The sequence below is a fragment of the Novosphingobium sp. FG90 genome (assembly GCF_057808725.1).
Window position 1 is genome coordinate 280,057 of record NZ_JBMDIO010000001.1, and the last position, 54,230, is coordinate 334,286.

The window sequence follows — 54,230 nt, forward strand, 5'->3', positions numbered from 1 at the left end:
TCGACGCGACGTAGTGGCTCTGCGCGAAGGAACCCGACTGCGTGGAGGAGGAGGTGATGTTGATGATCCGTCCCCAGTTCGCGGCAAGCATGTCCGGCACGATCTCCTTCGTGACCAGCCAAGGCCCCTTGAGATTGATGCGGATGACCTTGTCGAACTCCTCGTCCTCCACGTCCATGAAGGGGGTGAACGGGGCGATGCCCGCGTTGTTGACGAGGATGGTGATGGCGCCGAACCTGGCGCGGGTCTCGTCCGCGGCGGCCTTGATCGCGGCCTTGTCCGAGCAATCGACGGTGATGGCGAGGGCCTTGCCGCCCGCCGCCTCGATCTGCTTCACGGTTTCGGCCGCGCCTTCGGGGTTGAGATCCCACACGGCGATGGCCGCCTTGTCCTCGGCCAGCCGCAGCGCGATGCCGCGACCGATGCCGGAACCCGCACCGGTGACGACGGCGACCTTGCCGTCAAGCGAACGTGTCATGTGCAATACTCTCCCGGATCATGATGCTGAACGTGTGATCAGCATCATGATCCGGGAGAGTCAAACCGCCGAAGCGATACGTGGAGTTTACATCTTCTCCGCGAAGCTGCCGTAGCGGCCGCGGTGGAACAGCATGGGCTCGTCCTCGCGCACGGTTTCCATGCGCAGCACCTGGCCCAGCACGAACCAGTGATCGCCCGCTTCCGTCACCGAGTAGAGCTTGCATTCGATCGCGGCGATGGAGTCGGCGATGACCGGCAGATCGTGTTCGGAAATGGCGAATTCGACGCCGACGAACTTCGCCTCGCCCTTTGCGGTGACGGCCTTGCAGACGGGGCCTTGGTCGCTGGCCATGACGTTGACGCAGAAGCGGCCCGCCTTCTCGATCAGCGGCCACGAAGTCGATGACTTGTCCGGGAAGAAGCCGACCAGCGGCGGGTCGAGCGAGACCGAAGTGAAGCTGCCGACGACCATGCCGGCGGGCTTGCCTTCGTCCAGCGCGGTGATGACGCAGACGCCGGTTGGATAGCTCCCCAGCACCTTGCGGAATTCTGCCGGATCGATGGTCGTCTCACTCACGCGCTTAACCCCTTTTTCAGCGGATAGCCCGCCGCTTTAATTCACAATCGCGAACGTTGTTTGGTATATCCGAACAAGTCCGCCATCGCGATATGTCGCATCCCTAGTGCCCGTAAGCCCTGTGCCCGGCAAGAGGCGGCCGGTATTCAGATGGAAATCATCGACCGGCGATCATTGCGTGTTCCGGGATTACTGGTGATGTTTTTGCAAGCTGTGAATTTAATCGCGCGATTAATTAAACTTGCGCCTGCCTCGCCAAAGGTGCAGGTGAGCAAGGTGTGGCGGATGGCCTAACTCGGGAACCGAGGGCGATCCGGATGCCAGCGAAAACGCGGGGCCTTTGCCGGACACCTGCGCGCATAATTTAAGGGAAGATGGACATGGCTACTGCCGAACTGATCGCTGAGAATCCCGCCCAAAGCCCGGTTGCTGCCGAAGTCGCTGAGCTTGTTGCCCGTTCGCGCGTCGCGCAGGCGCAGATCGAGAACGCCACGCAGGAGCAGGTCGATACCTGGATTCGCGGCATGGTCTACGCCGTGTGCAAGCCCGGCATGGACGAGGAGATCGCCCGCGAAACCGTCGAGGAAACCCAGCTCGGCAACTACGAGGGCAAGTTCAAGAAGATCTCGATCAAGACCCGCGCCACGCTCTACGACATCATCGACGACAAGTCGGTCGGCGTGATCGATGAGATCCCCGAGCGCAACATCGTCAAGATCGCCAAGCCCGTCGGCGTGATCGGGGCGCTCTCGCCCTCGACGAACCCCGAGGCGACCCCGGTCATCAAGGCGATCAGCGCGGTCAAGGGCCGCAACTCGATCATCATCTGCCCGCACCCGCGCGCCAAGTTCGTCAACGCCAAGATCTGCAACCTGATGCGCGATGCGCTGGTGAAGATGGGCGCTCCCGCCGACCTCGTGATCCCGATCGAGCAGCCCTCGGTCGAGAAGACCAACGAAGTCATGAAGCAGTGCGACCGCATCCTCGCCACCGGCGGCACGCCGATGGTGAAGGCGGCCTATTCGTCGGGCACTCCGGCGCTGGGCGTGGGCGTGGGCAACGCGGTCATCACCGTGGACGACACCGCCGACCTCGATGACGCCGCCGCCAAGATCCTGCTGTCGAAGACGCTGGACTATGCCGCTTCGTGCTCGTCGGACAACGCGGTGATCCTGCTCGACGCGATCTACGACACCATGCTCGAAAAGCTGAAGGCCAAGGGCGGCTTCATCATCGAGGGTGAGAACAAGACCAAGCTGCAGAACGCGATCTGGGAAGACGGCGAGCACATCAATGCCAAGGTCGTCGCCCAGTCGGCCCAGTTCATCGCCGACTATGCCGGCTTCACGATCCCCGAAGGCACCGCCTTCTTCATCGTGCCCGAAACCGGCTATGGCCCGGACTACAAGTTCTCGGGCGAGAAGATGACCGTCACGATGGCGCTCTACCGTGCGAAGGACATCGACGATGCGATCCGCCTGACCAATGCCATCCAGGGCTACCAGGGGCAGGGCCACTCCTGCGGCATCTATTCGCAGAGCGACACCAACATCATGAAGCTGGCCGAGGGCACCAAGACCAGCCGCGTGATGGTGAACCAGCCGCAGTCGGCGTCGAACTCGGGCAACGTGTGGAACGGCATGCGCCAGACCTTCTCGCTGGGCTGCGGTTCGTGGGGCGGCAACGCCACCAACAACAACGTGACGTGGCGCGATCTCATCAACGAGACCTGGGTGTCGAAGCCGCTGGCGCAGCACAAGGTGATCCCGTCGGACGAGGCATTGTTCGGCAAGGACATCATCGCTCTGGTGGGCTGATCTTCGCACGGCAACCGGATAGAGGGGTGGAGCGTTCCACACCCTTTATCCGGCCGTGGATGGAGATGACCGATGACCCGCACGCTTCCCTTTCTCGCCCTGACCGCCGCGCTGGCGCTGGGTGCCTGCTCGAAGCAGCCGGAGACGCCCGCCACCACGGCGGCGCCGACCGAGACCGAAGAAGTGTTCCAGGAATCGCCTGCCCCGGTCGAGGCAAGCGAAGCGGGGCTCGATGCCGGCAGCGGCACGAGCGCATCGGAAATCCCCGAGACGATCCGCGGCCGCTGGGGCCTCGTCCCGGCCGACTGCACCAGCACGAAGGGCGACGCGAAGGGCCTGCTCGAAGTCTCGGCCGACCAGCTCAGGTTCTACGAGTCGGTGGCCAAGCTGGGCGAGATCAAGGAAGCCGGCGAAAGCCGCATCCGGGGCACCTTCGATTACACCGGCGAAGGCCAGAGCTGGACCAACGACGTCGTGCTCGACGTGGCTGAGGACGGCAAGACGATGATCCGGCGGGACTACGGCAAGGACGCGATGCCGGGACCGCTTACATACACCCGCTGCGGATGATGGCGACCAGAGGGAACCTTCCTTTGATCGGTCTGGTCCTGGTCACGGCCGGTTGCACGACCCCCGGCAGAGGTAAGGTGGCTGACACCTGCACAGCCGGACCGGGGCAGGCTTTCATCGGTAGACGCGCCGATGCGGGAGCTGGGGCAAGAATACTCAAGGCCACGCGCAGCCGCGAACTGCGATGGTTCGCGCCACCGCAGAACGTCGTGACGACGGAATACAAGTTCGGAAGGGTCACCATAGACCTGGACGAGAACGGGACAATCAGGAACGTCACTTGTGGGTAGTGACGCTCACCAGAAGCAGGATGCCATGACCGAACAATTTGGCCTGACCGAAGACCAGCTCGCGATCCAGGACGTTGCGCGCAAGTTTACCGCCGACCGGATCACGCCCTTCGCGGCCGAGTGGGACGAGAAGCATCACTATCCCGTCGACGTCTGGAAGGCCGCCGGTGAACTCGGCTTCGGGGCGATCTACGTGTCCGAGGAAAGCGGCGGCATCGGCCTTGGCCGTCTGGATGCGGCGCTCATCATGGAGGCCATGTCCTATGGCTGCCCGGCGACCAGCGCCTATATCTCGATTCACAACATGGGCGCGTGGATGATCGACAGGTTCGGCGACCAGCAGCTCAAGGACCGCTACCTGCCCGATCTCGTGTCGATGGAGAAGATCGCCTCCTACTGCCTGACCGAACCCGGCTCGGGATCGGACGCGGCAGCGCTCAAGACGACCGCGCGGCTGGACGGCGATCACTATGTGCTGAACGGCACCAAACAGTTCATCTCGGGCGGCGGCGTCAACGACGTCTACGTCGTCATGGCCCGCACCGGCGAGCACAAGTCGCGCGGCATCTCCTGCTTCGTGGTCGACAAGGATACCCCCGGCGTCAGCTTCGGCGCGCCGGAGAAGAAGCTGGGCTGGAATGCCTCGCCCACCGCGCAGGTGGTCTTCGAGGATGCGCGCATCCCGGCCGAGAACCGCGTCGGCGCCGAGGGTGACGGCTTCAAGTTCGCGATGGCGGGCCTCGATGGCGGCCGCCTCAACATCGGCGCCTGCTCGCTTGGGGGCGCGCAGCGCTGCCTCGACGAGGCGGTCCAGTACGCCAAGGACCGCAAGCAGTTCGACCAGCCGATCGCCGAGTTCCAGAACACCCAGTTCCGCCTTGCAGACATGGCCGCTGAACTGGAAGCGGCCCGCGCGCTGCTCTATCTCGCCGCTGCCAAGGTGACGGCCGGTGCGCCTGACAAGACGCGCTTTTCCGCCATGGCCAAGCTGATTGCCACCGACACCGGCTCCTCGGTGGTGGACCGCGCGCTGCAGGTCTTCGGCGGCTACGGCTACCTCAGGGACTATCCGATCGAGCGCTTCTGGCGTGACCTTCGCGTCCATCGCATCCTCGAAGGTACCAACGAGGTCATGCGCATGATCGTCGGCCGCGAACTGCTGAAGTAAGGGGGCATCTGCATGACCGACGAAGTGCTGTTCCGGCGCGAAGGCGTCGCCGGTATCATATCGCTCAATCGGCCCAAGGCGATCCACGCGCTGACCCTCGCCATGTGCGAGGCGATGAGCGCCCAGCTGACCGAATGGGCGAGCGATGATGCCGTGGAAGTCGTGCTGATCGACCACGCCGAAGGGCGCGGCTTCTGTTCGGGCGGTGACATCAACCTGCTGCGCCACTCCGCGCTCAACGACGGCGGCGTGGAGGGGCGCAAGTTCTTCTTCGAGGAATATCGTCTTAACCACCAGCTGTTCACCTACGACAAGCCGATCGTCGCCTTCATGGACGGCATCACCATGGGCGGCGGCGTCGGCATCTCGCAGCCCGCCAAGTACCGCGTGGCGACCGAGAATACCCGCTATGCCATGCCCGAGACCGGCATCGGCCTGTTCCCCGACGTCGGCGGGGGCTGGTATCTCTCGCGCCTCGACGGGCGCGTAGGCCAGTTCCTCGCCCTGACCGGCGCGCGCTTCGACGGCGCGGAATGCCTCTGGGCGGGCCTTTCGACGCATTACCTGCCGTCCGAAGCGCTGGCCGAGGCCAAGAGCCGGATCGCTGCGGGCGACGAGATCGGCGGCGTCCTGGCCGCGCTCTCGGTCAAGGCGCCCGAACCCAAGGTTGCCGCCAACGCCGGTGCGATTCGCAAGCACTTCGCCTTCGACACGCTGGAGCAGGTGCTGGCCTCGCTCGAAAGCGATGGCGACGAATGGGCGGCGAAGGAACTCGCGAGCCTGCGCACCAAGAGCCCGCAGGCCTGCAAGGTCTCGTTGCGTCAGCTCGAAGCCTCGCTGGGGCTGGAGACGTTCGCGCAGAACATGGCGATGGAATACCGCATCGGCAGCCGCGTGCTGGTCTTGCCCGATTTCGCCGAGGGCGTGCGCGCGGTCATCGTCGACAAGGACCAGAATCCGCAATGGAACCCGGCTACGCCCGAAGGCGTGACCGAAGAGATGCTGGACGCGATCTTCGCGCCCTTTCCCGGCGAAGAGGAATGGAAGCCCCTATGAGCACTTATGAAACGATCCTGGTCGAGCAGAAGGGCGGCGTCACGCTCATCACGCTCAACCGCCCGCAGGCGCTCAATGCGCTGAACTCGAAGGTTCTGGCCGATCTGATCGAGGCCTTCGCCGCCTTCGAGGCTGATAAGTCGCAGGGCTGCGCGGTCATCACCGGTTCGGGCGAGAAGGCCTTCGCGGCGGGCGCCGACATCAAGGAGATGTCGGACAAGCCCAGCGCCGATTTCTATTCGGAGGACTTCTTCGCCGGCTGGACCAGCCAGATCGTCAAGACCACCCGCAAGCCCTGGATCGCGGCCGTCAATGGCTTCGCGCTGGGCGGCGGGTGCGAACTGGCGATGATGGCGGACTTCATCATCGCTTCGGAAAACGCGAAGTTCGGCCAGCCCGAGATCAAGCTCGGCGTTGCGCCGGGCATGGGCGGCTCGCAGCGCCTGACCCGTGCGGTCGGCAAGTCGAAGGCCATGGACATGTGCCTCACCGGCCGCATGATGGACGCCGCCGAGGCCGAGCGCTCGGGCCTCGTCAGCCAGGTCGTGCCGCTGGCCGACCTGCTGGAGACGGCTCTGAAGTCGGCCGCGACGATCGCCGCGATGCCGCCGCTCGCTGCGACCATGAACAAGGAAATGGTCAACCTCGCCTTCGAGACCACGCTCGACACCGGCCTCGTGCTGGAGCGCCGCATGTTCCAGGTGCTGACCGCCACCGAGGACAAGGTCGAAGGCATGGCTGCTTTCGTCGAGAAGCGTCCCGGAGTGTGGAAGGGCAAGTAAGATATCCGGCGTCGTCCCGGTGCAGGCCGGGACGGGTGGCGGTCTTCAGGCGCCACTTCGCTGCGGGGGCTTCGACAAGCTCGGCCTGAGCGGGATTAGAGAGCTGGTCCTTAAATCCCGCTCAGGCTGAGCTTGTCGAAGCCCCCCCGGCAAACCCCTGACCCAAGATGGGCTGGTCACGGCCAGCGGTCCCAGCCTTCGCCGGGACGACGAATTCGGAGAGTTTGCTATGAAGATCGCATTCATCGGCCTTGGCAACATGGGTGGCGGCATGGCCGCGAACCTCGTCAAGGCGGGCCACGAAGTCCACGCCTTCGACCTTTCCGCCGACGCGCTGGCCAAGGCTGCCGAGAACGGCTGCGCCACGCACACTGCCGTTCCCGACGCTGTGAAGGACGCCGAAGCCGTCGTCACCATGCTGCCCAACGGCGGTATCGTGAAGGCGGTCTACACCGCCGACGTGATCGGCAAGGCCCCGGCAGGCGCGCTGTTCCTCGACTGCTCGACCATCGACCTCGCCACCGCGCGCGAAGTGGCGGAGCTGGCCAACGCGGCTGGCTACGAGATGGTCGACGCCCCGGTTTCCGGCGGCATCGCGGCGGCCAACGGCGGCACGCTGACCTTCATGGTCGGCGGCCCGGAAGCCACGTTCGAGAAGGCGAAGGTCGTGCTCGAACCGATGGCCAAGGCGGTCATCCTCGCGGGTGAGAGCGGCGCGGGCCAAGTCGCCAAGATGTGCAACAACATGCTGCTCGCCGTCCACATGATCGGCACATGCGAGGCGCTGGCGCTGGCCGAGAAGGCGGGGCTCGATCCGCAGAAGTTCTACGAGATCAGCTCCAAGTCCACCGGCTACTGCTGGTCGCTCAACGACTACACCCCGGCGCCCGGCGTCGGCGCGTCGAGCCCGGCGGACAATGGCTATGCAGGCGGCTTCGCTTCGGCGCTGATGCTGAAGGACCTGCGCCTCGCCATGGGGGGCGCCGAGACGGCGGGGGCCACGGTGCCGCTGGGCGAACACGCGACGAAGATCTACGAGGCCTTCGTGGAAGCCGGCAACGGCGGCAAGGACTTCGGCGCGATCTTCACGACGCTGTAATCCGGAATTCCTCCCCGATCCTGGCTCGGGGAGGAGGACCGCCGACGTAGTCGGTGGTGGAGGGGGCGGGTCAGGAATTTTCCCTTCGTCAGCTCGGGGAGGAATTGCGCCGCTCGATCTCGAACTTCGGCAGCTTCATGCCCTTGGTCCGGCTGGTCAGGTGATATTTCCGGCACAATCCGCAGCGATAGGCGCGCAGCGGGAAGGGCGCGCGGGCGGCGACTTCCAGCGCCTCTGCCTCGCTGGCGTAGCGGGCCTTGCGCTGGCAGACGCCGGGGCTGGTGCGCATGTCAGGCGAGGATGGACGGGCCGAGAATCCGGGGGCCAAGCAGTGTAAGCATCTTCACGTCGATCGCGAAACCCTCGTCGCGCCACTTTTCGAGTGCTTCGCTGAGGCCGGAAAGGGGTACGCGGTGGACGATGATGTCCTCGCTATCGACGCCGCCCCCTTCGCCGACCTTCACCAGATCGTGCGCGCGGAACAGGGTGAAGCTTTCGCTGACCATGCCGGGGGATGAGAAGAACTCGCCCACCGTTTCCATGCGGCCCGCGTGGTAGCCGGTCTCTTCCTCCAGCTCGCGCGCGGCGGCGATGGCGGCGTCCTCGTCGGCATTGTCGTCATGGTCGCCGACGAGGCCGGCGGGCAGCTCGATGCAGCGCTTGCCCAGCGGCACGCGGAACTGATCGACGAGGATGACGTGGTCCTCGGGATCGACGGCGAGGATCACCGCCGCACGGATGCCGCGGGAACGGCCGACGTACTCCCACCGGCCCCGCCGCTTGGCGGTGATGAAGCGGCCCTCCCACATGGTCTCGACGGGCTTGTCGGCATCGTAGTGGTCGGAAACGGTCATATCTCGATCAGCCTGTCGGGTAATTCGTTGACGTCGTCGTCCAGTCTAGGGACGTGGAGTGCAAGGATCGCGCCCACCTTGCCCACGCCCGCGATCATGGCGTCCGCATTGCGGCCGGCACGCAGTTCGCTGAGCATGGCGTGGATCGCCTCGGCCCAGGTGCCGGGCTCGACCTTGCTGGCGATGGCCTGGTCGGCGACGATCTCGACACGGTGCTCGCGCATCGAGAGGTAGATGAGGATGCCGGTGCGTCCGGTGGTGCGCTGCTCGGCGCCGATGCGGAACGCCTGCACCGCGCGCTGGTGGACCCGCCGGGTGCGGATCGGCGCCGGGATCAGCCAGAACTTGAGCGGCTGCCACAACTGCAGCAGCATCATGCCCGCGAACTTGATCGTCGCCACGCCGAGCGCGAGCGATAGGATCATGCGCGGGGTCCACTCGTGGCCCCAGTCGGCGATGAAGTTGTCGTAGATGCCCATGTAGAAATCGGGCGCGATCGCCAGCGCGCCGAGCGCCAGGAAACCGACCAGAGCCGCCCATGCGAGCGCGACGTCGGTATAGCCGTCCGACCGGTCGGCGAGCATCGTCACGATCTCGCCGGAACTGAGGAGTTCGGCCTCGGCCACGGCACCGCTGATGCGTGCGTGGTCGGCTTCGCCGAAGTAATTGGGTCTTGCCATCGCCTACCAGTCCCCGCTCGCGCCGCCGCCGCCGAAGTCGCCGCCTCCACCCGAGAAGCCGCCGCCGTCGCCCCAGCCGCCTCCACCGCCCCAGCCGCTGCCGCTGTTGCCGCTGCTCGTGGGGAACCAGATGATCGGGGCGTCGAACCCGCCGTAACGGCCGCGTCGCCCGCCGCCGAACATCGAGCGCAGGATCGGCAGCACGAAGAAGCAGATGATGACGAGGATGAAGATGACGGTCCCGGGCGAGATGTCGTCGCCTTTGTCCGCCTGCATCTTGTCGGCCTCCGCAGCGACCTTCTGTGCCTCGGCCGGGGGCAGGGTCAGCTGCTTGATGATCGCGTCGGTGCCCGCCTCGATGCCGCCGGGGTAATCCCCCGCCTTGAAACGCGGCAGGATCTGGCCGTTGATGATGAGGAAGCTCATCCCGTCGGTCAGAGTGCCTTCCAGGCCGTAGCCGACTTCGATGCGCACCTTGCGCTCGTTGGGCGCGACAAGCAGGATCGCGCCGTTGTTCGCGCCCTTCTGGCCGATGCCCCAGGCGCGGCCGAGCTGGTAGCCGTAGTCGGAAATCTCGTAACCCTGCAGCGACGGCACGGTCGCCACGACGAGCTGGCGATTGGACTGCTTTTCCAGTGCCTCCAGCTTCTGCGTGAGCTGGGCTTCCTCGGCCGGGGGGATGATGTTCGCATCATCGACCACGCGCCCCGTAAGCTCGGGGAACTTGAGCTTCGCCTCCTGCGCCCAGGCCCCCGGCGACCCCGAAACCAGGGCGACGAGGACCAGGAGCGCGGCCAGCGATACGGCCCGAGCGCGGGACCCAAGGGCGTACATCGCGCCTTAGAGCTTTCCTTCGAGGCTCGGAGCGGCTTCGGCGCCGGGCGTGACCGCCTTGTAGGGCACCAGCGGATCGGCCCCGCGCAGGCGCGCGCCGATCATCGAGGGGAAGGTGCGGACTTCGGTGTTGTAGTCCTGAACCGCGCCGTTGTAGTCGCGAATGGCGACGCGGATGCGGTTTTCCTGACCTTCCAGCTGGCTCTGCAGCATCTGGTAGTTGGTGTTGGACTTGATGTCCGGATAGGCTTCCACGCTGGCGAGCAGGCGGCCGATGTTGGCGCCGAGGTTCGCCTGCGCCTGCTGGAACTGCTCCATCTTCTTCGGATCGTTAAGGTCGCTTGCGGTGACCTGGATGGAGGTGGCCTTGGCGCGCGCCTCGGTCACGCCGACGAGGATCGATTTCTCCTGCTCGGCCGCGCCCTTGGCGACGGCGGCGAGATTGGGGACGAGGTTCGAGCGCTCCTGGAAGGCGGCCTCGACATCGGCCCACTTGGCCTTGGCGGCCTCCTGCTTGGTCGGCACCGAGTTGAAACCGCAGGCGGACAGCGAAAGCGCGGCCGCGAGAACCAGGCCGGTCTTTGCCGAACGGGCGTTGAAGAGCGTCATCGGACTTCGTTCCTCCACTGCACGCCGGGCGAACCGGCGGCTTCCTCGCGATAGATAGCGCTCTGCGGTGGCGGATCAAGCACGCGGATCGGCGCGGCCGGAAACCCGGTCGGTTAACAAACGTTTGAGGGGGCGCATGGAGTGTGTCAAACAGCACTCAGATTTATTTCCATTGGCCGGCAGAAGGGGAACCAGGCGCATGGCAATCGTAGACGAATTCAAGAAGTTCATCGCGCGTGGCAACGTGCTGGACCTCGCAGTCGGTGTGATGATCGGTGCCGCCTTCGGCAAGATCGTGTCGTCGCTCAACGAGAACATGATCATGCCGGTAATCGGCTGGCTGTTCGGCAGCATCGATTTCTCGAAATATTTCTTCCAGCTCGGCGACGCTCCGGCGGACTACAAGGGCAGCCTCACCGATTATGCCGCGTTGAAGGCGGCGGGCGTGCCGATGATCGGGTATGGCGAGTTCGTGACGCAGGTGGTCAATTTCCTGATCATCGCCTTCGTGCTGTTCCTGCTGGTGCGTTCGGTCAACAAGATGATCGATTCGGTGAAGAAGCAGGAAGCGGAAGCTGCTGCAGCCGCTCCGGCACCGGAAGCGCCGGTTGATCCGCAGCTGATCGCGCTCAAGGAAATTCTCGAGGAACTGCGCAAGCCCAGGGCGTAAGCCGCCGGATTTCAGTTTCACTTCACATTCAGGCGGGAGCCCCTATATGGGCTCCTGCTGGCCTCGGTCGGCTATGAGGATAAATTGCCCCGTGCAATAGACGCAGCGGACCCGGGGGCGGTACCCGGCGGCTCCACCATCACCCGTTTCCTTACGGGAACAACCCTGTTGTCGCAGGGGTGATGACGGGGCCGAACTAGGATCGACGTGTGTTGAAAAGCGGTGTTTTCTTCCGGGCTGAGTAACCCGTTCAAGGCTCAAAACTCATAAGTGCCAACGACAACGAAGCACTTGCTCTCGCGGCGTAATTCTAGGGGCTAACGCCCTGAAGTTACAAAGTTAGAACACGGTTGGACCCACCGGGTAACAGAAGCGGATTCCGGGGGCTGGGGGCGAGCCTATCAACAGAATCGCCCTACTTCCCTTCTTCCGTCAGGCGGCCTTGCGTTCCGGTTCCTGATCCTGCGCCGCTTCGGATTTGGCGAGCAGGGCAGCCTTCTCGTACTTGATGCAGTCGAGGATCTTGGCGCCCGCCATGAACACCGCGCCGGTGCAGGCGAGGAACAGCAACTTTCCGCCGAAGCCCGGAAAGCGGGTGAGATAGACGCTGCCGCGCTCGATCGCGCCGAGGGCAAGCGCATAGATCACCATGTAGGCTTCCCAGTTGCTCTTGATCACGAACAGGCGACCGACTTTTCGGAGCATTTCCATCCCTTTGCAGTGGTCACAGTTCAGCAACGTTCGTGCCAGTTCCCCGTTCCCGCCGAGTCTCATGCTTAACGTGAGCTTGAATGTAAGGGTTTCCGACGGTTAAGGAAATCCGTGGAACATCCGGATGGCGTCCCGTTATGCAACCGTCTGATCCATGACGATACTTTCGGCGCAGTTGCCAACAGCGCGCGCATCGGTCATACGGCGCACATCCTTCCCCAGGGCAATTTGGTTTTTGACGTGGACGTGGCACGATGTTCGTGTGCGTTCGAACCAGTGCGAGGAAGGCAATGACTGACAGGGTTGATCGTTCGGGGCTGCAGGTCGATGCAGGACTGGCGAAGTTCGTGGAGGAGCAGGTCCTGCCCCCCATCGCGCAGGACGCCGCCGCGTTCTGGGCAGGCTTCGCCGCGCTCGTGGCCGACTTCGCCCCGCGCAACCGCGCGCTGCTCGACAAGCGCGATTCGCTGCAGGCGCAGATCGACGCATGGCATGGCGAGCGGGCGGGCAGGCCCATCGAACAGGGCGAATACCAGGCGTTCCTGCGCGAAATCGGCTATCTCGTGCCCGAGCCGGCGTCGTTCACCATCGGCACGCAGGGCGTCGATCCCGAGATTGCGACGATGGCGGGGCCGCAACTGGTCGTTCCGGTTCTCAATGCCCGGTTCCTCCTCAACGCCGCGAATGCGCGCTGGGGCAGCCTCTATGATGCATGGTACGGCACCGATGCGCTCGATGCCGCGCCCGTGCAGGGGCCGGGCTATGACGCGGCGCGCGGCGCGGCGGTCATCGCGGCGGGCCGGGCCTTCCTTGACCGGGCGGTGCCGCTCAAGGCCGGGTCGTGGGCGGACCTGTCCGACGTGGAAGGTGTCGAACCCGCCGATGCGGCGCAGTTCGTCGGGCGCACGGGCAAGGGCCTGCTGTTCGTCAACAACGGTCTGGGCATCGAGGTCGTCGTCGATGCCGCGAGCCAGGTCGGCAGCACCGACAAGGCGGGCATTTCCGACATCGTCCTCGAAGCGGCGCTGACCACCATCGTCGATCTGGAAGATTCGGTCGCGGCCGTCGATGCCGAGGACAAGGTCGCCGCCTATGCCAACTGGCTCGGCGTCATCCAGGGCGACCTGACCGACACGTTCGAGAAGGGCGGGCGCACGCTGACCCGCGAACTGGCGGCCGACAAGGCGGTCACTCTGGCCGACGGCGGGGAGACGGCGCTACCGGGCCGGTCGCTGCTGTTCGTCCGCAATGTCGGCCACCTCATGACCAACCCGGCGATCCTGCTGCCCGACGGCTCGGAAATTCCGGAGGGCGTCATGGACGCGGTGATAACCAGCGCGATCTCGACACAGGACGTCAAGGGACTGACGAAGTACGGCAACAGCCGGGAAGGCGGCATCTACATCGTCAAGCCCAAGATGCACGGGCCGGAAGAGTGCGGTTTCACCAACGCGCTGTTCGATGCGGTGGAAGACCTGCTGGGCCTTTCGCGCCACACCATCAAGGTTGGCGTCATGGACGAGGAACGCCGCACTTCCGCCAACCTCGGCGCCTGCATCGAGGCGGTGAAGGACCGCATCGTCTTCATCAACACCGGCTTCCTCGACCGCACTGGCGACGAGATCCACACCTCGATGCGCGCGGGGCCGATGATCCGCAAGGCCGCCATCAAGGGCTCGGCGTGGATCGCCGCCTACGAGAAGCGCAACGTCGCCATTGGCCTGCGCCATGGCCTTTCGGGCGTGGCGCAGATTGGCAAGGGCATGTGGGCGGCGCCCGACATGATGCGCGACATGATGGAGCAGAAGGTCGGCCACCCGAAGACCGGCGCGAACACCGCCTGGGTGCCGTCGCCGACCGCCGCGACGCTCCACGCGATGCATTATCACCAGGTCGATGTCTTCGGCCTGCGCGAAAGCATCGCCAATGAGGACATTCCCGGGCTCGACCTGCTGCTCTCGGTCCCGCTGGCCGAAGGCACCAACTGGTCCGAGGAGGAAGTTCGCGAGGAACTCGACAACAACGCGCAAGGGCTGCTCGGCTATGTCGTGCGCTGGATCGACCAGGGCGTCGGCTGCTCCAAGGTGCCCGACATCAACGACGTCGGCCTGATGGAGGACCGCGCGACGCTGCGCATTTCCAGCCAGCACATGGCAAACTGGCTGCTGCATGGCGTCTGCTCGAAGGAGCAGGTCATGGAATCGCTGCAGCGCATGGCGGCCAAGGTCGATGCGCAGAATGCGGGCGACCCGCTCTATGAGCCGATGACGGGCAACTGGGATGGCAGCATGGCCTTCCAGGCAGCCTGCGACCTCGTGTTCAAGGGCGTCGAGCAGCCCAACGGCTACACCGAGCCCCTGCTGCACGCCTGGCGCCTGAAGAAGAAGGCGGCCTGATTTGGACTCCCGGCCTGCCGAAAGGTGGGTCGGGATGTTAAAACCGATTTAACTCCATCTTAGGCAATTATGGGGTAATATCAGGCCCGGTTTTTCGCAGGGGGCGGGCATGTTCATTCACCGGCAGAGGATGGAAACGCGCACGATGCTGGCCGTCAGGGCCACCATGCGCATTGGTGGGCGGGTGGCGGAAGCGACGCTGGCGAATGCGTCTTCGCGCGGTGTGCTGGCGCTGGTCGATGCTCCCCCGGCGCGCGGCGTCGCGGTGGAACTCGTGATCGGCGAGCATGTGCTGAAGGGGCAGGTCCGCTGGCGCGCGCATGATCGCTGCGGCATCGCTCTCAAGGAATGCATCGACGTCGCGGAGCTGATCGAGGGCAAGGCGGTTCCGGTCGTCTACGTGCCGGAGCGACTGGCCCGGCGCAGCGCGATGGAACTGCTGCGCAGCTTCCTGAATTAACGTGCGTCGAATTCCACGCGCGCGCATTCCACGCGCTCGAGATTCGCTTCCGCCCACATCCACACGCCGCAGAACGCTTCGCTGAGGGTTTCGCCCAGCGGGGTCAGGGCATAGTCCACGCGCGGCGGGACTACGGGATGGACGGTGCGCGTCAGCATGCCGTCACGCTCCATGCGGCGCAGCGTCTGCGTCAGCATCTTCTGACTGATGTCCGGCACGGCGCGGGCGAGCTGGGTAAAGCGCTGCGTGCCGTTCTCTTCGAGAACTTCGAGCAGGATCATCGTCCACTTGTCCGCCACCCGGCCGATCAGTTCGGTGACGAGCGCTTCCACCCGCGGGTCGACATGTTCGCAGTTCTTTTCGGGAGCGGGACGGCCGGCCATGTAATCACTCTCTTTTGGGTAAGTATAAATCTTTTGGGTGCCTTCTTTCCGATCGAATGTGAAGTGCTAGATCGGAAACGTCAATCAAGGAGTGTCCCCATGAAGACCACCGGAAACACCATCCTCATCACCGGCGGCGGCTCGGGTATCGGCGAGGCGCTGGCCCGGCGCTTCCACGACGCGGGCAATACCGTCATCGTCGCCGGGCGCCGCCTCGACGCGCTGGAAGCCGCCTGCGCGGGCCGCGAGAACATGCACGCGATCACGCTCGACGTGGAAAGCGCCGAGGGCGTCGCCGCGTTCGCCGCAGAAATTCTGGAGAAGTTCCCGGCGCTCAACGTGCTGGTCAACAATGCCGGGATCATGCGGTACGAGCGGCTGGACCGCGCGCGCGACCTGTCGGACGCCGAGGCGACGATCACCACCAACCTGCTCGGCCCGATCCGATTGATCGACGCGCTGGTGGATCATCTCGTGGCGAAGGGCGACGGCGCCATCGTCAACGTCACGTCGGGCCTTGCCTTCGTGCCGCTGCCGGGGACGCCGACCTATAATGCGACCAAGGCCGCGATTCACAGCTATACGATGTCGCTGCGCGAAATGCTGCGCGACAAGGTCGAGGTTATCGAACTGGCGCCGCCCGCCGTGCAGACCGACCTCACCCCCGGCCAGAGCACGCGCGAGGGATACCAGCCGCTCGGCGAGTTCGCCGACGAGGTCATGGCGCTTTTCGCACAGCAGCCGACGCCCGAGGAAGTGCTCGTCGAGCGAGTGAAGCCGCTGCGCTTCGCGGAAGTGCAGGGCAATATCGCTCAGGTCATGGGCAACCTGAGCGCGATCACCCGCAAGATGTTCGAGCAGCTGGGGTTATGAAGGCTTAGTCCTCGCGTGCGTCGAACGTCGTGTATTCGCGGCGGGTGAACAGCCACTGGCCACTAGTCTTCGCGAGTTCGTCCACGTAGCGGCCGCGAAGCCGCATGGTCTTGCCGGAAGCCGGGTCCTCGAAGATCTCCGAGGTATAGGAGATCGCCGAGGCGCGGTCTCCGTCCACCCTGATCTCGCCGGGGTGGGCGACGTAGACCATTGGTTTCGCGGCATTTCCGCCGAGGCCATAGTTCTTCATCGATTCCACCCAGGCCGAAACGATCGCCGCCTTGCCTGTAAAACCGCCGAGATCGGGGAACTCGGGCAAGGCCCAGTACGAGTCCTCCGCCCAGGTCGCGGCCCATGTTTCGGCGTCGCGGGTCATGACGCCGTGGGCGTATGTGTCGAGCAGTTCGCGGATGAGGATGCGGTCTTCCAGCGGGCCGGTGAATGCCATTGTCGCGCTCCCTTACCAGGCGTGCTTTTCGCCGTTCCACTTGTAGAATTCGCCCGTGTTTTCAATCGTCCAGCCATCGGTCAGGGCCATGATCGAGGAGGCGCTTTCCTGGGGGGAAATGTCCGCGCCGGGGCCGCTCATGTCAGTGGAGACGTAGCCGGGGTGGATCACGCCGACGACCACGCCGCGGTCCTTCAGGTCGAAAGCGACCGAGCGCATCATCCGGTTGAGCCCGGCCTTGACCGCGGCATACGGCCAGTAGCCGCCGTAAGGCCAGGTCGATGCGCCGAGCTGGCTGGAGAAATTGATGACCTTCGAGCCGGCACTCAAACGGTCCATAAAGGCACTCAACACGCGCAGAGGGCCTTTCAGCATGATCTCCACGCAGTTGTCGAAGTCATCCCAGTCGATACCGTCGAACTGCGGTTCCGCTTTCCCGATCACGCCCGCGACATTGTAGAGAATGTCGATGGGATCGCGGCCCGTCTCGGCCGCGCCTGACGCGACAGAGGCGTTGTCACCCACGTTCATCGCGTGGACCGTGACCTTGCCGCCGGACGCTGCCGCAAGTTCGTTGAGCGCGGTTGCCCCGGCCGGATCGCGGGCGAGGGCGTAGACCCGATCGCCGCGTTCGGCATGCTGCTTGACGAGTTCGAACGCGATGCCGCGCGCTGCTCCGGTGATTGCCACTGTCGCCATCGGGAGATCCTTTCCTGCTGTACCCGGTTCTTCGGGGCCCGGTTTTCGGGATTCGCTATCGGGCGCAACTCTGGAAGAGCGAGCGGGCCGGCGACACCTGTGACTTTTGAGAGAAGGGCGGGTGCGGCGACCCTTCGACATGCTCAGAATGAGTGGAAGTCGCGCTGCATTACCGACGCCGCTCAGGCTGAGCCTGTTGAAGCCCCCGCCGCGTCCTCGCTCAGCCGCTGCATCGTGCGCGCGGCGAAGCGGCGCAGGCGGTCGATCCGCGTGTCGTCGAAGATCGGCTTGTGCAGGAGCATCCCGGCATGCATCGCGCTGGTGAAGTCGTGCGCGAGTTTCAGGTTGTCCCAGTCCTCCCGCCATTGCGGAAAGGCCTCGATCATCTCGCTCGCCCAGATGGCGTCGTAGCGGCGCGCGGCGGGCTCGAAGATCGCCGCCAGTTCCGCGTCGGTGCGGGCCGCGACCGCCATCTCCAGCCAGGCCGCGTAGTCGCGGGTCTGGACCGAGCGCCAGTGTGCGTCGCAGGCCAGTTCGATCATCGGCTCGTCCGTGCGGCGCGAAACCGCATCGAAGTAATCGGCAAGGAACGTGCGCATCCGATGGTAGACGACATGGTCGACGACGGCGGAAACCAGTTCCATCCGCGTCGGGAAGTGATGGTGCATGGCGCCGCGCGAAACGTCGCTCACGCTCGCCACGGCGGCGGTGGTGAGGCCGGGATAGCCGTTCTCGACGAGGCAGTCGATGGCGGCGGAAACCAGCCGTTCGCGCATGATCGCGCTCTTGCGCTGCTGCCACTTCTCGGGAGTGCCGTTCTCCGGCAGGCGAGCATGGAGTTCAGGCATGAGCGCGCTCAGCATCCGGTCCTGCAGTGCCTCGGCCTTCATCCGTCGTCCCCTGTTTCCCTTTGTTTTCCTGCGTCATCAGCCGGTTCGTCCGAACCTATCCTAAGTCGCAGGTTAGCAGACGCGCCGGAGCGTAGCATAAAAACCGGCAGTTGAGCCGGTTTATTTATCGCCGGCCGTATTGAGGGTCAGAGGCGCGCAGGAAAACAGACGCGCCCTGTCCGGGAACGGGAGAGTGGAAGGCCATGCCCAGCACGCGCGCGCAATCCGTCCGGAGGCCAGCCTCTTGGATACGTTGACGACAACCCGGTTCGACCTGGAGGCCGAGGTCCGCGACCTTGCCGCGCGGCGCGACATCGCCGATGCGGCGGCGCGCTACATGCGCGGGCTCGACCGGCTCGATCCCGAACTCCAGCGAAGCGCCTTCCATGACGACGCGGTCGTCGACTGCGGCTTGATGAAGGGCAGCGCTGACGAATTCGTGACTTTCGCGCAGGGCTTCCTCGCCGACATGAACGCCACGCACCACCTGCTCGGCCAGTCGCGCATCGCCGTCGATGGCGATGGCGCCACGGCCGAATGGTACTTCCAGGCGTGGCACTCGATATCCGGCGAGGACGGGGGCGTGCGCGACCTCTTCATCTCCGGCCGCTATCTCGATGAATACGCCTGCCGCGTGGGTGACTGGCGCATCGTTTCGCGCATTCTCGTGACCGACTGGGTCAAGAACGATGCCGGCACGCTCGATTTCTTCGCCGCCAATCCCGGGGCGCCGCGCGGCGGCCGTGCCGGCACCGATCCCAGCCAGTCCAATTTGGGCCAGTCCAATCTGGGCCAACGATAACAGCGATAACCACAGGATACCTGAAGCCATGAACATCCAGACCAAGGTTTCCCGCTACTCGCAGGAATTCGATCCGCCGGTGCGCGGCGACACCATCACTGCCGACCGCTACATCTCTAAGGAGTGGATGGACGGCGAGATGAAGAACCTGTGGCCAAAGGTCTGGCACCTTGGCGGCCTGCTGGCGGAACTGGAGGAGCCCGGCGACATCATCCGCCACAACTTCGCCAAGGAGTCCGTCATCATGGTCCGCCAAGAGGACGACTCGATCAAGGCGTTCTACAACTCCTGCCCGCACCGGGGTAACCGGCTCGTGCTGGGCGAGATGGCCAGCGTTCCGCGCATCGTCTGCGGCTATCACAACTGGACATTCGACCTCGACGGCACCCTCGCCAAAGTGCAGGACCCCGACGATTTCGAAGGCGGCACGCCCTGCGGCAAGGTCCACCTTTCCGAACTGCGCTGCGAGACTTGGGGCCCGTTCGTGTTCTGGTGCATGGACGACGACGTTGCGCCCTTGCACGAATGGCTCGATCCGTTCCCCGAGCGCCTGAAGGGCTACGGCATCGAGAACTGGGTGCGCGTGCTCAACGTCTCGGCCGACGCGGACTTCAACTGGAAGATCATCCGCGACAACTTCAACGAGAGCTACCACCTCCCGACCATCCATCCCGAGCTGGCGACCTTCATCAACGACGGCTTGCCCGACACCCTGTTCGAGATGTACCCCTCGGGCCACAACTCGATGTGGATGAAGGGGCATCAGGCCACCACCCGCGTCGATTATCACACCTCCGAAGTGCCTGCCCCGCTGGGCGAGGCGGCGCGCGCCTGGGGCATCGATCCCGAGGAATACAACGGCCGCACCGGCGACCTGCGCGAAGCGATCATCGAGGCGAAGCGCCGCCTCGGTCCGGGGCGCGGCTACACCAATTACGACAACATGAGCGACCAGCAGCTGGTCGACTATTTCCACTGCACGCTGTTCCCCAACCTGACGCTCACCATGAGCCCCGAGCAGCTGCAGGTGCTGCGCACCGAGCCGCACCCGACCGATCCGGAAAAGTGCGTGTTCCAGCACTGGTGCCTCTATCCGCCGGTCGAGGGCATGAAGGAGGTCTTCACCCCGCTCGGCATGCTTCCGCTCCAGCATGACGCGGTCGCGCGCCACTCGGTCTACGGCGATGGTGTTTCGGTGGGCTACGTGGCCGATCAGGACCTGTCGATCGGCACCAGCCAGCAGCAGGGCCTGAACTCGCGCGGGTTCAAGGGCTGCATCCTGCCGGGTCAGGAAAAGCGCATCCAGCGCTTCCACGAACTGCTCAACGATTACGTGAAGGGCGCGCCAGAGTAATGGTCGCGCCCGGCGTTCCGGGCTCCCACGTCATGCAGGTGGCCTTCATGGTTGATGACCTCGAGGCTGCCTGCATGGACTGGGTGCGTACCACCGGAATCGGGCCGTTCCTCACCGTGCCGCATGTGGTTCTGGAGGAATATTCCTATTGTGGGCGGCCTGCCTCCGGCCTCGATTTCTCGGTGGCTATCGCCCAGTCAGGAGGCGTGCAGATCGAACTGATCCAGCAGCACTGCGACAACCCTTCCGCCTACCGCGATACGGTGGCGAAGGGGCAGGGCGGCTTTCACCACCTCGCGATCTACACCGAAGATTACGATGCCGCGCATGCGCGCTATGCGCAGCAGGGTTTCGTTACGGCGGTGGACGGCAGCTTCGGCGGCTTTTGCTTTTCCTACATCGACACCTCGGCGACGCTCGGCTGCATGATCGAGCTGATCGAGGAAAACCCGCTGCAGGGCGAGTTCTTCGCCCGCATCGCCGGCGCCGCGCAAGGCTGGGACGGCTCCGACCCGATCCGCCCCGGCTTTCCCGTAACGGCGCAATAAGAGAGGATTCTAATTCCATGACAGCCTGCCCGATCGAGGATCGTCTGGCGATCCAGGACCTGCTCGTATCCTATGCCCATGCCGTCGACAGCCTGCATGACCTTGACGGCATCTGTGCCGTCTTCGTGGAGGACGCGGTGTTCGACTTGTCGGGCATCGGCTTTCCCAGCCTCAATGGACACGGCGAGATCCGCAAGTTCTTCGAGGACACCTTCGCGGCGATGTCCGCCCACGCGCATTACCTGACGAACTTCGCGATCACCGCCTACGACGGCGATACCGCGTCGATCCGGGCTTATGTGATCGGCATGGGCAAGTACAAGGCGGGCGGCGGGATCACCGTCAACGGGCGCTACTACTTCGATGTCGTGCGCACGCCCGAGGGCTGGAAGGCCAAGCGCTACACGATGGACTTCCTGATCCCGATCGAGGCGTGACCTACGATTAATCACTTCGTCACCCTGAACTTGTTTCTGGGTCTATCGGGCGGTTGGTGCCGGAAGATCGCGTCGGAAAAGGCCCTCGCGGTTTGCGGCTTATGACACTGCGCTTCAGGCGTGATGGACCCTGAAACAAGTTCAGGGTGACGGATATTCAAGGCGGTGGCGCTGTGCCCCGCTATCCCAGCGTCACCCCGAAAATCTCTTTCCTCGGCCAGCCGTCGTCGCCGTAGACCGGCTCCACGCCCGTCGTGCCGTAAAGCTGCACGCCGAACCCGGTGATTTCCCATTGCCCCAGATGGTCGCGCATCAGGCCGTAAGCGGGGTCGATGAAGTGCTTGAGCAGGTCTTCCTCGCTCTCCCACTCCTCGTAGACCTGGATCACGCCGGGATCGATCGGATCGACCGCCCAGGTATAGGCGAGGCAACCCTTCTCCTCGCGCGCGGCGAGGATGTGGTCGCGGCCCGTGGTGATGATCTCGGCGCAGGTGCTGTCGTCGCCTGCATAGCGCAGCCAGCCGGCCACGATGATGCGCATGGATTGTCCTCTCTTGGTTGTGCCGCGAAGGCTAGGGGCGCCCCGGCGTGCGCGCCGCTCTCACTTTGCACAGGTGGTCCGGCGCGGCGCGGCGGGCCAAGTCCCTTCGCAGAGAAAAACGGAGAGAGCGGCATGACGGGACGGATCGAAGGCAAGGTGGCGCTGGTCACCGGCGGGGCCTCGGGGCTGGGCGAGGCGATCGTGCGCCGCTTCGTCGCCGAAGGCGCGGCGGTGCTGGTCGCGGACATAGACGCCGATGCGGGCGGCAGGCTGGCAGCGGACCTTGGCGCGCAGGCGAGTTTCGTGGCTCTCGACGTGACGCGGGAAGACCATTGGATCTCCGCATTCGAGAAGGCGGACGCGCTGCACGGCCGTCTCGACGTGCTGGTGAACTGCGCGGGGATCACCACGATCGGCTCGGTGGAGGCGCTGACGCTGGATGCCTTCCGCCACGAGCTTGACGTCGATCTTGCCGGGCCTTTCCTGGGCTGCAAGCACGTCGTTCCCGTGATGAAGCGCACCGGCGGCTCGGTGATCAACATCGCGTCGATGGCCAGCATCCGCGCCGCGCACTACCTTGCCGCCTACAATGCCGCCAAGGCGGGCGTCACGCATATGACCAAGTCGATCGCGCTGCACTATGCGCGCGAGAAATACGGCATTCGCTGCAATTCGGTGCATCCCGGCGTGATCCACACGCCGATCCTCGACAAGGTCCTGGCTCAGTCCGACCAGCCCGAAAAGCTCTACGCCGAATGGGTGGCGGGGCATCCCATCGGCCGTCTCGGCCAACCGGAGGAAGTGGCGGCACTGTGCCTCTACCTCGCGAGCGACGAGAGCGCCTTCGCCACCGGTGCGGAGTTCGTGCTGGACGGCGGCTCGTCGCTCTAGGGGTTAGACGGTCTCGGCGATCGGGGCGGGTTGGCTCGCCCCCAGCATGCCCTTCCAGAAGTGCACGATGTTCTCGGCATTGACGCCCCACGAGAAGCGGCTGACATGCTCGGCCACCTCCGCCTGCGAGGGCGGGTCGGCGAGAATGTCCTCGACTGCGGCGGCAATGGCGTCCGGCGTGCGTTCGACGATGCGGCCCGCGCTGGGATCGCTGACGATCTCGCGCGCGCCGCCGATGTCGGGGATGACGATCGGGGTGCCGCAGGCAAGGCCCTCCACCCACACGTTCGCTAGTCCCTCGCTGGCCGAGGGCAGCACCAGCACGTCCGCCGCGCACAGGACATGGGGCAACAATTCGTGGTCGATGAGGCCGAGGAACTGCACTCGTTCCGCAACGCCAAGGCGGTGTGCCAGAGCCTTGAGCCGGGCTTCGTCCTCGCCCGCGCCGGCCAGCGCAAGCCGCGCTTCGGGAAGGCGGGTGAGGGCTTCGATCACCAGCGCCTGACCCTTGCGCGGGATCAGCGAGCCTGGAGTCACCAGCAGCGGGCCTTCGGACCAGATCTGCAGGTTGGGCATGGCGGACACCAGCGCGCGGGCGGCGCCGCGCTCGATCGGATGGAATTTCTCGCGGTCGAGGCCGGTGTAGTGGATCTCGATCCGGTCTGCGGGCATGCCGAGCGCGATCATGTCCTCGCGCAGCGCCTGGCTGACCGCGAGCAGCCCGGCGGACTGGTGCGCGGCTTCCAGCATCTGCTTCAGGGCATGCGGGCGCTGGCCCCAGAAATGGATGTCCGCCCCGCGCGACTTGATGGTCAGCGGGATGCCCAGTTCGCGCGCGACGATCGCGGCGGCTGGGCCGTCCGGGAAGAAGAACTGCGCATCGACGAGGTCGAACGGCTTCTCCTTGTGCAGCCCCCGCACCAGCGGCAGGACGGCGCGCGCGATGCGCCCTGGATTGGTGTCGCCGCCGACTTTCGGGAAGGTCGTGAACTTGGGGTAGTGGACCTTGAGGCCCACCGCGTCGCTCACCTCCGGAATGTCCTTCAGCCGCGCGTAGGGTTCGCGCGTGGAGAGCGGCCAGGGCGGGATGCCGATGGGGCTCACCATCGTCAGGTCCACCTGACCGCTGGCGACGACCGCGCGCATCTGGTTGCCGACGAATACGCCGAACGAGGGCTTCACCGGGTTGGGGAACAGCGTGGCGATGGACAGGACGTGCATGGATTTCCCGTGGCGGCCGAGGGTCAGAGCTTGCGGATCAGAGCTTGCGGACAAGCATTTCGGCAACCGCGAGCCAGGCGGGTTGTTCCACCGCGACCGGGCTTTTGCCAGCGGCGGGCGGCAGCAGGGTGACGGCCTGTGCACTGCCCTCGGTGAGCCGACCGAAAGCGAAGCGCCCGCCCGGCATCGGCGCCAGCACGTCGCGGTTGAGCAGGTCGGCGGCCTCTTCGGGGCGGTGCTGGCGCAGCCACAGCTGGTCGCCCTCGCGGTATTCGCCGACGGCGGCGTCCACCGAGACGACCACCCACGGCGCGTCGGAGGAGAGGTCGTTGGGCAGCACGGCGTCGACGGGCTTCTTCAGCGTCTCGGCGCCCTTGGTGCCGAGCGTGGCGACGAGGCGGGCGGGCTCGGCGCCTTCGGAGCGCAGCAGCGTTTCCGGCTCCACCTGCAGCGCGGCGGCGATGCGGTTCATCCATACCAGCGACAGGTTGCGCATGCCGGTTTCGAGGCGGCCGATGGTCTGCGCGGTGGTCGGCGGATCGCAGGCCAGCGCCACGTCGGCCAGCGTCATGTTCTTCTGGCGGCGGATGTCGCGGATGCGGTTTATCATGGTGGCCCTCGCTAACCGATTTGGTTGGGGGGCTATCGGCTGAATGGTGGGATTTGGCAAGGGCGGTGTGTGACGCGGGGGCTTCGACAAGCTCAGCCTGAGCGGGTTTCAGAGCAGGTCTTTAAATTCCGCTCAGGCTGAGCTTGTCGAAGCCCCCGCGCCATAAGCCTGCCTCAGCCCTCGACCTGCTCCGCCAGTTCCAGCCAGCGCTCCTCGGCGGTGTCCTTCTCGGCCCGCGCCTTGGCGATGGCGTCGGTCAGTGCGGCGAACTTCTTCGGGTCGCGCGTGTAGAGCGCCGGGTCGGACAACGCCGTCTCGTCGCGCGCGATCAGACCTTCGAGTTCCTCGATCCGCTTGGGCAGCAGCTCGTAGTCGCGCTGGTCCTTGTACGAGAGCTTGGCCTTCTTCGCGGGCATCTGCGGCGCGGCGGCAGCGGTTTCCGCCTTCGCCTTCTTCGCCGAGGCCACGGTGCGCTCGCGGCGCTTGGCTTCCCAGTCGGCATAGCCGCCCGCGATCACATCGATATGGCCCGACCCGTCGAGGCCGAGCGTGATGTTCACCGTGCGGTCGAGGAAGTCGCGGTCGTGGCTGACGATCAGCACGGTGCCGTCGTAGTCCGAGATCACTTCCTGCAACAGATCGAGCGTTTCAAGATCGAGATCGTTGGTCGGCTCGTCGAGCACCAGCAGGCTGGAGGTGGTGGCGAATTCGCGCGCGAACAGCAGGCGCGAGCGCTCGCCGCCCGAAAGGGTGCCGACCTTGGCCTCGACCAGACCCGGATCGAACAGGAAGTCCTTGAGATAGCCCTGGATGTGCTTGCGCACCCCGCGCACGTCGATCCAGTCGCTGCCTTCGGCCAGCACGTCGCGGATACGCATTTCCGGCTCCATGCGGCTGCGCTGCTGGTCGATCACGGTGGGCTCCATGCTGGCGGCCTGCGTGATCGTACCGGAATCGGGCTGCATCTCGCCCATCAGCAGCTTGAGCAGCGTGGTCTTGCCCGAACCGTTGGCACCCACGATGCCGATGCGGTCGCCGCGCTGGATGCGCAGGGAGAAGTCCTTGATGACCGTGCGGTCTCCGAAGGCCTTGGTCACCTTGTCGGCGACGATCACCGACTTGGTCTTGCTGTCGTTGGCGACGACTTCCAGCTTGGCCGCGCCCTGCGGGCCGACCATCGCGGCGCGGGTGGCGCGCATTTCCCACAGCTTGGCCAGACGACCCTGGTTGCGCTTGCGGCGCGCGGTGACGCCGCGTTCCAGCCAGTGCGCCTCGATCTTGAGCTTGGCGTCGAGCTTCTGCGCGGCGCGCGCTTCCTCGGCGTAGACTTCCTCTTCCCACGCCTCGTAGCCGCCGAAGCCGATGTCCTTGCGGCGCAGGCCGCCGCGGTCGAGCCACAGCGTCGCGTTGGTCAGGCGGGTCAGGAAGGTGCGGTCGTGGCTGATGACCACGAAGGCGCCGTTGTAGCGCTGCAGCCACGTTTCCAGCCAGTCGATCGCGGCGAGGTCGAGGTGGTTGGTCGGCTCGTCGAGCAGCAGCAGGTCGGGTTCCATCGCCAGCGCGCGGCAGAGGGCTGCGCGGCGGCGCTCACCGCCCGATGCGCTGGCGGCCTCACGCGAAAGGTCGATGCCGAGCTGGTCGGCGATCGCCTCGACTTCGTGCCGGGCAGGCGCATCGTCGCCGTGGATCGCGAAGTCGAGCAGGGTGTCGTAGCCGGTGAAGAACGGGTCTTGCTCCAGCGTGACGACGCGCGTGCCCGGCTGCACCGAGCGGGTGCCCTTGTCGGCATCGACGATGCCCGCCAGCAGCTTGAGCAGCGTGGTCTTGCCGGCGCCGTTGCGCCCGATCAGCGCCAGCCGGTCGCGCGGACCCACGTTGATGTCGAGGCCCTGAAAGAGCCAGCCATTGCCCTGGACGAGGCCGAGGTTTTCCCAGCTGAGGATCGGTGCGAGTGCCATGGCCCGCGCCCTACAGGGGAGGGAGGGAGAAGGGAAGGCGGTGTGTGCCCGATGGGGCTTCGACAAGCTCAGCCTGAGCGGTTTTGAGAGCGGACCTCTAAATCCCGCTCAGGCTGAGCTTGTCGAAGCCCCGGCGGCAGGGCGCTTATCAACGCAGCACGCCACCCAGCGTTGCCCATCCGCAACACCGGAAACCTGTCTGCCACCTTCCCGCCACATTCAGGACTTGTTCAAGCCTTCAAGTTTAGGCACCGAGGTCGTGATGAAAAGGATTTCGACCCTCCTTGCGGCACTGGCCGTGCTTCCCGCCCTGACGGCTCCGATGGCGCATGCCTCCGGCGGCGAGCAGGGCGAGCTGCGGCGCGAGCGCCGTGCCGGCAATGTCCTCCCCCCGCGCGAGATCGAGCGCGAGGTGCTGCCCCGCATGGCGGGCATGCAGTACATCGGGCCTGAGTACGATCCGGCTGCGATGACCTACCGCCTCAAGTTCATCAAGAACGGTAAGGTCTATTTCGTCGACGTCGATGCCCGGACGGGTCGCATCATCGGCCAGTCCCGTTAGGAACGAGCGGGGAACTTAGCGACGCCCTGTTGCTTGACCGTTTCAGCCTTTCGGCCCATCTCCACCTCGTTCATGTTAGGAGGACGGTAAATTGCGCATCCTGATCGTCGAGGATGAGCCCACCCTGGGCAACCAGCTCAAGACCACGCTGGAGCAGAACGGCTATGCCGTGGACCTCTCCGCCGATGGCGAGGACGGGCATTTCCTCGGCTCCACCGAAGATTACGACGCGGTGATCCTCGACCTCGGCCTGCCCGAGATCGACGGGCTGACCGTGCTGGGCATGTGGCGCCGCGAGGGCCGCACGTTCCCGGTGCTGGTGCTGACCGCGCGCGACAGCTGGTCGGACAAGGTCGCGGGCCTTGACGCCGGCGCCGACGACTACCTCGCCAAGCCGTTCCAAACCGAGGAGCTGATCGCCCGCCTGCGCGCGCTGATCCGCCGCGCCTCGGGCAATACCTCCAGCGAACTGACGGCGGGGCCGGTGCGCCTCGACACCCGCTCGGGCCGCGTCACGCTGTCCGGCGAGCCGGTCAAGCTGACCGCGCAGGAATACAAGCTGCTGTCCTACCTGATGCACCACAAGGGCAAGGTGGTCAGCCGCACCGAACTGATCGAGCACATCTACGATCAGGATTTCGACCGCGATTCGAACACGATCGAGGTCTTCGTCACGCGCATCCGCAAGAAGCTGGGTGCCGATGTCATCACGACGATCCGCGGCCTTGGATACAGTCTCGACGATCCCGCCGAACCCGGCCGCGGCTGAGGCTGCATCCCCTGATGTTCGCGTGAAGCGAGCCGGCAGCACCGGCTCGCTCGCGCGGCGCATGATGCTGATCGCGGCGGGTTGGATCTCGTTCCTCCTGCTCGCGGGCGGGCTGGCGCTCGACCATACGGTGACGGGCATCGTCACGCGCAATTTCGACGAGCAGCTCGGCTACATGCTGACGGGCATGATCGGCTCGGCCGAAATCTCGCAGGATGGGGAGGTGTTCTTCATCCGTCCGCTCGGCGACCAGCGGTTCCTCGAACCCAATTCCGGCCTCTATTGGCAAATCCGCGCCAAGGGGCATGAGGACTTCCCCTCGCGCTCGCTGTGGGATCGCAGCCTGAACGTGCCGGATGGCCATTTCGACGCCGAAACCCACGTCTACGACAGCTTCCAGTTCGAAAACGAGCCGCTGCGCGTGATGGAGCGGTCGATCATCCTGCCGGGCAGCGATGCGAAATGGATGTTCACCGTCGCCGCCAGCCGCAAGGACCTCGACGACCAGATCAAGATGATCCGCTCGATCCTGGTCTACAGCTTCGTGGCGCTTGGCGTCGGGCTGTTGCTGATGGCGGGGATGCAGACGTGGTACGGCCTGTTCCCGCTGCGCCACGTCCGGCGGGCAATCCAGAAGCTGCGCACGACCGGCTCCAGCCGCGTCAACGATCCGCTCCCGCGCGAGGTCGAGCCGCTGGTGAACGAGCTGAACGCGCTGCTCGCCCATACCGAGCGGCAGGCGGAGGAGGCGCGCACCCATGCGGGCAACCTCGCCCATGCCCTCAAGACGCCGCTGACGGTGGTGATGAACGCCGCCACGGCACAGGCGCCCGACCTTGCCGACACCGTGATCCGCGAGGCGGCGGTGATGCGTCGTCAGGTCGATCATCACCTTGCAAGGGCGCGCGCGGTGGGACGCCGCGCCGTCGGCCAGTCGCGCGCCGAAGTCTGGCCGAGCCTCGAGGCGGTGCTGCGCGCGGTCGAGCGGCTTTACGACCAGGCCCGCTTTGACCTCGACGGCAACCACGAGGTCGTCGTCGCGATGGAGAAGCAGGACCTTGAGGAAATGCTCGGCAACCTGATCGAGAACGCGGCCAAGTATGGCGGCGGCAGCGTCTTCGTCACCGTCGATGCGGCGAAGAACGAGCGCTTCTGCGAAATCTGGATCGAGGACGACGGCATGGGCATCCCTGAGGCCGAACGCATCCGCATCTTCGATCGCGGCGCACGGCTGGATACCGGCAAGCCCGGCACCGGCCTTGGCCTTGCGATCGTGCGCGATGTGGTGGAGATTTACGGCGGCGCCGTCGAACTCGACGAGAGCGAGGATCTGGGCGGGCTGCTGGTGAAACTGAAGCTGCCGCGCATCGGCAGCTGATAGATTTTTCGGGGTAACCGGTCCTGCCACGGCTTGCGGTCGCGGGCAGGCGGGCTATCTGCGCGGCATAGCCAATTCAGGAGCATTCATGAGCAAGCCCATCAACGTCCCGCTGACCTCGGACGAGATCGAAATGCTGGTCGACGCGCTGGAAGTCGATCTCGAGGGGTACCTCGAATCGGCCAAGGAAGCGCGCGGCAACGGCAACCGTGATGACGTCGCGACCTTCACCGAGGCGGCAACGCGCATCCAGACGCTGATGGCCCGCCTGCAGGATCTGGTGGAAGATTAAGCGGGGTTTGAAGCGCAGGACCAAGGCAGCCCGAGGCTGCCGGTCCTGCCCTTGACTGCATACCCCCGTCACCCTGAACTTGTTTCAGGGTCCATTCCTCGGCACACCCGGGCGCCTGAAATGATAAACGGCGGGCACCGATGGTGACGCCACATATCCGGGCAAGCCGCCAGATGGACCCTGAAACAAGTTCAGGGTGACGGAACTATGAGGAGAGCATCGTGGCACGGCTCGTGCTAACGACGCGCTTCCTTAGCCCTCGTTCTTGGCCTGCTCGTGGTGGCGGATCACTTCGTCGATCACGAAGCGGATGAACTTCTCACCGAAATCGGGGTCGAGATGCGCGTCCTCGGCCAGCTTGCGCAGGCGGGCGATCTGGCGCTCCTCGCGGCCGGGGTCGGAGGCGGGAAGGTCGGTCTTCGCCTTGTATTCGCCCACGGCCTTGGTGATCCGGAAACGCTCGGCAAGCATATGGATCAAGGCTGCATCGATGTTGTCGATGCTGGAGCGAAAGCCCGCAAGCACGGGGTCGACGGTGCCGACGGTCGAGGAAGTCTGCTGAGTCATCGCAGCGCCCGCTAGCACGGGTTTCCCACTTCTGCCAATCCGGTTGCGGCCACGGTTGATACCGTTTGCGCTTGCGTTGAGGACGCCTAGCGCCCAAAGCGCGCAGCGATGAGCGCAGATATCGTCCCCCTGCAGACGCGCAGGCAGCAACCCTCCCTGGCTCCTATGCTGGCGCTTACTGCGTCCGGCATGAACAGCGTCAATGCCGTCATTCTCGACCGCATGCAGAGTGAGATTCCTCTTATTCCGGCCCTTGCCGGGCACCTGATCTCGGGCGGCGGCAAGCGCATGCGCCCGATGCTGATGGTCGCGGCTGCGGAACTCTGCGGCTACCAGGGCAACCGCCACCACAAGCTGGCCGCAGCGGTCGAGTTCCTCCACACCGCCACGCTGCTCCACGACGACGTCGTCGACGGTTCGGACATGCGCCGGGGCAAGGCCGCTGCCAATATCGTGTTCGGCAATCCGGCGACGGTGCTGGTGGGCGATTTCCTGTTCACCCGCGCCTTCGAACTGATGGTCGAGGACGGCAGCCTCAAGGTGCTGCGGGTCTTCTCCAAGGCCAGCTCCATCATTGCCGCCGGTGAGGTCGACCAGCTGACCGCGCAGCGCCGGATCGAGACGAGCGAGGATCACTACCTCCAGATCATCGGCTCCAAGACCGCCGCGCTCTTTGCCGCCGCCACTCGCATTTCCGCGATCGTCGCGGAAAAGAGCGAGGCGGAGGAAATGGCGCTCGACGCCTATGGCCGTAACCTCGGCATTGCCTTCCAGCTGGTCGATGATGCCATCGACTACGATTCGGAAGTTACCGAATCGGGCAAGGACAAGGGCGACGATTTCCGCGAGGGCAAGATGACCCTGCCGGTCATCCTCGCCTATGCGCGCGGCAACGCCGAGGAGCGCAAGTTCTGGGAGGACGCCATCGCCGGCTTCCGTACCGAGGACGAGGACCTCGCCCACGCCGTCGAACTCATCAACCGCCACGGCTGCGTCGAGGCGACCCGTGAGCGGGCACGCCTCTACGCCCAGCGCGCGATCGATGCGATCGCGGGCTTCCCGGCCGGAGAAGCGCGCAACGCCATGGCCGAGGCGGTCGAGTTCGCGGTCGCGCGGCGGTATTGAGCTGAGGCTCGCTCGTCCGGGCGGGCATCGGAGCCACAGTCCACAGGGATTGCGACACTCTGCAACAAAGCCGTAATTGCGGCGCGAGCCCGGCTCGCTTAATGAGGCGCGCCATGCCCTCCTACGCCGACAGGGGCGCCACCGGATACCAGTCCGGGTCGCCTCGCCAACGCCTGATCTCCTCGCTGCTGTCGGCGGCGATCATCATTATTGCCCTGTTGATCGCCATCTACCAGACGGCGGTGGCGCCCTTGCGGGAGAAGGCGAAGAACCCCGTCACCTTCAATGTCGAGGGCGAGGACGCCGATACCGGCGCCAAGTCTCCTGAACCCGCCAAGAAGGCGGAGAAGGTCGAGAAGGATCAGGTCCAGCAGCCCAAGGTCCAGGTCGAGACGCCGGTACAGCCGGTCGAGAAGCCGACCCAGGCGCCGGAAAAGCCCGCTTTCAGCTTCCTCAAGCTTTCCAAATCGGAGATGGCGGCGGCCGACATCGGTGGGATGAAGAGTTCGGGCAGCGGCAGCCCCTCCGGCGGCGGCAACAGCGGCTCGACCTATGGTCCCGGCGAAGGGCCGGGCGGTGCGACTCTCTACAACGCCGACTGGTTCCGTCGGCCCACCGACGCACAGCTTGGCGGCTATATGCCCGCCAATGCGCCGCGGGAGGGCTGGGGCATGGTGGCCTGCCAGACGATCGATCATTACCACGTCGAGAACTGTCAGATTCTCGGCGAATCGCCGCGCGGTTCGGGTTTCGGGCGCGCGGTGCTCAATGCCGCGTGGCAATTCCAGGTGATCCCGCCGCGCATCAATGGCAAGCCGCAGGTCGGCGAATGGGTCCGCATTCGCATCGACTACGGGGTACGCGCCAGTCCCGGCTGACGATCAGCCCGCCACGGAATTCCAGCGCGCCGTGCCGGGCTGGGCGAGCCGTTCCAGAACTCTTTCCAGCGTCATGGGCCGGGCGATGAAATAGCCTTGAGCCAGCGAGAAACCCGCCAGCCTTGCGCTGACGAGCTGGTTCTCCGTCTCGATCCCCTCGATCACGCACTCCAGCGAGAGCGAGCGGGCGAGGTGACGGATTGCCGTTATCAGGCGGCGGCCCGACGCCTCGTCCAGCCGCACCGCGAAGCTGCGGTCGATCTTCACCATGTCGAGCGGTAACTGGTGCAGAGAGGACAGACTGGAATAGCCCGTGCCGAAATCGTCGAGCGCGATCCGCATCCCCGTCTGCTGTAGCCGTTCAAGCGCGGCGCTGGCGATGGCGAATTCCGAAATGAGTGAGGATTCGGTGATCTCGATCAGCACCCGGCGCGGATCGCAGCCGGATGCCTCGATCCGCCGGAGCAGCGCGTCGATGGTCTCCGGGTTGCAGATGTCGTTGCCGGATAGGTTGAAGGAGAGGCGCAGGCCTGCGGGCAGCCGTGCCAGCGCATCGAGCGCCTGGTCGAACAGCGCCAGCGTGACTTCGCGCGCACGCCCGACGCGCTCTGCCGAGGCGATGAGAAGTTCCGGCGAGATATGGCCGAGCCGAGGCGAGTGCCAGCGGGCGAGGCATTCGACGCCGATCGTGTCGAGGTCCTCGGTCGCGACGATCGGCTGGTAGTTGAGCGAGAGTTCGGCATCGAGGTCGGCCAGCTGCAGCGCGGCGTCGAGCGACTGCTCGCTTCGGATCAGCCGTTCCAGTTCCTGCGAGAACAGGACGCACTGGCCGCGCTTGTGGTTCTTGGCGTGGTACAGCGCGAAGTCGGCGCGGTCGAACAGCAGGTTGGCGCTGGCGGCGGTCTCGGGATAGACGGCCAGCCCCGCCGAGCAGCCCACCGATACCATGATGTCGCCAATGCGGGCGGGCTCGCGGATGGCGCGGCACAAGTCGTTGGCGACGCGCTCGGCCTCGGGCGGGCCGCTCATGACGATAAGTCCGAACTCGTCGCCGCCGAGTCGGGCGACGATGGCATCGCCGGGGCAAGCCGCATTCATGCGCGTACCGATGATCTGCAGCAGCCGGTCGCCATGGGCGTGGCCGTGAGTGTCGTTGACCGGCTTGAAGCGGTCGAGGTCGATGAGGCCGACGCTGAAGCGGTCTTCGGGGCCGGCGCGCTCCAGCAGCCCCTCCAGCGTCGCGAAGAAGAAGCGGCGGTTGGGCATTCCTGTGAGCGCGTCGGTCTGGGCGAGGCGGGCATTCTCCTCGCCGAGCGCCTGTGCCTGTTGCCGCTCCATGCTGAGATCGCGTTGGGAGGCCTCGAGATCGACGAAGGAATGATAGGAATCGCGCAGGATCTTGAGGATGCCGATGGCCACGAGGGTAATGTTCGCGGCGATGGCGATCAGCACTTCGCCGCCTGTGATCACAGAATAGGTGAGGAAAGTCCCCAGAACCGTAACGCAGACTGCAAGCGCCGCGCGTGGCAGGAAGTTGAGGCAGAACACGCAGCCCAGCACCGTCACCGAGACGAAGACGGCGACGTGGCCATGCTCGTATGGCCCGCCATACTGGTCCAGCGTCAGCGACCAGGCGACGAAGGCCATTGAAAACACCACCGCGAAGATGTGCGTGCGGCGCAGGCGCCGGTCGACCGCTGCGAGTTCCAGATCTGCAGGCCTGACGGGGCGGGTCCAGAGTATCATGCGCAGCACGCATGCCGTGATCAGGATGCCCGGGATGGTGTAGACGAGCAGGGGCGGAGCAAGATGGCGATGGGTGAAGGCCAGAACGGCGGCATTGATCGAAAGCAGACCGTAGAGCGGCGGTATGTGCTCTCGCAGGCGCAGATACTGCGCGACGCGGAGGGGATACTGACCGGCAACATTCATGGTGTGCGCGTCTGCAATTCGAGAACGGGGGCTCGCAAGCGGTCCCCGATACTATCCAAGTCTTTATGAAAAGTGCACAAGCGAGGCGAAATGATCCCGTATCGCAACCGCTTTGGCGATTTCACGCGCGGTGGTAATGTGTCTGGAAAATGCCCTTGGAGGCATTTTCCCTGGCGGTCGGTGCCGCGAAATTCGTATTTCGCGAATTTCCAAACGATCTCTAAAGCCGCGCCTGTGAGCACCTTGCCGATCCATGCCGTCCTGCCCGATCTTCTCGCCGCCCTGCGTGCCGAGACGGGTATCAGCACGGGCGCCGTGCTCATCGCCCCGCCCGGTGCGGGCAAGACCACCGCGCTCGCCCCGGCCCTGCTGGGCGAGGACTGGTGCAGCGGCACCGTGATCCTGCTCTCGCCGCGCCGTGTCGCCGCGCGGGCCGCCGCCGAGCGCATGGCCGAGCAACTGGGCGAGACTGCAGGAGAGACGATCGGCTACGTCACCCGTCTCGACGTCAAGCGTTCGGCCCGCACGCGCGTGGTGGTGATGACGGAGGCGATCTTCGTCTCGACGATCCTCTCGGACCCGGAGCTTCCCGGCGTGTCCGCCGTGCTGTTCGACGAGGCGCACGAGCGCCACCTCGACAGCGACCTCGGCCTGGCGCTGGCGATCGAGAGCCGCGCCGTGCTGCGCGAGGACTTGCGGGTGGTCGTCATGTCCGCCACCATCGACGGTACCCGCTTCGCCCGGCTGCTGGGGGAGGGCACCCCGGTCATCGAGAGCGCGGGCAAGGCCTGGCCGCTCGAATTGCGCTGGCTGGGGCACGCGCCGGACAGGCGGATCGAGGACGCGGTCGCTTCGGCTGTCCTCACCGCATGGCGCGACACCGATGGCGATGTGCTGGCCTTCCTCCCCGGCGTTCGCGAGATCGAGCGGGTGGCCGAGGGTCTGGCGCAGAAGCTGCCTGCTGCGCTGGTCCTGCCGCTCCACGGGCAGTGTGATCCCGCCGCCCAGCGCGCGGCGATCCGGCGCGATCCCGAAGGCCGCCGCCGGGTGGTGCTGGCGACCGCGATCGCGGAGACCTCGCTGACGCTCGACGGCGTTTCGGTGGTGGTGGACGCGGGCCTCTCGCGCCGTGCCGAGTTCGACAAGGCGGCGCGCGTCACCCGCCTCGTCACGCACCGGGCAAGCCGGGCCTCCGCTGCCCAGCGTGCGGGCCGCGCTGCCCGCCAGCAGCCCGGCGTCGCCTATCGCCTTTGGGAAGAGGCCGCTCATGCTGGTCGTCCAGAGTTCGATCCGCCCGAAATGCTGACCAGCGACCTTGCGCCGCTGACGCTCACGCTGGCGCAGTGGGGGGCGGGCGATCCGCAGGCGATGGCCTGGCTGGACCCGCCGCCCGGCCCGGCGCTGGAAGCGGCGCGCAAGGGGCTGGCGGCACTCGGTGCGCTCGATGGGGAAGCGCGCATCACCGCGTTCGGGCGCAAGGTGGCGAGCCTGCCGATGGACCCCGCGCAGGCGGCGATGATCCTGCGCGCGACCGAACATGGCGCGGGCGAGGATGCGGCGAAGCTCGCGCTGCTGTTGCAGGAGCGCGGGCTTGGTGGCCGCAGCGACGACCTGACGCAGCGCCTTTCCCGCTGGGATACCGACCGCGCGCCCCGCGCGCAGGCTTCGCGCAAGCTCGCGGCGGGCTGGGCACGGCGGGCGGCGGGGTTGGTCGATGCCAGCGCCGCCGACGATCTGCCCCCCGGCGTGATCCTCGCCCTCGGCCGTCCCGACATGCTGGCGCGCCGCCGCGACGGTTCGGGCGAGACATGGTTGAGCGCGGGGGGCAGGGGCTACATGCTCGACCCCGCCTCGCCGCTGGCCGCGCGCGAGTGGATGGTGATCGGCGACGCGCAGGGGCAGGCCAAGGGCGCGCGTATCCTTTCCGGCGCCTCGCTGGAAACGGCCGAGGTCGAGGCGTGGCTCGGCGATGCCATCGAGCGTCGCACCGTGCTGCGGTGGAACGAGGTCGATGGCCGAGTGGAGGCGCGGCTGGAGCGTCGGCTCGGCGCGATCACGCTGGCGAGTGGACCTGACCCGTCGCCCGACCCGGAAGCGATCCGCGCCTTCCTGATCGAGCGCATACGCCTCAAGGGCCTGTCGCTGGTGCCGCTGGGCAAGGGCGCCCAGAACTTCCTGCGCCGCGCGCGCTATGCGGGGATCGAGGCGGTGTCCGAAGAGGCGCTGCTGGCGGACCTCGAGGAATGGCTCGGGCCACTGCTGGGGCGGCGGCTGGACCAGCTTGACGGCGGCGCGGTGGCGCAGGCCTTGCGCAATCGGCTGAGCTGGGATGACCAGCAGGCGCTCGACCGCCTGGCTCCCCCCGAGTTCCGCAGTCCCGCCGGTTCCACGCATCCCATCGACTACGAGGACGAGGGCGGCCCCTCGGTGGAAGTGCGCGTGCAGGCCCTGTTCGGGCTCGACCGGCATCCCGGCTTCGGTCAGCCTTCGCAGCCGCTCCTGCTCAAGCTGACTTCGCCCGCCGGTCGCCCGATCCAGACCACACGCGACCTGCCCGGCTTCTGGCGGGGATCGTGGCGCGACGTGCAGCGCGATATGAAGGGGCGCTATCCGCGCCACCGCTGGCCCGATGAACCCTGGACCGAAGACCCCAGCCTCAAGACGCGCAATGCCTTTGAAGCAAGTCGCAAGGCGTGATTCGCGCTTGATTTCGGCAGCGATTCGGAGGCAAAGCGCTGGCTCATGAGCGCACGCATTTATCAACGCCCGAAGAACGCCATGCAGTCCGGCAAGGCGCTGCTCGACCAGTGGACCCTGGAGTTCGCACCGTCCGAGGCGAAGAAGCCCGATCCCCTGATGGGCTGGGCCGGCTCGGGCGACATGCAGCAGCAGGTCATCCTGCGCTTCCCGACCTCGGAAGAGGCCAAGGCCTATGCCGACAAGTACGGCATCGAGGCGGAAATCCATGCCACTCCGCCGCGCCGCCTGAAGATTCAGGCTTACGCCGACAACTTCCGCTGATCTTTCATCGCCCCGGCTCAAGTCCGGGGCGACGTCGTTCTAACCGCTTGCATTCCCGTGAAACCATCGCCATAGGGCGATCCGGGAGTCGGACGGGCGCTTGCGTCCGCCAACTTGGTCAGGTCCGGAAGGAAGCAGCCACAACGGGTTGCGGCGGGTCGTTCGGCTCCTTCATTTCTCTACATCGCTGAAATATCATGCCTTTGTGTTCGTTTGGACACGAAGGCTGTGGAACATGCAGGGGTTCCGGCCGCTTTCCCCCTGACATCCCGGCCATGAACCCCTAGTTTGGCCGACGATGGACGATTCACGCGACATGTTCGGCGATACGCCCCCCTGGGACGAGGATGATGCCGACGAAAAGCCCGATGCCGCCGAACTGGAGGCCGCCGGGCAGCAGTCGATGTTCGACGATCCCGAGCCGGAATCGAAGCCCTCGGTTACGGAACTCGAAGCAGCGGGCCAGAGCGCGATGTTCGCCGAGTCGCCCAAGCCCGCCCCGATCCCCGCTCAGGCTGAGTCTGTCGAAGGCCCCTCGGCCAAGCCCGCCCCCGCCGGAACCACCGCGCAGCCTTACCGCGTACTCGCGCGCAAGTACCGTCCGCAGACTTTCGCCGAACTGATCGGGCAGGAGGCGATGGTCCAGACCCTCGCCAACGCGATCAAGCGCGACCGACTGGCCCATGCCTTCCTGATGACGGGCGTGCGCGGTGTCGGCAAGACGTCGACCGCACGCCTCATCGCCAAGGCCCTCAACTGCATCGGGCCGGACGGGCAGGGCGGCCCGACGATCGACCCTTGCGGCAAGTGCGAACCCTGCGTCGCCATCGCCGAGGGGCGTCACATCGACGTGATCGAGATGGACGCGGCCAGCCACACCGGCGTCGACGACGTGCGCGAGATCATCGAGGCGGTGCGCTACGCCGCCGTCTCGGCGCGTTACAAGATCTACATCATCGACGAAGTCCACATGCTCTCGCGCAATGCTTTCAATGCCTTGCTGAAGACTCTTGAGGAACCGCCCGCGCATGTGAAGTTCCTCTTCGCGACGACCGAGGTGGACAAGCTGCCGGTGACGGTGCTGTCGCGCTGCCAGCGCTTCGACTTGCGCCGCATCCCTGCGCCGATGCTGGCGGGCCACTTCGCCAATGTCTGCGCGAAGGAAGGTGTCGAGGCCGAGGGCGAGGCGCTCGCCATGGTTGCGGCGGCGGCTGAGGGGTCGGTACGAGACGGCCTCTCGATCCTCGACCAGGCCATCGCCCATGCCGATCTGGACGGAGAGGGCCAGGTCCGCGCCGACAAGGTGCGCGACATGCTTGGTCTCTCGGACAAGAGCGTGCAGCGCAAGCTCATCGCCGCGATCCTCGACGGCAAGGGGGGCGATCTGCTCGACCTCGTCGCGCACCAGTTCGCGCTGGGTGTCGAGCCGATCGCGCTGATGCGCGGGCTCATGGACCTGATCCATCGCGTCGCTGTGGCTCAGGTCAGCGGGAGCGCCGATGCGCATTCCACCGAGGAGCGCGAGGCGATCGAGGGCTGGGCCAGGTCCCTGCGCGCAGGCCAGCTCCATCGCCTCTGGCAATTGCTGCTCAAGGGTCATGAAGAGGTGAAGTCCGCGCCCGATCCGCTCGTCGCAGCGCAGATGGCCCTGCTGCGCATCATGCACGCCAGCGACATGCCCGATCCCGGTTCGCTGGTGCGCAAGCTTGAAGAGATCGCCGCGCGCGCACCGGCCGCGTCCGTGGCCGAAGGCGGCAGCGCTGCGCCCGAAGCGCCCGTCGGTTCCGGTGCCGCTACGGGTCCCGCCGCGCTGGCGCCGCGCTGGGAAGCGCTGGTCGACGAGGTGGAACATGCGGGCGAAATGTCTGCCGCCAACACCATGCGCATGCAGGTGCGCGTGGTGGAACTGGCCTCGGGCCTGCTGCGCTATACACAGCCTCCGGGCTTCAACGAGGATCTCGTCGGCGTTCTGCGCAATGGCCTTCAGGCGGCCACTGGCGAGCGGTGGGAAGTCACGAAGGTCGCGGGAGAGGGCGCGCCCACCCTCGTTGAAGTTCACGAGGTGCAGAAAACCGCCGACGCCGAGGCGCTGCGCACTTCACCACTGGTCGAGGCGACGCTGGCGGCATTTCCCGGGGCCGAGCTCATTCAGGAAGATCGCCAGGCCGCCATCGGCGGTGGTGGCCGCAATTGGAGACGTTGAGATGAAGTCGATGGAAGAGATGATCCAGGCCGCGCAAGCCGCCGCCGAGACCATCCAGAAGCAGATGAACGAAACCCAGGGCAAGCTCGACCAGCTTGAGGTCGAGGGGCTTTCGGGCGGTGGTCTCGTCAAGATCCGCTGTTCGGCCAAGGGCCGCGTGATCGGCGTGTCGATCGACGACAGCCTGATGACCGCATCGGAAAAGCCGATCCTCGAGGATCTGATCGCGGCGGCCTACAACGACGCGCGCGTCAAGGCCGACTCGGTCGCGAACGAGGAACTGGCGAAGGCGCAGCAGGGCATGGGCCTGCCGCCGGGCTTCAAGCTGCCGTTCTGAGGCGCGTTCGCCTTTCGGGGCTTCGACAAGCTCAGCCTGAGCGGTGGTTCGGGCTGAGCTTTTCTTTTCCGGCGGTCTTTGCGTCAGCCCCGCTCATCCTGAGCTTGTCGAAGGACGCTAAGGTCTTGCGCTGAAACGGTGCGGTTTGGGTCATTATACCTCGGAATCGGACCCACTCGTTGATGTGTCCGCCGTGCGAAGGGCCTATTTTCCAGTAGCGGGCAGGCGGGTTTCCACGGCCTTTCGCCTCGAAAAGATTGCATGGCGGCCAAAACCCCCCATATCCTGCGGGAGAATGCCGGGGATGGGTCAAGATGCAGTCCCCGTGCGAGATGATTGGACAAGTGCATTGAACCTGCTTCCGCTTCTGCCGCTGCGTGATATCGTCGTTTTTCCGGGCATGGTCGTGCCGCTTTTCGTGGGCCGTGAGAAATCCGTGGCCGCGCTGGAAGCGGCGATGGCCGGCGACAAGGACATCTTCCTCCTCGCCCAGCTCGATCCCAGCTGCGATGATCCGGATCGTGACGACCTCTACGATACCGGCGTCATCGCCAGCGTCTTGCAACTGCTCAAGCTGCCGGACGGCACCGTGCGTGTCCTGGTCGAAGGACAGGACCGCGCCCGTCTCGAAACCCTGCGTTCGGAAACCACGGAAGAGGGCGAGATGCTCGTCGCCGGGGTCGAGCCGATCGAACCGACAGAGGCAGAAGGCACCGAAGTCGCGGCGATGATGCGCACCGTTGTCGACCAGTTCAACGAGTACGCCAAGCTTAACAAGAAGCTCAGCCAGGATGCCGGCGAGCAACTCGGCGACATCGAGGATGCGGCCAAGCTGGCCGATACCGTTGCTGCGCAGCTTTCGGCGAAGGTTTCCGACAAGCAGGCGGTTCTTTCCGAATCCGATCCGCTCAAGCGGCTGGAGATGGTCTATTCGTTCATGGAGGGCGAACTCGGCGTCCTGCAGGTGGAGCGCAAGATCCGTGGCCGCGTGAAGCGGCAGATGGAAAAGACCCAGCGCGAATATTATCTCAACGAACAGCTCAAGGCGATCCAGTCGGAACTCGGCGGCGGCGAAGGCGACGAGGGCAACGAACTGCTGGAACTGGCGGAGCGGATCGAGAAGACGCGCCTGTCCAAGGAAGCCCGCGAGAAGGCGACGACCGAGCTCAAGAAGCTCAAGTCGATGCAGCCGATGAGCGCCGAGGCGACCGTCATTCGCAACTACCTCGACGTGCTGCTGGGCCTGCCCTGGGGCAAGAAGAGCAAGCTGAAGCGCGATATTTCCTCGGCGCAGGAAATCCTCGATGCCGATCACTATGCGCTCGACAAGGTCAAGGATCGCATCGTCGAATATCTGGCGGTGCAGGCGCGCACCAACAAGCTGAAGGGGCCGATCCTGTGCCTCGTCGGCCCTCCGGGCGTGGGCAAGACCTCGCTTGGCAAGTCGATCGCCAAGGCGACGGGGCGCGAGTTCATCCGGCAGTCGCTGGGCGGCGTGCGCGACGAGGCCGAGATTCGCGGCCACCGCCGTACCTACATCGGCTCGCTGCCAGGCAAGATCGTGACCAACCTGCGCAAGGCGGGCAAGTCCAACCCCCTGTTCCTCCTCGACGAGATCGACAAATTGGGCCAGGACTTCCGCGGCGATCCCGCCTCGGCACTGCTCGAAGTGCTTGATCCGGAGCAGAATGCGAAGTTCCAGGATCATTATCTGGAACTCGACATCGACCTGTCGGACGTGATGTTCGTGTGCACCGCGAACAGCCTGAACCTGCCGCAGCCGCTGCTCGACCGCATGGAGATCATCCGCCTTGAAGGCTACACCGAGGACGAGAAGGTCGAGATCGCCGAGCGTCACTTGATCCGCAAGCAGGTGGAGGCGCACGGGCTCAAGAAGGGCGAATTCACGTTGACGCAGGATGGTCTGCGCGACCTGATCCGCTACTACACCCGTGAGGCCGGCGTGCGCACGCTGGAGCGCGAAGTGGCGCGTCTGGCGCGCAAGTCGCTGCGCCAGATCCTTGAAGGCAAGACCAAGGAAGTCACGATCACGCCGGAAAACCTCGCGGAATTCGCGGGCGTGCGCAAGTTCCGTCACGGCGTCGGCGAGGAAGAACATCAGGTCGGCGCCGTCACCGGCCTCGCCTGGACCGAGGTGGGCGGCGAACTGCTGACCATCGAAAGCGTGACCGTCCCCGGCAAGGGCAACATCAAGGCGACCGGCAAGCTGGGCGACGTGATGAACGAGTCGATCTCGACCGCGTTCAGCTTCGTGCGCGCCCGCTCGCCCGCCTACGGCATCAAGCCGAGCGTGTTCCACAAGAAGGACATCCACATCCATCTTCCCGAAGGTGCGGTGCCCAAGGATGGTCCTTCGGCGGGTATCGGCATGGTGACGTCGATCGTCTCGACGCTCACGGGCATTCCGGTGCGCAAGGACGTCGCCATGACCGGCGAAGTCACCCTGCGCGGCCGTGTGCTGCCGATCGGCGGCCTCAAGGAAAAGCTGCTCGCTGCCCTGCGCGGCGGCATCAGTCTCGTGCTGATCCCCGAGGACAATCGCAAGGACCTCGCCGAAATTCCCGACAACGTGAAGCAGGGACTGGAGATCATCCCGGTCGCCCACGTCGATGAGGTTCTGGCCAAGGCGCTGACCGAACCGGTCACCGCGATCGAATGGACCGAGGCGGACGAACTTGCTGCCGCGCCCGCGCCGCACACGGCTGCGGCAGGCGCGACGGCGCACTGATCGGATCAGGAACGTCGCTCGCTCTCGTTGAAAGGGAGGAGCGACGTTTCCGGATTGTCTTTTACTTTCTCCTGAAAGTCGATCGCCAAGTAATCCAACATGGCGGTAATTGTCATGGGTTGAACGATTGCGTTCGATTGACTGTGCAGGTGCCCTCAATTACCTTTCCTGAAAATATAGGTGAGGGCAGTCATGGCGGGGGAATTGCCTCAGTTCGGCCCGGTGCGTGGGCGCGCTCGGATCGACGTGATCGACGTTTTGCGCGGGATCGCGATCCTGGGCATCCTCTACATGAACATCCCCTTCATGGGCACGAACGTGTCATCGTGGATGCACGATTTCCGTCGCCTGTCATGGAGTGCTGCCGATCAGACGACCTGGGCGGCCATTCATATTTTCTGGGACGGCACCCAGCGCGGGCTGTTTGAGCTGCTGTTCGGCGCCGGCGTGATGGTTTTCACCGCCAAGGCCATGAAACCTGACGATCCGGTGCAGGTGGCGGACCTCTACTATCGCCGCAATCTCCTGCTCATCCTGTTCGGCCTGATCGACATTTTCATAATCGGCTGGGTGGGTGACATCCTGTTGGCCTATGGTCTGGCGGCCTTGCTGCTGTTCCCGTTCCGCAAGACTTCGCCCAGGGTGCTGCTGGCGATGGGCATGGCCTTCGCCGCCTTCGTGGCGGTGAGCGGGGCGTTCGCCTATCAGGAGCGGATCGAGCGGATCCACAAGGTCGAGGCGTTGCAAAAGAAGCAGAAGACCGGCGCCAAGCTCTCGGTCGAAGACAGGAAGACGCTCGATGCCTGGCAGGAGAAGGCCGATCAGCACGACCTCTCCAAGCCGCCAAGCAAGAAGGACCAGATCGCGATCGACGCCGAAGCCAGGGCGCGCGCGGGATGGCCGCATCAATACGTGATGTTCGCGTGGTTCGTCTGGAACAAGGTGTTCGGCGACGGCAACGGGTTGTTTTTTACCGTGCTGGAGGCAGTACCGGCGATGTTGCTGGGCATGGCGTTGTTCAAGTGGGGGATCATCCAGGGCGACCGGTCCCCGGGCTTCTACGCGGGGCTGGCGGTCGCGGGCTATGCCGTGGGATGCGGGTTCAGGGGATGGGACCTGATGGAGATTTTCAAGTTCACGCCATGGCCGACGCCGGGCATGATCACTGCAGAGTTCGCGCGATTGTCGGTGACGCTCGGCCATGTCGGGTTTTTCAACCTGTTGATGAAGACCGCTATGGGCAGGGCGGTACTTTCGCCCTTCAAGGCAGCCGGGCGCATGGCGTTCTCGATCTACATCCTGACCAGCATCACGACGATGTGGTTCGTGTTCGCGTCCTGGGGACTGGGTTTGTGGGACAAGTTCGGCTGGGCGCAACTGATGGTCACGGCGACCGTGATCGACTTGGGCATGCTGGTGTTCGCAAATGTCTGGCTGCGCGTCTTCCTTAGCGGGCCGCTGGAATGGAGTTGGCGCTCGCTGACCTACTGGACGCGCCAGCCGTTCCTTCGTCGCAATCCCACCGTGCCCCCTCCTGTGGCCGAGCCCATAGCACCGCTGGGGCCATTGCCCGCTTAACCGCCCTGCCGCCCTCGCGGTGCTTGCCCTGAGCGGCGCGGGCGGGTAACCCGCCGGGCGTGTCGGCGTCCGCTTGCCCGGGCGCGCCTTTAAAGGGAATTTGCCATGGGTTACCGGGTTGCCGTCGTCGGTGCGACGGGGAATGTCGGCCGCGAAGTGCTCAACATCCTTGCCGAGCGCGAATTCCCGGCGGACGAGATCGCCGCCGTTGCTTCCTCACGCTCGGTCGGCACCGAGGTCGAGTATGGCGATACCGGCCGTATGCTCAAGGTGAAGAACCTGGAGCATTTCGACTTCACTGGCTGGGATATTGCGCTGTTCGCGGCCGGTTCCGCCGCGACGCAGGTCTACGCGCCCAAGGCGGCCTCGCAGGGCTGCGTGGTGATCGACAACTCCTCGCTCTACCGCATGGACCCCGACGTGCCGCTGATCGTGCCCGAGGTGAACCCGGACGCGATCGAGGGCTACAAGGCCAAGAACATCATCGCCAACCCCAACTGCTCGACCGCGCAGATGGTCGTCGCGCTCAAGCCGCTGCATGACAAGGCGAAGATCAAGCGCGTGGTCGTCTCCACGTACCAGTCGGTGTCGGGCGCGGGCAAGGCGGGCATGGACGAACTGTTCGAACAGAGCCGTGCTATCTTCGTCGGCGACCCGACCGAGCCGCGCAAGTTCACCAAGCAGATCGCCTTCAACGTGATCCCGCACATCGACGTGTTTCTCGACGACGGTTCCACCAAGGAAGAGTGGAAGATGGTGGTCGAGACCAAGAAGATCCTCGATCCCAAGATCAAGGTGCAGGCGACCTGCGTGCGCGTGCCGGTGTTCGTCGGCCACTCCGAAGCGCTCAACATCGAGTTCGAGGAAGAGATCAGCGCCGAGGAAGCACAGGACATCCTTCGCGAAGCGCCGGGCGTGATGCTCGTCGACAAGCGCGAGGACGGTGGATACGTCACCCCGATCGAGGCGGTGGGCGATGGCGCCACTTACGTGAGCCGCGTGCGCGAAGACCCGACCGTGGACAACGGTCTGGCGCTGTGGTGCGTGTCGGACAACTTGCGCAAGGGCGCGGCGCTCAACGCGGTGCAGATCGCGGAACTGCTGGGTCGCCGCCATCTCAAGAAGGGTTGATGGGCATGTCGTCCCGGATCGCATCCGGGACGACGCGGATTTTCCCGGCGCGTCTTTCAATCCCCGCAGGGCGCGCATACCTTTTTCGGCATGAGCACCACCATGACCGGCGGCTGCCAGTGCGGCCGTATCCGCTATTCCGCTGAAGTCGAGCCCGACAAGGCGTACTTGTGCCATTGCCGCATGTGCCGGCGGGCGACCGGCGGGGTGTCGATCGCTTTCGTCAACGCGCCGCAATCGGCCGTGCGGTGGGAGAGGGAGCCGGACTGGTATCGCTCGTCTCCGATCGCGCACCGGCCGTTCTGCTCGCAGTGCGGGACGCCGCTGGGGTTCGCGTTTCTCGACGGAGAAAACATCGACCTGACCGTGGGCAGCTTCGATGATCCCGCGCCGTTTCGCCCCAGCCAGAACTATGCGACCGAAAGCATGTTGACGGCATGGACCGACGTGCGGCACTTGCCGGGCATGACGAGCGCCGAGAACGCGGGCGTCATGGACCGATGGAAGGCCGCCGGTCTCGAGCCGCCTGAATGACCGGAAAGCGAGTTTGCCTGTGAGCGATGTGAAGACCGATTTCGTCGAAGGTTTCGGCGGGGCGAAGCTCGCCCTTCATACGACGGGTCAGCCCGGTGGGCGGCCGCTGGTGCTGCTGCACGGGCTGTTCTCCAGCGCCGAGGTGAACTGGATCAAGTTCGGCAATGCGAAGATCCTCGCCGATGCTGGGTTCGAGGTGTTCATGCCGGACTTGCGCGCCCACGGGCAGAGCGACGGGCCGCACGATGCGGATGCCTATCCGTCCGACGTGCTGGTGCGCGATCTCAAGGCGGTGATCGCCTCGCTGGGCCTGTCGGAGTACGATCTCGGCGGCTTTTCGCTGGGCGCGCGGACGGTGGTGCGCGGCGTGCTGGCGGGGCTGGCGCCGCAGCGGCTGGTGCTGGGAGGCATGGGGCTGACGGGCCTGTCGGGCTGGGCGAAGCGCAGCGCGCATTTCGTCGACGCCATCGACCGCTTCGGGACCATCGAGCGCGGCGACAAGGCGTTTGTGGCGCAGGCTTTCATGAAGTCGATGAAGATCGACCGCGTGGCCGCGCGCCTGCTGCTTGGCTCGGTGGACGACACCGCGCCCGACGCCATCGCGCAAGTGACGATGCCGACGCTGTGCGTGTGCGGCGCGGACGATCACGACAACGGCTCGGCGCAGGACCTCGCCGCGGCACTGCCGCAGGGCACTTATGCCGAAGTGCCGGGCAATCACATGTCGTCGGTGACGTTCAAGGATCTCGGCCGGGCGATCGCTGGGTTTCTGGGCTGACCGCGCCTATCGTCATTGCGAGCACAGCGTAGCAATCCAGAGCGGAATAATGCTGCCCTGGATTGCTTCGCTGCGATCGCAATGACGATGTGGTGGTGATTCAGGCGAAGGGCACGGCTTCTTTGGGCCAGCCGTCGAAGGTTTCGGCAAGGGCGGCCCATCCGTCAGCGAAGCGGATATTGATCGCGCGTAAAGTGGCCTCGTCGGGGCGGGCGGCCTCGTGGCCGTCGCCGGTGGTGTCGACGAAGACAAAGGCGTCGCCGGGGCCGCCGGTCACGCTGCGCAGGTCTCCATCGGTCACGGTGATGGTAAGGCGGCCTTCGAGGATCGTCTGCAGGCTGCCGAAGCCCTTCGCGGTGTGGAAGCTGTCGATGAAGGCGGGGCCTTCCCAGATCACCGTGCGCCAGCCCAGAGACGGGCGCGGCGGGTCGAGGTAGGACAGGCCGCCGGCCATGGTCACGGGCTTCATGCGGGAGCGGCCTTCCGGCGTGGCGTAGACGACATGGATCGGCATGTGGAGCGAGCGTCCCTTGCTTGATGGCAACGATCCGCAACATGGGTGCAAAAATCCCGGTTCAGTTGGGCCTGCGGCTCCTTTGATCGCATGGCGGCGAAGGACCGTCGTACTCACGGCCGAGGATATTCCTCCCCTGGCGGTTGATCCCGCGAGAGGGGCGGCTAGTCTCGCGCCCATTCAAAGGTTCAGAGAGGTTCCCCCCATGAAATTCGCCTCCACCGCACTGGCTGCGCTGGCCGCAAGCCTGTCGTTCGCCGTGATCCCCGCTCACGCCGAGGACTATCCGCAGACCGCCGAGGGCGCCGCGAAGTTCGTCGCCGATGCCGAGAAGGATCTGTTCGACTTCTCGCTCGGCAACAATCAGGCGAACTGGGTCAACTACACCTACATCACCGAGGACACCGATGCGCTGGCCGCGCAGTCCAATGGCCAGCTTACCGAGAAGCAGGTGAAGTACGCGGTCGAGGCGGCGAAGTTCGCCAAAGTCGCTGGCCTCGACGCCGATGTGTCGCGCAAGCTGGGTATTCTGCGCCAGGGCATCGTCCTGCCCGCGCCCAATACGCCGGGCGCCGCCGCGCGGCTGAGCGAGATCACCACTCGCCTGTCCTCCGCCTATGGCAAGGGCAAGGGCACGCTCGACGGCAAGCCGATCAACGGCTCGGACATCGAGGCGGAGATGGGCAATCTGCAGCACACTCCGGCCGAATTCGCCGAGATGTGGACCTCGTGGCACGACAACGTCGGCAAGCCGATGAAGGCGGACTACGCGCAGATGGTCGGCATCGCCAACCAGGGCGCGAAGGAACTGGGCTATGCCGATGTCGGCGCCATGTGGCGTTCGGGCTACGACATGACGCCCGAGCAGTTCGCTGCGGAAACCCAGCGCCTGTGGGAAGAGACCAAGCCGCTCTATCTGGCGCTGCATACTTACGTGCGCCGCAAGCTGAACGAGAAGTACGGCGATGCCGTGCAGCCGCGCACCGGGCCGATCCGCGCCGACCTGCTGGGCAACATGTGGGCGCAGGAGTGGGGCAACGTCTACCCGCTCGTCGCGCCGCAGGGCGCGGGCGATCTCGGCTATGACATCGGCGATCTGCTGAAGGCGCAGGGCAAGAAGCCGCTCGACATGGTGAAGGCGGGCGAGGGGTTCTATTCGTCGTTGGGCTTCGATCCGCTGCCGGGCACGTTCTGGACCTGCTCGATGATCACCAAGCCCGCCGACCGCGAGGTGATCTGCCACGCCTCGGCATGGGACGTCGACAACAAGGACGACATCCGCATCAAGATGTGCACGAAGGTCAATTCGGAGGACTTCGTCACCACCCACCACGAACTGGGCCACAACTACTACCAGCGGGCCTACAACAAGCAGCCGTATCTGTACCTCAACGGCGCCAACGACGGCTTCCATGAGGCGATCGGCGACTTCATCGCGCTGTCGATCACGCCGCAGTACCTCGTGCAGATCGGCCTGCTCGACAAGGCGAAGGTGCCGAGCGCCGACAAGGACATCGGCCTGCTGCTGCGTCAGGCGATGGACAAGGTGGCGTTTCTACCCTTCGGCCTGATGATCGACCGCTATCGCTGGGGCATCTTCGACGGCTCGATCCAGCCGGCCGACTACAACAAGGCGTGGACGAAGATGCGCCTCGACTATCAGGGCATAACGCCGCCTTCGGCCCGCGCCGACGACGGGTTCGATGCGGGCGCGAAGTTCCACATTCCGGGCAACACGCCCTACACCCGCTACTTCCTCGCGCGCATTCTCCAGTTCCAGTTCTATCAGGCGGCGTGCAAGCAGGCCGGCTGGAAGGGGCCGCTGCACCGCTGCAGCTTCTACGGCAACAAGAAGGTCGGCGAGAACCTCAATGCGATGCTGGCTATGGGGCAGTCCAAGCCCTGGCCCGAGGCGCTCAAGACCTTCACCGGCTCGCCGCAGATGAGCGCCAAGCCGATGCTGGACTACTTCGCGCCGCTCAAGAAGTGGCTCGACGCGCAGAACAAGGGCGAGACTTCAGGCTGGTGACCCTGACGGCACCGCGCCACAAGGCATAATCCCCGGCGTAGAAGTCCTCGATGAAGGCTTCCTGGCTGGGATTGAGCCGGATCGGTGCGGTGCCGGAGCGGCTGTTGCTGCTACCGTTCAGGCGGGGCAGGGCGTCGAGTTCGTCCAGCCCCATGATCTCGCCAAGGCTGTCGATCTCTTCGTAGGGGATCAGGTTGTCGACGCGGCAGTGGCCGTTCGCGTCGGTCAGATACCAGGACTGCGGGCGGAAGATGTGGTCGACGTCGAAGGGACTGCGCGCGGTGGCGAGGTGGTCGATCGCGTCGTCCACGGTTTCGAAGGCGCGGTAACGCTCGTTGAAGGGACGGGCGACCTTGCGGTCCTTGGTGCCGCCGTTGCTGGCATAGGCAAAGGCCGAGCGGAACCGGCAGACCGGATCGCGCAGGATGGCGAAGCTGGGCAGGTCCAGCACTTGCGGGGCGACGCTGGCGTAGTAGCGCACGGTCTCGTGCTTGATCTGGGTTCCGTAGAGCTGGTGGCAGACCGAGGTGCCCGCGTTCTTGGGGACGTGGATGAACAGCACGCCGCGCCGCTGGATCGTCGTGATGCGCTCGCGCCGCTTGGCGTTGGGCCGATATGGCAGCGGTGAACGCGCCAGCCTTTCGGGCACGTCGCTGACGAGGCGGACGCGAAAGGCGGAGGCGATCAGGCGGTTGATCCCGGCAGTGCCGGTGGCGCCTGAAATCGAAGTCTGGGAGGGCTTTGGCATGCCCCGGACGCTATGGGGCGAACTTGAACCTGCAATTTCATCAATATTTCATTCAGGCGAGCGGAAGCGCCCCTGCGGCGAGTGCCGCAAGGACGTATCCATTCCCGGTGGACAGGAGCGATTCGCATCGCCCCTGTGCATTCGATCAGAAGTCGACGGTGATGCCGGTGAAGAACGTCCGGCCGTAGACGTCATAGGTCGACGGGTAGGTGTTCGATTGCTCCTGGTTGTCACCAAGGACCGGCGGCTTCTTGTTGAACATGTTGTTCATGCCGATGTTCCAGGTGAAGCGCTTGGCCACGTCGACGCTCGCGCTGAGGTCGAAGTAGTCGTATGCCGGGATGTGGTCGACCGAGTAGCCGCCGGTGTCGTCGTCCACGGCCGAGAGGTGGCGCCATGCCAGCGACACGCTCAGGTCCTCAGTCGACCAGGTCGCGCGGCTGTTGAGGCGCCACTTGGCGTAGACGTTGCTGCAGCTCAGGCCGAACTTGCCCGCGCAATCGACGACGAGGTCGGGCAGCGAGGCCATGGGGCGGAACGTCCAGTTCATCAGGTAAGAGCCCGCGACGCGCAGGTTCAGCTTGCTGGAGTTGTTGCGACCGAACGCCAGCGGGATGGTGTACTGCGCGTCGAAGTCGATGCCGTCGGTCTTGACGCCGCCGGTGTTGCTCAGGTTGTCGATGGCGCCGACGATGGTGCCGGTGCTGTCGCGCGGCAGCAGCGAACAGGTGCTGCTGTCGTAGGACGTGTAGTTGTTGCCCGCGTCGCCGTAGCAGGCGGTGAGCAGGTTGGCGGTGCCGACCGAGGTGATGAAGTTGTCGATCTTGATGTGGTAGTAATCCGCCGTGATCGACAGGCCCGGGATCATCTGCGGCTGGAGCACGACACCGAAGGTGTAGGTGTTCGCGGTTTCCTCACGCAGCTTGGTGTTGCCGCCGTTGTAGCTTTCGATCTGGGTCGCTGCGGCGTTGTACTCGTCGTTACCCACGTCCGATGCGGCGACGCCCGACGCGACGCAGGCGGCGTAGAGGTTGGAGTAGCTGGTCGCGTCCGGGGTCGAGCACGGGTCGGTGGCGGTCTCGAAATTCTGCGAGCTGCCGCTGTAGAGGTCGTTCACCGTCGGCGCACGCACCGCGCGGGAGAACTGGCCACGGAAGCTGATGTCCTTGATCGGCGCGTAGACGAGCCCGGCCGAGAAGGTGCCCACCGACTTGGCCGCCGTCGAGTAGTATGAATAACGGGCCGCGCCGTTGAATTCGAGGCGCTCGATGAAGGGCTTGTCGGCGATCAGCGGCACGTCGATTTCGGCGAACAGCTCCTTGACGTTGTAGCCGCCCGAAGTCGCGTCGCTGGCATTGAAGCCGACGACGTCGCCCGAGGAGAGCAGTTCGTCCGGGTTGTAGCTGCCGTGCTCCGAGCGGTATTCCGCACCGAAGGCGAAGCCCGCCGGGCCTGCGCCGAGGTCGAACAGGTTGTTGTTGCTGATCGCGCCGCTCACGACCTTCTCGGTGATGGTCGAACGGTTGACGGTGTCGATCGACAGGAAGTCGACCGCCGCGTCGCTGATGTTGCCCTCGCCGAAGATGTTGACGGGCACGCAGCCGTTGCTGGTATCGGTGCAGACGAGGTTGCCGTCGGCGTCATAGGTCGTCAGCAGGCCCTGCTGCAGACGGCTGCGCGAGATGTTGCCGTACTGGTACTCGGTCCGCCGGGTGCGCGAGAAGCTGGCGTAGACGTCGTAGCTCCAGTCATGGCCGATGTCGCCGCGTGCGCCGATCAGGCCGCGCATGGCCTTGCTGTCGGTGACCTGCACGCGGTCGCCGATCTCGCTCAGGCGGCGGTAGATGTTGGCGGTGGTGTAGCCGTCGCCGTCAGTGTCGTAGCCCTGCAGCAACGCCTGGCTGTCGGCCGAGAGGAACGAGCTGTCGTTGTCGATCGAGAAGCTGCCGGTCACCGGGGTCGGCGCGAGCTGGTTCTTGACGCGGTTGTGGACGTACTGGCCCTCGGCGTAGAGGGTCAGCGCATCGCTGACGTCGAAGTGCGCCTGCGCGAAGACGAGTTCGCGCTTCTGCGGGACCTGCAGGTAATTCTCGGTCGCGTAGTTGTAGGCGTCGGTGCTGCTGTCGTAGGCCGAATAGCTGCCGTCCTGCCCGAACTTGTAGTTCGTGCCGCCCAGGTTCATGCGCGTGGCCGGGATCGACGAGGAGCCGCCCGCGACGAGGGTGCCGTCGTCGCCGTCGGTCATCGCCGTCTTGGTGTAGCTGCGCGCCGCCTGCGTGATCGCCTTGCGCTGGCTGTACTCGCCGTAGACGGTGATGTTGCCGCGACCGTCGGCGAAGTTCTTGCCCGCCAGAATGCCGCCCGTGTACTGCGCGCCGTCGCCCGCGTCGGTCAGGCGGTAGTTGCCGTTGGCCTGGATGCCCTCGTAGTCCTGCTTCGTCACGAAGTTGACGACGCCGGTGACCGCGTCCGAACCGTAGACGGCCGACTTGCCGCCGGTGACCACGTCGACGCGCTCCAGCAGAGCGGTCGGGATCGTGTTGAGGTCGACGATCTGGTTGGTGTCATACGAGACGTAGCGGCGGCCGTTGACCAGCACCAGCGTGCGCTGGGCGCCGAGGCCGCGCAGGTTGGCGGTGGCGACGCCGTCACCCGGATTGTTCGAGGCGCCGGTCTGGTCGGGGACCAGCTGCGGAATTTCCTTCAGGACGTTCTCGACGTTGACCTGGCCGGTCGCCTTCATCTCGGCAGCGGTCACGGCCATGATCGGCGCCGCCTGCTCGAGGTTGGCGCTCCGCAGGCGCGAGCCGGTGACGATGATCGCGTCGCCGGCATCGGCCGCGTCCGTGGCGGAGGGCGCTTCGTCCTGCGCGTGCGCTGCCGCAGGCAGGCCCATCAGCAGGGTCGAGGCCAGAAGCAGACGCTTCATGTGGGGGGTCATTGATGCTCCTTTCGCAGATTCCGGCAGTGCGAAATCCTCGACGCCGGAAGCAGGCGAGTGCGTCTGCTCCCGTAAGCATCAGACTGTCATCATATAATCATCGATGTGCGGATAATGAGTTATCGGCGTTGTATATCGATCACATCTATTTCAATATTGGAAATAAACGTGAAATTTATGTGAAATTCATTTTGCATATGTTTCATTGAAAATAAGTTCATCGAACTCAATTTCTATATTGAATGCAGGATTATTCGCGAAAGTAAATGTTCTGTGGCTGTTTGGAAGGCTTCGGATAACATTCGGAATAAGATTGCGTTTGGACCTTTGAGCGTTTCGGAATGCGGGCATAAAATTACCCGTCGCCAGAACATCCGCGTGACTGTGCGCAGTGAAGTTCTACAGGCGCTCTGCGTGTTCAGCGGCGCGCCACGAATATATCCCGCGAGGGTGAGTGGCCGCCCGCCGCTTTTCGGAAAGGCGCAACGAAAAAGCCGACCGGCGCTCAGGTCGCGACGGTCGGCTTTGCTGTTCTGGTCCTGCGGCCGGTGCTTAACGGAACGGTGGTTCGTTGAACGCGCGCAGCTTGCGCGAGTGCAAGCGGTCGCCCTGTTCGCGCAGCAGGTCGCAGGTGATGAGGCCGATCTTGAGGTGGCTGGCGATAGCCTCCTCGTAGAAGCGGTTGGCCTGCCCAGGCAGCTTGAGTTCACCGTGCAGCGGCTTGTCGGAAACGCACAGCAGTGTTCCATAAGGCACGCGGAAGCGGTAGCCCTGCGCGCTGATCGTGGCGCTTTCCATGTCGATGCCGATCGCGCGGCTCAGCGAGAAGCGCTTGGCGGATTCGGTGTAGCGCAGTTCCCAGTTGCGATCGTCGGTGGTGACGATGGTGCCGGTGCGCATCCGCTTCTTGAGGTTCGCGCCGCCTTCGCCGCTGACCACCTCGGCCGCCTGCGCCAGTGCGAGTTGCACTTCGGCGATCGCGGGCAGCGGGATTTCCGGCGGAAGCACTGGGTCGAGCACGTGGTCGTCGCGCAAGTAGGCATGGGCGAGCACGTAGTCGCCGATGCGCTGGCTTTCGCGCAGGCCGCCGCAGTGGCCGATCATCAGCCACGCTTCCGGGCGCAGCACCGCGAGGTGGTCGGTGATGGTCTTGGCGTTGGACGGGCCGACGCCGATGTTGACCAGCGTGATGCCCGAACCGTCCTTGCGGATGAGGTGGTAGGCGGGCATCTGGTGGCGGCGCCATGCGGTGTCGGACAGGCGCGCGCGGGCGTTCTCAACCGGCGCGTCGAGATAGAGGCCGCCGGCGCCCGAAAGCGCGACATAGCCGTCCGAGCCGACCTGCGTGCCTGCCCAGTCCACGAACTCGTCCACATAGCGGTGGTAGTTGGTGAACAGCACGAAGCGCTGGCAGTGGTCCGGGCTGGTGCCGGTGTAGTGTGCCAGACGCGCAAGG

The 54,230-nt window shown here is 65.2% G+C and carries 55 protein-coding genes and 2 other RNA genes (2 of these 57 only partly in view); 35 read left to right on the forward strand and 22 right to left on the reverse strand.

Going from position 1 to position 54,230, the window contains the following annotated elements; translation table 11 throughout:
- On the reverse strand, window positions 1–478 hold the 5' portion of the coding sequence (locus ACODRZ_RS01295; protein ID WP_488971112.1) for an SDR family NAD(P)-dependent oxidoreductase. 275 nt of this gene lie to the left of the window's left edge; 478 of the gene's 753 nt are visible here — the first part of the coding sequence; the start codon lies at window positions 476–478; its stop codon lies beyond the left edge, outside the window.
- 87 nt (window positions 479–565) lie between these two features.
- Window positions 566–1,057, reverse strand: a complete 492-nt coding sequence (locus tag ACODRZ_RS01300) for a flavin reductase family protein (RefSeq protein WP_488971113.1) — start codon at window positions 1,055–1,057, stop codon at window positions 566–568.
- 150 nt (window positions 1,058–1,207) lie between these two features.
- Between ACODRZ_RS01300 and ACODRZ_RS01305 the strand changes: the two genes are divergently transcribed.
- From ACODRZ_RS01305 to mmsB, 8 genes are all read left to right on the forward strand, one after another.
- Window positions 1,208–1,351, forward strand: a complete 144-nt coding sequence (locus tag ACODRZ_RS01305; RefSeq protein ID WP_488971114.1) for a hypothetical protein — start codon at window positions 1,208–1,210, stop codon at window positions 1,349–1,351.
- A gap of 86 nt (window positions 1,352–1,437) precedes the next feature.
- Window positions 1,438–2,874: an aldehyde dehydrogenase family protein gene (locus ACODRZ_RS01310; protein WP_488971115.1), complete on the forward strand. Its 1,437-nt coding sequence runs from the start codon at window positions 1,438–1,440 to the stop codon at window positions 2,872–2,874.
- A 72-nt stretch (window positions 2,875–2,946) separates the two neighbouring features.
- Complete coding sequence (locus tag ACODRZ_RS01315) at window positions 2,947–3,444, forward strand: hypothetical protein (RefSeq protein WP_488971116.1); 498 nt, start codon at window positions 2,947–2,949, stop codon at window positions 3,442–3,444.
- A complete protein-coding gene (locus tag ACODRZ_RS01320) occupies window positions 3,444–3,734 on the forward strand; it encodes an I78 family peptidase inhibitor (protein WP_488971117.1) in 291 nt (96 codons plus the stop codon). The genes ACODRZ_RS01315 and ACODRZ_RS01320 overlap by 1 nt, the downstream gene beginning before the upstream one ends.
- 25 nt (window positions 3,735–3,759) lie before the next feature.
- Window positions 3,760–4,902: an acyl-CoA dehydrogenase family protein gene (locus tag ACODRZ_RS01325; protein WP_488971118.1), complete on the forward strand. Its 1,143-nt coding sequence runs from the start codon at window positions 3,760–3,762 to the stop codon at window positions 4,900–4,902.
- Between the two features lie 12 nt (window positions 4,903–4,914).
- A complete protein-coding gene (locus tag ACODRZ_RS01330; protein WP_488971119.1) occupies window positions 4,915–5,958 on the forward strand; it encodes an enoyl-CoA hydratase/isomerase family protein in 1,044 nt (347 codons plus the stop codon).
- Window positions 5,955–6,740 (forward strand): enoyl-CoA hydratase-related protein, encoded by a 786-nt coding sequence (locus ACODRZ_RS01335; protein ID WP_488971120.1) that lies wholly within the window; start codon window positions 5,955–5,957, stop codon window positions 6,738–6,740. The genes ACODRZ_RS01330 and ACODRZ_RS01335 overlap by 4 nt, the downstream gene beginning before the upstream one ends.
- Window positions 6,741–6,969: 229 nt before the next feature.
- On the forward strand, window positions 6,970–7,839 hold the full coding sequence (gene mmsB, locus ACODRZ_RS01340) for a 3-hydroxyisobutyrate dehydrogenase (RefSeq protein ID WP_488971121.1): 870 nt from the start codon (window positions 6,970–6,972) through the stop codon (window positions 7,837–7,839).
- Window positions 7,840–7,927: 88 nt separating this feature from the next.
- Here the strand turns inward: mmsB and ACODRZ_RS01345 are convergent, their stop codons facing one another.
- From ACODRZ_RS01345 to ACODRZ_RS01365, 5 genes are read right to left on the reverse strand one after another with little or no spacing between them, the layout of a single operon-like run.
- Window positions 7,928–8,128, reverse strand: a complete 201-nt coding sequence (locus ACODRZ_RS01345; RefSeq protein WP_488971122.1) for a hypothetical protein — start codon at window positions 8,126–8,128, stop codon at window positions 7,928–7,930.
- A gap of 1 nt (window position 8,129) precedes the next feature.
- Window positions 8,130–8,693: an NUDIX hydrolase gene (locus ACODRZ_RS01350; protein ID WP_488971123.1), complete on the reverse strand. Its 564-nt coding sequence runs from the start codon at window positions 8,691–8,693 to the stop codon at window positions 8,130–8,132.
- The gene (locus tag ACODRZ_RS01355; protein WP_488971124.1) at window positions 8,690–9,373 is read right to left on the reverse strand and encodes a TPM domain-containing protein; all 684 of its coding nucleotides are present in this window, start codon (window positions 9,371–9,373) and stop codon (window positions 8,690–8,692) included. Before ACODRZ_RS01355 ends, ACODRZ_RS01350 begins: the two co-directional genes overlap by 4 nt.
- Window positions 9,374–9,376: 3 nt before the next feature.
- The gene (locus ACODRZ_RS01360; RefSeq protein ID WP_488971125.1) at window positions 9,377–10,207 is read right to left on the reverse strand and encodes a TPM domain-containing protein; all 831 of its coding nucleotides are present in this window, start codon (window positions 10,205–10,207) and stop codon (window positions 9,377–9,379) included.
- A gap of 6 nt (window positions 10,208–10,213) precedes the next feature.
- Window positions 10,214–10,816 (reverse strand): LemA family protein, encoded by a 603-nt coding sequence (locus ACODRZ_RS01365; protein WP_488971126.1) that lies wholly within the window; start codon window positions 10,814–10,816, stop codon window positions 10,214–10,216.
- A gap of 199 nt (window positions 10,817–11,015) precedes the next feature.
- On the opposite strand from ACODRZ_RS01365, the gene mscL reads away from it, so the two are divergent.
- Both mscL and ssrA read left to right on the forward strand, forming a co-directional pair.
- Window positions 11,016–11,486 carry a large conductance mechanosensitive channel protein MscL gene (gene mscL / locus ACODRZ_RS01370; protein WP_488971127.1) on the forward strand — a complete coding sequence of 157 codons (471 nt, stop codon included), beginning with the start codon at window positions 11,016–11,018 and terminating at the stop codon, window positions 11,484–11,486.
- Window positions 11,487–11,503: 17 nt separating this feature from the next.
- Window positions 11,504–11,867, forward strand: a transfer-messenger RNA (tmRNA) gene (gene ssrA, locus ACODRZ_RS01375).
- Window positions 11,868–11,918: 51 nt separating this feature from the next.
- Here the strand turns inward: ssrA and ACODRZ_RS01380 are convergent.
- On the reverse strand, window positions 11,919–12,191 hold the full coding sequence (locus ACODRZ_RS01380) for a hypothetical protein (protein WP_488971128.1): 273 nt from the start codon (window positions 12,189–12,191) through the stop codon (window positions 11,919–11,921).
- 296 nt (window positions 12,192–12,487) lie between these two features.
- Between ACODRZ_RS01380 and ACODRZ_RS01385 the strand changes: the two genes are divergently transcribed.
- Together ACODRZ_RS01385 and ACODRZ_RS01390 are read left to right on the forward strand one after the other, a co-directional pair.
- A complete protein-coding gene (locus ACODRZ_RS01385; RefSeq protein ID WP_488971129.1) occupies window positions 12,488–14,593 on the forward strand; it encodes a malate synthase G in 2,106 nt (701 codons plus the stop codon).
- 109 nt (window positions 14,594–14,702) lie between these two features.
- Window positions 14,703–15,053, forward strand: coding sequence for a pilus assembly protein (locus ACODRZ_RS01390; protein WP_488971130.1), 351 nt, complete (start codon window positions 14,703–14,705; stop codon window positions 15,051–15,053).
- On the opposite strand, the gene ACODRZ_RS01395 is transcribed toward ACODRZ_RS01390, so the two are convergent.
- A complete protein-coding gene (locus tag ACODRZ_RS01395; protein WP_488971131.1) occupies window positions 15,050–15,436 on the reverse strand; it encodes a winged helix-turn-helix transcriptional regulator in 387 nt (128 codons plus the stop codon). The genes ACODRZ_RS01390 and ACODRZ_RS01395 overlap by 4 nt on opposite strands.
- Window positions 15,437–15,535: 99 nt before the next feature.
- Between ACODRZ_RS01395 and ACODRZ_RS01400 the strand changes: the two genes are divergently transcribed.
- Entirely contained in the window at window positions 15,536–16,309 is a 774-nt protein-coding gene (locus ACODRZ_RS01400) for an SDR family oxidoreductase (protein ID WP_488971132.1), read from the forward strand.
- A gap of 4 nt (window positions 16,310–16,313) precedes the next feature.
- Here ACODRZ_RS01400 and ACODRZ_RS01405 read toward each other — a convergent pair whose 3' ends face one another.
- The 3 genes from ACODRZ_RS01405 to ACODRZ_RS01415 form a co-directional block, all read right to left on the reverse strand.
- Window positions 16,314–16,757, reverse strand: coding sequence for a nuclear transport factor 2 family protein (locus ACODRZ_RS01405; protein ID WP_488971133.1), 444 nt, complete (start codon window positions 16,755–16,757; stop codon window positions 16,314–16,316).
- A gap of 12 nt (window positions 16,758–16,769) precedes the next feature.
- Window positions 16,770–17,456: an SDR family NAD(P)-dependent oxidoreductase gene (locus tag ACODRZ_RS01410; protein WP_488971134.1), complete on the reverse strand. Its 687-nt coding sequence runs from the start codon at window positions 17,454–17,456 to the stop codon at window positions 16,770–16,772.
- 182 nt (window positions 17,457–17,638) lie between these two features.
- On the reverse strand, window positions 17,639–18,346 hold the full coding sequence (locus ACODRZ_RS01415) for a TetR/AcrR family transcriptional regulator (RefSeq protein WP_488971135.1): 708 nt from the start codon (window positions 18,344–18,346) through the stop codon (window positions 17,639–17,641).
- 244 nt (window positions 18,347–18,590) lie between these two features.
- Between ACODRZ_RS01415 and ACODRZ_RS01420 the strand changes: the two genes are divergently transcribed.
- Genes ACODRZ_RS01420 through ACODRZ_RS01435 form a run of 4 tightly spaced genes read left to right on the forward strand, consistent with a single transcriptional unit; the run spans window position 18,591 to window position 21,487 of the window.
- Entirely contained in the window at window positions 18,591–19,148 is a 558-nt protein-coding gene (locus ACODRZ_RS01420) for a nuclear transport factor 2 family protein (protein ID WP_488971136.1), read from the forward strand.
- 28 nt (window positions 19,149–19,176) lie between these two features.
- Complete coding sequence (locus ACODRZ_RS01425) at window positions 19,177–20,502, forward strand: aromatic ring-hydroxylating oxygenase subunit alpha (protein WP_488971137.1); 1,326 nt, start codon at window positions 19,177–19,179, stop codon at window positions 20,500–20,502.
- 32 nt (window positions 20,503–20,534) lie between these two features.
- The gene (locus tag ACODRZ_RS01430) at window positions 20,535–21,050 is read left to right on the forward strand and encodes a VOC family protein (RefSeq protein ID WP_488971174.1); all 516 of its coding nucleotides are present in this window, start codon (window positions 20,535–20,537) and stop codon (window positions 21,048–21,050) included.
- Between the two features lie 17 nt (window positions 21,051–21,067).
- Entirely contained in the window at window positions 21,068–21,487 is a 420-nt protein-coding gene (locus ACODRZ_RS01435; protein ID WP_488971138.1) for a nuclear transport factor 2 family protein, read from the forward strand.
- Between the two features lie 181 nt (window positions 21,488–21,668).
- Here ACODRZ_RS01435 and ACODRZ_RS01440 read toward each other — a convergent pair whose 3' ends face one another.
- Window positions 21,669–22,028, reverse strand: coding sequence for a putative quinol monooxygenase (locus ACODRZ_RS01440; RefSeq protein WP_488971139.1), 360 nt, complete (start codon window positions 22,026–22,028; stop codon window positions 21,669–21,671).
- A 132-nt stretch (window positions 22,029–22,160) separates the two neighbouring features.
- Here ACODRZ_RS01440 and ACODRZ_RS01445 point away from each other — a divergent pair, with 132 nt between their 5' ends.
- On the forward strand, window positions 22,161–22,919 hold the full coding sequence (locus tag ACODRZ_RS01445; protein ID WP_488971140.1) for a glucose 1-dehydrogenase: 759 nt from the start codon (window positions 22,161–22,163) through the stop codon (window positions 22,917–22,919).
- A gap of 3 nt (window positions 22,920–22,922) precedes the next feature.
- On the opposite strand, the gene ACODRZ_RS01450 is transcribed toward ACODRZ_RS01445, so the two are convergent.
- The 3 genes from ACODRZ_RS01450 to ACODRZ_RS01460 form a co-directional block, all read right to left on the reverse strand.
- Window positions 22,923–24,140: a glycosyltransferase gene (locus ACODRZ_RS01450; RefSeq protein ID WP_488971141.1), complete on the reverse strand. Its 1,218-nt coding sequence runs from the start codon at window positions 24,138–24,140 to the stop codon at window positions 22,923–22,925.
- Between the two features lie 37 nt (window positions 24,141–24,177).
- On the reverse strand, window positions 24,178–24,750 hold the full coding sequence (locus ACODRZ_RS01455; RefSeq protein ID WP_488971142.1) for a helix-turn-helix domain-containing protein: 573 nt from the start codon (window positions 24,748–24,750) through the stop codon (window positions 24,178–24,180).
- A gap of 173 nt (window positions 24,751–24,923) precedes the next feature.
- Window positions 24,924–26,708 carry an ABC-F family ATP-binding cassette domain-containing protein gene (locus ACODRZ_RS01460; protein WP_488971143.1) on the reverse strand — a complete coding sequence of 595 codons (1,785 nt, stop codon included), beginning with the start codon at window positions 26,706–26,708 and terminating at the stop codon, window positions 24,924–24,926.
- Window positions 26,709–26,970: 262 nt separating this feature from the next.
- On the opposite strand from ACODRZ_RS01460, the gene ACODRZ_RS01465 reads away from it, so the two are divergent.
- From ACODRZ_RS01465 to ACODRZ_RS01480, 4 genes are all read left to right on the forward strand, one after another.
- Window positions 26,971–27,270, forward strand: coding sequence for a PepSY domain-containing protein (locus ACODRZ_RS01465; RefSeq protein ID WP_488971144.1), 300 nt, complete (start codon window positions 26,971–26,973; stop codon window positions 27,268–27,270).
- Window positions 27,271–27,361: 91 nt separating this feature from the next.
- Window positions 27,362–28,039 carry a response regulator transcription factor gene (locus ACODRZ_RS01470; RefSeq protein WP_008832032.1) on the forward strand — a complete coding sequence of 226 codons (678 nt, stop codon included), beginning with the start codon at window positions 27,362–27,364 and terminating at the stop codon, window positions 28,037–28,039.
- 61 nt (window positions 28,040–28,100) lie between these two features.
- Window positions 28,101–29,417 carry a sensor histidine kinase gene (locus ACODRZ_RS01475; RefSeq protein ID WP_488971175.1) on the forward strand — a complete coding sequence of 439 codons (1,317 nt, stop codon included), beginning with the start codon at window positions 28,101–28,103 and terminating at the stop codon, window positions 29,415–29,417.
- A gap of 88 nt (window positions 29,418–29,505) precedes the next feature.
- Window positions 29,506–29,709, forward strand: coding sequence for a hypothetical protein (locus ACODRZ_RS01480; protein WP_488971145.1), 204 nt, complete (start codon window positions 29,506–29,508; stop codon window positions 29,707–29,709).
- A gap of 252 nt (window positions 29,710–29,961) precedes the next feature.
- Here the strand turns inward: ACODRZ_RS01480 and ACODRZ_RS01485 are convergent, their stop codons facing one another.
- The gene (locus ACODRZ_RS01485; RefSeq protein WP_488971146.1) at window positions 29,962–30,276 is read right to left on the reverse strand and encodes a chorismate mutase; all 315 of its coding nucleotides are present in this window, start codon (window positions 30,274–30,276) and stop codon (window positions 29,962–29,964) included.
- 108 nt (window positions 30,277–30,384) lie between these two features.
- On the opposite strand from ACODRZ_RS01485, the gene ACODRZ_RS01490 reads away from it, so the two are divergent.
- Both ACODRZ_RS01490 and ACODRZ_RS01495 read left to right on the forward strand, forming a co-directional pair.
- A complete protein-coding gene (locus tag ACODRZ_RS01490) occupies window positions 30,385–31,401 on the forward strand; it encodes a polyprenyl synthetase family protein (protein ID WP_036522601.1) in 1,017 nt (338 codons plus the stop codon).
- A 113-nt stretch (window positions 31,402–31,514) separates the two neighbouring features.
- The gene (locus ACODRZ_RS01495; RefSeq protein WP_488971147.1) at window positions 31,515–32,279 is read left to right on the forward strand and encodes an energy transducer TonB; all 765 of its coding nucleotides are present in this window, start codon (window positions 31,515–31,517) and stop codon (window positions 32,277–32,279) included.
- A gap of 3 nt (window positions 32,280–32,282) precedes the next feature.
- Here the strand turns inward: ACODRZ_RS01495 and ACODRZ_RS01500 are convergent, their stop codons facing one another.
- Window positions 32,283–34,211: a putative bifunctional diguanylate cyclase/phosphodiesterase gene (locus ACODRZ_RS01500; RefSeq protein WP_488971148.1), complete on the reverse strand. Its 1,929-nt coding sequence runs from the start codon at window positions 34,209–34,211 to the stop codon at window positions 32,283–32,285.
- A 234-nt stretch (window positions 34,212–34,445) separates the two neighbouring features.
- Between ACODRZ_RS01500 and hrpB the strand changes: the two genes are divergently transcribed.
- From hrpB to ACODRZ_RS01550, 10 genes are all read left to right on the forward strand, one after another.
- The gene (gene hrpB / locus ACODRZ_RS01505; RefSeq protein WP_488971149.1) at window positions 34,446–36,908 is read left to right on the forward strand and encodes an ATP-dependent helicase HrpB; all 2,463 of its coding nucleotides are present in this window, start codon (window positions 34,446–34,448) and stop codon (window positions 36,906–36,908) included.
- A 45-nt stretch (window positions 36,909–36,953) separates the two neighbouring features.
- Window positions 36,954–37,232 carry an ETC complex I subunit gene (locus ACODRZ_RS01510; protein ID WP_488971150.1) on the forward strand — a complete coding sequence of 93 codons (279 nt, stop codon included), beginning with the start codon at window positions 36,954–36,956 and terminating at the stop codon, window positions 37,230–37,232.
- 80 nt (window positions 37,233–37,312) lie between these two features.
- Window positions 37,313–37,409, forward strand: an RNA gene (gene ffs / locus ACODRZ_RS01515) — signal recognition particle sRNA small type.
- A gap of 121 nt (window positions 37,410–37,530) precedes the next feature.
- Window positions 37,531–39,435 (forward strand): DNA polymerase III subunit gamma/tau, encoded by a 1,905-nt coding sequence (locus ACODRZ_RS01520; RefSeq protein ID WP_488971151.1) that lies wholly within the window; start codon window positions 37,531–37,533, stop codon window positions 39,433–39,435.
- 1 nt (window position 39,436) lies between these two features.
- Entirely contained in the window at window positions 39,437–39,772 is a 336-nt protein-coding gene (locus tag ACODRZ_RS01525; RefSeq protein WP_488971152.1) for a YbaB/EbfC family nucleoid-associated protein, read from the forward strand.
- A gap of 304 nt (window positions 39,773–40,076) precedes the next feature.
- Window positions 40,077–42,521: an endopeptidase La gene (lon, locus tag ACODRZ_RS01530; protein WP_488971153.1), complete on the forward strand. Its 2,445-nt coding sequence runs from the start codon at window positions 40,077–40,079 to the stop codon at window positions 42,519–42,521.
- Between the two features lie 192 nt (window positions 42,522–42,713).
- Window positions 42,714–44,099, forward strand: a complete 1,386-nt coding sequence (locus ACODRZ_RS01535; RefSeq protein ID WP_488971154.1) for a DUF418 domain-containing protein — start codon at window positions 42,714–42,716, stop codon at window positions 44,097–44,099.
- A 105-nt stretch (window positions 44,100–44,204) separates the two neighbouring features.
- Window positions 44,205–45,230 carry an aspartate-semialdehyde dehydrogenase gene (locus ACODRZ_RS01540; RefSeq protein WP_488971155.1) on the forward strand — a complete coding sequence of 342 codons (1,026 nt, stop codon included), beginning with the start codon at window positions 44,205–44,207 and terminating at the stop codon, window positions 45,228–45,230.
- Between the two features lie 90 nt (window positions 45,231–45,320).
- Window positions 45,321–45,764, forward strand: a complete 444-nt coding sequence (locus tag ACODRZ_RS01545) for a GFA family protein (RefSeq protein WP_488971156.1) — start codon at window positions 45,321–45,323, stop codon at window positions 45,762–45,764.
- 19 nt (window positions 45,765–45,783) lie between these two features.
- Window positions 45,784–46,542, forward strand: a complete 759-nt coding sequence (locus ACODRZ_RS01550; RefSeq protein ID WP_488971157.1) for an alpha/beta fold hydrolase — start codon at window positions 45,784–45,786, stop codon at window positions 46,540–46,542.
- A 100-nt stretch (window positions 46,543–46,642) separates the two neighbouring features.
- On the opposite strand, the gene ACODRZ_RS01555 is transcribed toward ACODRZ_RS01550, so the two are convergent.
- The gene (locus tag ACODRZ_RS01555; protein WP_488971158.1) at window positions 46,643–47,056 is read right to left on the reverse strand and encodes a hypothetical protein; all 414 of its coding nucleotides are present in this window, start codon (window positions 47,054–47,056) and stop codon (window positions 46,643–46,645) included.
- A gap of 205 nt (window positions 47,057–47,261) precedes the next feature.
- Here ACODRZ_RS01555 and ACODRZ_RS01560 point away from each other — a divergent pair, with 205 nt between their 5' ends.
- Window positions 47,262–49,085, forward strand: coding sequence for a M2 family metallopeptidase (locus ACODRZ_RS01560; protein ID WP_488971159.1), 1,824 nt, complete (start codon window positions 47,262–47,264; stop codon window positions 49,083–49,085).
- On the opposite strand, the gene ACODRZ_RS01565 is transcribed toward ACODRZ_RS01560, so the two are convergent.
- From ACODRZ_RS01565 to ACODRZ_RS01575, 3 genes are all read right to left on the reverse strand, one after another.
- Window positions 49,036–49,833 carry a sulfotransferase gene (locus ACODRZ_RS01565; protein WP_488971160.1) on the reverse strand — a complete coding sequence of 266 codons (798 nt, stop codon included), beginning with the start codon at window positions 49,831–49,833 and terminating at the stop codon, window positions 49,036–49,038. The two genes, ACODRZ_RS01560 and ACODRZ_RS01565, sit on opposite strands and share 50 nt — an antisense overlap.
- A gap of 145 nt (window positions 49,834–49,978) precedes the next feature.
- Window positions 49,979–52,762, reverse strand: coding sequence for a TonB-dependent receptor (locus ACODRZ_RS01570; RefSeq protein ID WP_488971161.1), 2,784 nt, complete (start codon window positions 52,760–52,762; stop codon window positions 49,979–49,981).
- Between the two features lie 564 nt (window positions 52,763–53,326).
- Window positions 53,327–54,230, reverse strand: partial view of an AMP nucleosidase gene (locus ACODRZ_RS01575; protein ID WP_488971162.1) — the 3' portion only. 527 nt of this gene lie beyond the right edge of the window; 904 of the gene's 1,431 nt are visible here — the last part of the coding sequence; its start codon lies off the right edge, out of view — the gene reads right to left on this strand; its stop codon occupies window positions 53,327–53,329.

What these genes read in the sequence shown, in the direction of transcription:
- ACODRZ_RS01305 (WP_488971114.1), top strand. Translation starts at nt 1,208, where the DNA reads ATGGAAATCATCGACCGGCGATCATTGCGTGTTCCGGGATTACTGGTG.
- ACODRZ_RS01310 (WP_488971115.1), top strand. Translation starts at nt 1,438, where the DNA reads ATGGCTACTGCCGAACTGATCGCTGAGAATCCCGCCCAAAGCCCGGTT.
- ACODRZ_RS01315 (WP_488971116.1), top strand. Translation starts at nt 2,947, where the DNA reads ATGACCCGCACGCTTCCCTTTCTCGCCCTGACCGCCGCGCTGGCGCTG.
- ACODRZ_RS01320 (WP_488971117.1), top strand. Translation starts at nt 3,444, where the DNA reads ATGGCGACCAGAGGGAACCTTCCTTTGATCGGTCTGGTCCTGGTCACG.
- ACODRZ_RS01325 (WP_488971118.1), top strand. Translation starts at nt 3,760, where the DNA reads ATGACCGAACAATTTGGCCTGACCGAAGACCAGCTCGCGATCCAGGAC.
- ACODRZ_RS01330 (WP_488971119.1), top strand. Translation starts at nt 4,915, where the DNA reads ATGACCGACGAAGTGCTGTTCCGGCGCGAAGGCGTCGCCGGTATCATA.
- ACODRZ_RS01335 (WP_488971120.1), top strand. Translation starts at nt 5,955, where the DNA reads ATGAGCACTTATGAAACGATCCTGGTCGAGCAGAAGGGCGGCGTCACG.
- mmsB (WP_488971121.1), top strand. Translation starts at nt 6,970, where the DNA reads ATGAAGATCGCATTCATCGGCCTTGGCAACATGGGTGGCGGCATGGCC.
- ACODRZ_RS01345 (WP_488971122.1), bottom strand. Translation starts at nt 8,128, where the DNA reads ATGCGCACCAGCCCCGGCGTCTGCCAGCGCAAGGCCCGCTACGCCAGC.
- ACODRZ_RS01350 (WP_488971123.1), bottom strand. Translation starts at nt 8,693, where the DNA reads ATGACCGTTTCCGACCACTACGATGCCGACAAGCCCGTCGAGACCATG.
- ACODRZ_RS01355 (WP_488971124.1), bottom strand. Translation starts at nt 9,373, where the DNA reads ATGGCAAGACCCAATTACTTCGGCGAAGCCGACCACGCACGCATCAGC.
- ACODRZ_RS01360 (WP_488971125.1), bottom strand. Translation starts at nt 10,207, where the DNA reads ATGTACGCCCTTGGGTCCCGCGCTCGGGCCGTATCGCTGGCCGCGCTC.
- ACODRZ_RS01365 (WP_488971126.1), bottom strand. Translation starts at nt 10,816, where the DNA reads ATGACGCTCTTCAACGCCCGTTCGGCAAAGACCGGCCTGGTTCTCGCG.
- mscL (WP_488971127.1), top strand. Translation starts at nt 11,016, where the DNA reads ATGGCAATCGTAGACGAATTCAAGAAGTTCATCGCGCGTGGCAACGTG.
- ACODRZ_RS01380 (WP_488971128.1), bottom strand. Translation starts at nt 12,191, where the DNA reads ATGCTCCGAAAAGTCGGTCGCCTGTTCGTGATCAAGAGCAACTGGGAA.
- ACODRZ_RS01385 (WP_488971129.1), top strand. Translation starts at nt 12,488, where the DNA reads ATGACTGACAGGGTTGATCGTTCGGGGCTGCAGGTCGATGCAGGACTG.
- ACODRZ_RS01390 (WP_488971130.1), top strand. Translation starts at nt 14,703, where the DNA reads ATGTTCATTCACCGGCAGAGGATGGAAACGCGCACGATGCTGGCCGTC.
- ACODRZ_RS01395 (WP_488971131.1), bottom strand. Translation starts at nt 15,436, where the DNA reads ATGGCCGGCCGTCCCGCTCCCGAAAAGAACTGCGAACATGTCGACCCG.
- ACODRZ_RS01400 (WP_488971132.1), top strand. Translation starts at nt 15,536, where the DNA reads ATGAAGACCACCGGAAACACCATCCTCATCACCGGCGGCGGCTCGGGT.
- ACODRZ_RS01405 (WP_488971133.1), bottom strand. Translation starts at nt 16,757, where the DNA reads ATGGCATTCACCGGCCCGCTGGAAGACCGCATCCTCATCCGCGAACTG.
- ACODRZ_RS01410 (WP_488971134.1), bottom strand. Translation starts at nt 17,456, where the DNA reads ATGGCGACAGTGGCAATCACCGGAGCAGCGCGCGGCATCGCGTTCGAA.
- ACODRZ_RS01415 (WP_488971135.1), bottom strand. Translation starts at nt 18,346, where the DNA reads ATGAAGGCCGAGGCACTGCAGGACCGGATGCTGAGCGCGCTCATGCCT.
- ACODRZ_RS01425 (WP_488971137.1), top strand. Translation starts at nt 19,177, where the DNA reads ATGAACATCCAGACCAAGGTTTCCCGCTACTCGCAGGAATTCGATCCG.
- ACODRZ_RS01430 (WP_488971174.1), top strand. Translation starts at nt 20,535, where the DNA reads ATGCAGGTGGCCTTCATGGTTGATGACCTCGAGGCTGCCTGCATGGAC.
- ACODRZ_RS01435 (WP_488971138.1), top strand. Translation starts at nt 21,068, where the DNA reads ATGACAGCCTGCCCGATCGAGGATCGTCTGGCGATCCAGGACCTGCTC.
- ACODRZ_RS01440 (WP_488971139.1), bottom strand. Translation starts at nt 22,028, where the DNA reads ATGCGCATCATCGTGGCCGGCTGGCTGCGCTATGCAGGCGACGACAGC.
- ACODRZ_RS01445 (WP_488971140.1), top strand. Translation starts at nt 22,161, where the DNA reads ATGACGGGACGGATCGAAGGCAAGGTGGCGCTGGTCACCGGCGGGGCC.
- ACODRZ_RS01450 (WP_488971141.1), bottom strand. Translation starts at nt 24,140, where the DNA reads ATGCACGTCCTGTCCATCGCCACGCTGTTCCCCAACCCGGTGAAGCCC.
- ACODRZ_RS01455 (WP_488971142.1), bottom strand. Translation starts at nt 24,750, where the DNA reads ATGATAAACCGCATCCGCGACATCCGCCGCCAGAAGAACATGACGCTG.
- ACODRZ_RS01460 (WP_488971143.1), bottom strand. Translation starts at nt 26,708, where the DNA reads ATGGCACTCGCACCGATCCTCAGCTGGGAAAACCTCGGCCTCGTCCAG.
- ACODRZ_RS01465 (WP_488971144.1), top strand. Translation starts at nt 26,971, where the DNA reads ATGAAAAGGATTTCGACCCTCCTTGCGGCACTGGCCGTGCTTCCCGCC.
- ACODRZ_RS01475 (WP_488971175.1), top strand. Translation starts at nt 28,101, where the DNA reads ATGATGCTGATCGCGGCGGGTTGGATCTCGTTCCTCCTGCTCGCGGGC.
- ACODRZ_RS01480 (WP_488971145.1), top strand. Translation starts at nt 29,506, where the DNA reads ATGAGCAAGCCCATCAACGTCCCGCTGACCTCGGACGAGATCGAAATG.
- ACODRZ_RS01485 (WP_488971146.1), bottom strand. Translation starts at nt 30,276, where the DNA reads ATGACTCAGCAGACTTCCTCGACCGTCGGCACCGTCGACCCCGTGCTT.
- ACODRZ_RS01490 (WP_036522601.1), top strand. Translation starts at nt 30,385, where the DNA reads ATGAGCGCAGATATCGTCCCCCTGCAGACGCGCAGGCAGCAACCCTCC.
- ACODRZ_RS01495 (WP_488971147.1), top strand. Translation starts at nt 31,515, where the DNA reads ATGCCCTCCTACGCCGACAGGGGCGCCACCGGATACCAGTCCGGGTCG.
- ACODRZ_RS01500 (WP_488971148.1), bottom strand. Translation starts at nt 34,211, where the DNA reads ATGAATGTTGCCGGTCAGTATCCCCTCCGCGTCGCGCAGTATCTGCGC.
- ACODRZ_RS01510 (WP_488971150.1), top strand. Translation starts at nt 36,954, where the DNA reads ATGAGCGCACGCATTTATCAACGCCCGAAGAACGCCATGCAGTCCGGC.
- ACODRZ_RS01520 (WP_488971151.1), top strand. Translation starts at nt 37,531, where the DNA reads ATGGACGATTCACGCGACATGTTCGGCGATACGCCCCCCTGGGACGAG.
- ACODRZ_RS01525 (WP_488971152.1), top strand. Translation starts at nt 39,437, where the DNA reads ATGAAGTCGATGGAAGAGATGATCCAGGCCGCGCAAGCCGCCGCCGAG.
- lon (WP_488971153.1), top strand. Translation starts at nt 40,077, where the DNA reads ATGGGTCAAGATGCAGTCCCCGTGCGAGATGATTGGACAAGTGCATTG.
- ACODRZ_RS01535 (WP_488971154.1), top strand. Translation starts at nt 42,714, where the DNA reads ATGGCGGGGGAATTGCCTCAGTTCGGCCCGGTGCGTGGGCGCGCTCGG.
- ACODRZ_RS01540 (WP_488971155.1), top strand. Translation starts at nt 44,205, where the DNA reads ATGGGTTACCGGGTTGCCGTCGTCGGTGCGACGGGGAATGTCGGCCGC.
- ACODRZ_RS01545 (WP_488971156.1), top strand. Translation starts at nt 45,321, where the DNA reads ATGAGCACCACCATGACCGGCGGCTGCCAGTGCGGCCGTATCCGCTAT.
- ACODRZ_RS01555 (WP_488971158.1), bottom strand. Translation starts at nt 47,056, where the DNA reads ATGCCGATCCATGTCGTCTACGCCACGCCGGAAGGCCGCTCCCGCATG.
- ACODRZ_RS01560 (WP_488971159.1), top strand. Translation starts at nt 47,262, where the DNA reads ATGAAATTCGCCTCCACCGCACTGGCTGCGCTGGCCGCAAGCCTGTCG.
- ACODRZ_RS01565 (WP_488971160.1), bottom strand. Translation starts at nt 49,833, where the DNA reads ATGCCAAAGCCCTCCCAGACTTCGATTTCAGGCGCCACCGGCACTGCC.
- ACODRZ_RS01570 (WP_488971161.1), bottom strand. Translation starts at nt 52,762, where the DNA reads ATGAAGCGTCTGCTTCTGGCCTCGACCCTGCTGATGGGCCTGCCTGCG.